This window comes from Flavobacterium sp. ALD4 (assembly GCF_002836475.1).
Lineage (GTDB): Bacteria > Bacteroidota > Bacteroidia > Flavobacteriales > Flavobacteriaceae > Flavobacterium.
On record NZ_PJBJ01000028.1, the window covers coordinates 57,672 to 115,342 of the forward strand.

General features: G+C 35.8%; 61 protein-coding genes and 1 pseudogene (2 of these 62 cut by a window edge). 48 read left to right on the top strand and 14 right to left on the bottom strand.

Annotated elements, in window-relative coordinates; genetic code table 11:
• The 5 genes in view from murC to CXF59_RS06650 are tightly spaced (at most 18 nt apart) and all read left to right on the top strand, a layout consistent with a single transcriptional unit that may run on beyond the window.
• A protein-coding gene (gene murC, locus CXF59_RS06630; RefSeq protein WP_101137058.1) for a UDP-N-acetylmuramate--L-alanine ligase crosses the window boundary here: on the top strand, positions 1 to 310 show its 3' portion. It extends 1,046 nt beyond the left edge of the window; the window shows 310 of its 1,356 coding nt (coding positions 1,047-1,356); its start codon lies off the left edge, out of view; its stop codon occupies positions 308 to 310.
• Positions 311 to 328: 18 nt separating this feature from the next.
• Entirely contained in the window at positions 329 to 787 is a 459-nt protein-coding gene (locus CXF59_RS06635; RefSeq protein WP_101137059.1) for a GNAT family N-acetyltransferase, read from the top strand.
• A gap of 11 nt (positions 788 to 798) precedes the next feature.
• Positions 799 to 1,494 (top strand): DNA repair protein RadC, encoded by a 696-nt coding sequence (gene radC, locus CXF59_RS06640; RefSeq protein ID WP_101137060.1) that lies wholly within the window; start codon positions 799 to 801, stop codon positions 1,492 to 1,494.
• A gap of 11 nt (positions 1,495 to 1,505) precedes the next feature.
• Positions 1,506 to 2,195: a YjjG family noncanonical pyrimidine nucleotidase gene (locus tag CXF59_RS06645; protein WP_101137061.1), complete on the top strand. Its 690-nt coding sequence runs from the start codon at positions 1,506 to 1,508 to the stop codon at positions 2,193 to 2,195.
• Positions 2,196 to 2,197: 2 nt separating this feature from the next.
• Positions 2,198 to 2,953 carry a hypothetical protein gene (locus CXF59_RS06650; RefSeq protein WP_101137062.1) on the top strand — a complete coding sequence of 252 codons (756 nt, stop codon included), beginning with the start codon at positions 2,198 to 2,200 and terminating at the stop codon, positions 2,951 to 2,953.
• A 100-nt stretch (positions 2,954 to 3,053) separates the two neighbouring features.
• Here the strand turns inward: CXF59_RS06650 and CXF59_RS06655 are convergent, their stop codons facing one another.
• A complete protein-coding gene (locus CXF59_RS06655) occupies positions 3,054 to 4,331 on the bottom strand; it encodes a replication-associated recombination protein A (protein ID WP_101137063.1) in 1,278 nt (425 codons plus the stop codon).
• Between the two features lie 257 nt (positions 4,332 to 4,588).
• Between CXF59_RS06655 and CXF59_RS06660 the strand changes: the two genes are divergently transcribed.
• The gene (locus CXF59_RS06660; RefSeq protein ID WP_101137064.1) at positions 4,589 to 5,356 is read left to right on the top strand and encodes a rhomboid family intramembrane serine protease; all 768 of its coding nucleotides are present in this window, start codon (positions 4,589 to 4,591) and stop codon (positions 5,354 to 5,356) included.
• Positions 5,357 to 5,399: 43 nt separating this feature from the next.
• Here the strand turns inward: CXF59_RS06660 and rlmB are convergent, their stop codons facing one another.
• The 9 genes and pseudogenes from rlmB to CXF59_RS06705 all read right to left on the bottom strand — a co-directional run bounded on the left by rlmB (position 5,400) and on the right by CXF59_RS06705 (position 25,340).
• Complete coding sequence (gene rlmB, locus CXF59_RS06665) at positions 5,400 to 6,134, bottom strand: 23S rRNA (guanosine(2251)-2'-O)-methyltransferase RlmB (protein WP_101137065.1); 735 nt, start codon at positions 6,132 to 6,134, stop codon at positions 5,400 to 5,402.
• Between the two features lie 1,404 nt (positions 6,135 to 7,538).
• A complete protein-coding gene (locus CXF59_RS06670; protein WP_101137066.1) occupies positions 7,539 to 9,086 on the bottom strand; it encodes a SusD/RagB family nutrient-binding outer membrane lipoprotein in 1,548 nt (515 codons plus the stop codon).
• Between the two features lie 10 nt (positions 9,087 to 9,096).
• Positions 9,097 to 12,192, bottom strand: coding sequence for a SusC/RagA family TonB-linked outer membrane protein (locus CXF59_RS06675; RefSeq protein ID WP_101137067.1), 3,096 nt, complete (start codon positions 12,190 to 12,192; stop codon positions 9,097 to 9,099).
• A 1,141-nt stretch (positions 12,193 to 13,333) separates the two neighbouring features.
• Positions 13,334 to 14,035: pseudogene (locus CXF59_RS06680) on the bottom strand (TrmH family RNA methyltransferase).
• 59 nt (positions 14,036 to 14,094) lie between these two features.
• Complete coding sequence (locus CXF59_RS06685) at positions 14,095 to 14,988, bottom strand: hypothetical protein (protein WP_101137068.1); 894 nt, start codon at positions 14,986 to 14,988, stop codon at positions 14,095 to 14,097.
• 15 nt (positions 14,989 to 15,003) lie between these two features.
• Positions 15,004 to 16,707, bottom strand: coding sequence for a SusD/RagB family nutrient-binding outer membrane lipoprotein (locus CXF59_RS06690; protein ID WP_101137069.1), 1,704 nt, complete (start codon positions 16,705 to 16,707; stop codon positions 15,004 to 15,006).
• Between the two features lie 10 nt (positions 16,708 to 16,717).
• Positions 16,718 to 19,870: a SusC/RagA family TonB-linked outer membrane protein gene (locus tag CXF59_RS06695; protein WP_101137070.1), complete on the bottom strand. Its 3,153-nt coding sequence runs from the start codon at positions 19,868 to 19,870 to the stop codon at positions 16,718 to 16,720.
• A 764-nt stretch (positions 19,871 to 20,634) separates the two neighbouring features.
• A complete protein-coding gene (locus CXF59_RS06700) occupies positions 20,635 to 22,071 on the bottom strand; it encodes a SusD/RagB family nutrient-binding outer membrane lipoprotein (RefSeq protein WP_101137071.1) in 1,437 nt (478 codons plus the stop codon).
• An 11-nt stretch (positions 22,072 to 22,082) separates the two neighbouring features.
• The gene (locus CXF59_RS06705) at positions 22,083 to 25,340 is read right to left on the bottom strand and encodes a SusC/RagA family TonB-linked outer membrane protein (RefSeq protein WP_101137072.1); all 3,258 of its coding nucleotides are present in this window, start codon (positions 25,338 to 25,340) and stop codon (positions 22,083 to 22,085) included.
• Between the two features lie 489 nt (positions 25,341 to 25,829).
• Here CXF59_RS06705 and CXF59_RS06710 point away from each other — a divergent pair, with 489 nt between their 5' ends.
• A complete protein-coding gene (locus CXF59_RS06710; protein ID WP_101137073.1) occupies positions 25,830 to 26,036 on the top strand; it encodes a hypothetical protein in 207 nt (68 codons plus the stop codon).
• Here the strand turns inward: CXF59_RS06710 and CXF59_RS15300 are convergent.
• Together CXF59_RS15300 and CXF59_RS15305 are read right to left on the bottom strand one after the other, a co-directional pair.
• Positions 26,026 to 26,508: a BamA/TamA family outer membrane protein gene (locus CXF59_RS15300; protein ID WP_101137074.1), complete on the bottom strand. Its 483-nt coding sequence runs from the start codon at positions 26,506 to 26,508 to the stop codon at positions 26,026 to 26,028. The two genes, CXF59_RS06710 and CXF59_RS15300, sit on opposite strands and share 11 nt — an antisense overlap.
• A 339-nt stretch (positions 26,509 to 26,847) precedes the next feature.
• Positions 26,848 to 26,988, bottom strand: coding sequence for a hypothetical protein (locus CXF59_RS15305; protein ID WP_232758726.1), 141 nt, complete (start codon positions 26,986 to 26,988; stop codon positions 26,848 to 26,850).
• Positions 26,989 to 28,023: 1,035 nt separating this feature from the next.
• Here CXF59_RS15305 and rpsL point away from each other — a divergent pair.
• From rpsL to ctlX, 37 genes are all read left to right on the top strand, one after another.
• Positions 28,024 to 28,407 (top strand): 30S ribosomal protein S12, encoded by a 384-nt coding sequence (gene rpsL / locus CXF59_RS06720; protein WP_007136570.1) that lies wholly within the window; start codon positions 28,024 to 28,026, stop codon positions 28,405 to 28,407.
• A gap of 73 nt (positions 28,408 to 28,480) precedes the next feature.
• Positions 28,481 to 28,957: a 30S ribosomal protein S7 gene (rpsG, locus tag CXF59_RS06725; RefSeq protein ID WP_016989333.1), complete on the top strand. Its 477-nt coding sequence runs from the start codon at positions 28,481 to 28,483 to the stop codon at positions 28,955 to 28,957.
• Between the two features lie 10 nt (positions 28,958 to 28,967).
• Complete coding sequence (fusA, locus tag CXF59_RS06730) at positions 28,968 to 31,124, top strand: elongation factor G (protein ID WP_101137075.1); 2,157 nt, start codon at positions 28,968 to 28,970, stop codon at positions 31,122 to 31,124.
• An 11-nt stretch (positions 31,125 to 31,135) separates the two neighbouring features.
• The gene (gene rpsJ / locus CXF59_RS06735) at positions 31,136 to 31,441 is read left to right on the top strand and encodes a 30S ribosomal protein S10 (RefSeq protein WP_011963470.1); all 306 of its coding nucleotides are present in this window, start codon (positions 31,136 to 31,138) and stop codon (positions 31,439 to 31,441) included.
• 153 nt (positions 31,442 to 31,594) lie between these two features.
• Entirely contained in the window at positions 31,595 to 32,212 is a 618-nt protein-coding gene (rplC, locus tag CXF59_RS06740; RefSeq protein ID WP_101137076.1) for a 50S ribosomal protein L3, read from the top strand.
• Positions 32,212 to 32,841 (top strand): 50S ribosomal protein L4, encoded by a 630-nt coding sequence (gene rplD / locus CXF59_RS06745; protein WP_101137077.1) that lies wholly within the window; start codon positions 32,212 to 32,214, stop codon positions 32,839 to 32,841. The genes rplC and rplD overlap by 1 nt, the downstream gene beginning before the upstream one ends.
• 6 nt (positions 32,842 to 32,847) lie before the next feature.
• Positions 32,848 to 33,138: a 50S ribosomal protein L23 gene (gene rplW, locus CXF59_RS06750; RefSeq protein WP_016989329.1), complete on the top strand. Its 291-nt coding sequence runs from the start codon at positions 32,848 to 32,850 to the stop codon at positions 33,136 to 33,138.
• A 9-nt stretch (positions 33,139 to 33,147) separates the two neighbouring features.
• Positions 33,148 to 33,972 (top strand): 50S ribosomal protein L2, encoded by an 825-nt coding sequence (gene rplB, locus CXF59_RS06755; protein WP_016989328.1) that lies wholly within the window; start codon positions 33,148 to 33,150, stop codon positions 33,970 to 33,972.
• 7 nt (positions 33,973 to 33,979) lie between these two features.
• Entirely contained in the window at positions 33,980 to 34,258 is a 279-nt protein-coding gene (rpsS, locus tag CXF59_RS06760) for a 30S ribosomal protein S19 (protein WP_007136562.1), read from the top strand.
• Between the two features lie 6 nt (positions 34,259 to 34,264).
• Positions 34,265 to 34,675 carry a 50S ribosomal protein L22 gene (rplV, locus tag CXF59_RS06765; protein ID WP_101137078.1) on the top strand — a complete coding sequence of 137 codons (411 nt, stop codon included), beginning with the start codon at positions 34,265 to 34,267 and terminating at the stop codon, positions 34,673 to 34,675.
• A gap of 5 nt (positions 34,676 to 34,680) precedes the next feature.
• Positions 34,681 to 35,430: a 30S ribosomal protein S3 gene (rpsC, locus tag CXF59_RS06770; RefSeq protein WP_101137079.1), complete on the top strand. Its 750-nt coding sequence runs from the start codon at positions 34,681 to 34,683 to the stop codon at positions 35,428 to 35,430.
• Positions 35,431 to 35,448: 18 nt separating this feature from the next.
• A complete protein-coding gene (rplP, locus tag CXF59_RS06775; RefSeq protein ID WP_016989325.1) occupies positions 35,449 to 35,874 on the top strand; it encodes a 50S ribosomal protein L16 in 426 nt (141 codons plus the stop codon).
• 13 nt (positions 35,875 to 35,887) lie between these two features.
• The gene (rpmC, locus tag CXF59_RS06780) at positions 35,888 to 36,085 is read left to right on the top strand and encodes a 50S ribosomal protein L29 (protein ID WP_101137080.1); all 198 of its coding nucleotides are present in this window, start codon (positions 35,888 to 35,890) and stop codon (positions 36,083 to 36,085) included.
• 11 nt (positions 36,086 to 36,096) lie between these two features.
• Positions 36,097 to 36,357: a 30S ribosomal protein S17 gene (gene rpsQ / locus CXF59_RS06785; RefSeq protein ID WP_016989323.1), complete on the top strand. Its 261-nt coding sequence runs from the start codon at positions 36,097 to 36,099 to the stop codon at positions 36,355 to 36,357.
• 2 nt (positions 36,358 to 36,359) lie between these two features.
• Positions 36,360 to 36,728 (top strand): 50S ribosomal protein L14, encoded by a 369-nt coding sequence (gene rplN, locus CXF59_RS06790; RefSeq protein ID WP_007136556.1) that lies wholly within the window; start codon positions 36,360 to 36,362, stop codon positions 36,726 to 36,728.
• A gap of 11 nt (positions 36,729 to 36,739) precedes the next feature.
• Positions 36,740 to 37,054, top strand: coding sequence for a 50S ribosomal protein L24 (rplX, locus tag CXF59_RS06795; protein WP_101137081.1), 315 nt, complete (start codon positions 36,740 to 36,742; stop codon positions 37,052 to 37,054).
• A 2-nt stretch (positions 37,055 to 37,056) separates the two neighbouring features.
• Positions 37,057 to 37,608, top strand: coding sequence for a 50S ribosomal protein L5 (gene rplE / locus CXF59_RS06800; RefSeq protein ID WP_101137082.1), 552 nt, complete (start codon positions 37,057 to 37,059; stop codon positions 37,606 to 37,608).
• A gap of 3 nt (positions 37,609 to 37,611) precedes the next feature.
• Entirely contained in the window at positions 37,612 to 37,881 is a 270-nt protein-coding gene (gene rpsN / locus CXF59_RS06805; RefSeq protein WP_016989319.1) for a 30S ribosomal protein S14, read from the top strand.
• A gap of 69 nt (positions 37,882 to 37,950) precedes the next feature.
• The gene (gene rpsH, locus CXF59_RS06810) at positions 37,951 to 38,349 is read left to right on the top strand and encodes a 30S ribosomal protein S8 (protein WP_007136552.1); all 399 of its coding nucleotides are present in this window, start codon (positions 37,951 to 37,953) and stop codon (positions 38,347 to 38,349) included.
• A 15-nt stretch (positions 38,350 to 38,364) separates the two neighbouring features.
• Positions 38,365 to 38,907 carry a 50S ribosomal protein L6 gene (gene rplF, locus CXF59_RS06815; RefSeq protein WP_101137083.1) on the top strand — a complete coding sequence of 181 codons (543 nt, stop codon included), beginning with the start codon at positions 38,365 to 38,367 and terminating at the stop codon, positions 38,905 to 38,907.
• Between the two features lie 11 nt (positions 38,908 to 38,918).
• Entirely contained in the window at positions 38,919 to 39,269 is a 351-nt protein-coding gene (gene rplR / locus CXF59_RS06820; RefSeq protein ID WP_016989316.1) for a 50S ribosomal protein L18, read from the top strand.
• 6 nt (positions 39,270 to 39,275) lie between these two features.
• On the top strand, positions 39,276 to 39,800 hold the full coding sequence (gene rpsE / locus CXF59_RS06825) for a 30S ribosomal protein S5 (RefSeq protein WP_101137084.1): 525 nt from the start codon (positions 39,276 to 39,278) through the stop codon (positions 39,798 to 39,800).
• Positions 39,801 to 39,812: 12 nt separating this feature from the next.
• The gene (rpmD, locus tag CXF59_RS06830; protein ID WP_101137085.1) at positions 39,813 to 39,995 is read left to right on the top strand and encodes a 50S ribosomal protein L30; all 183 of its coding nucleotides are present in this window, start codon (positions 39,813 to 39,815) and stop codon (positions 39,993 to 39,995) included.
• A gap of 11 nt (positions 39,996 to 40,006) precedes the next feature.
• Positions 40,007 to 40,459 carry a 50S ribosomal protein L15 gene (gene rplO / locus CXF59_RS06835; protein ID WP_101137086.1) on the top strand — a complete coding sequence of 151 codons (453 nt, stop codon included), beginning with the start codon at positions 40,007 to 40,009 and terminating at the stop codon, positions 40,457 to 40,459.
• Positions 40,460 to 40,472: 13 nt separating this feature from the next.
• Positions 40,473 to 41,819 carry a preprotein translocase subunit SecY gene (gene secY / locus CXF59_RS06840; protein ID WP_101137087.1) on the top strand — a complete coding sequence of 449 codons (1,347 nt, stop codon included), beginning with the start codon at positions 40,473 to 40,475 and terminating at the stop codon, positions 41,817 to 41,819.
• Between the two features lie 4 nt (positions 41,820 to 41,823).
• Positions 41,824 to 42,039, top strand: a complete 216-nt coding sequence (gene infA, locus CXF59_RS06845; protein ID WP_007136545.1) for a translation initiation factor IF-1 — start codon at positions 41,824 to 41,826, stop codon at positions 42,037 to 42,039.
• A gap of 12 nt (positions 42,040 to 42,051) precedes the next feature.
• Complete coding sequence (gene ykgO / locus CXF59_RS06850; RefSeq protein WP_074724333.1) at positions 42,052 to 42,168, top strand: type B 50S ribosomal protein L36; 117 nt, start codon at positions 42,052 to 42,054, stop codon at positions 42,166 to 42,168.
• A gap of 2 nt (positions 42,169 to 42,170) precedes the next feature.
• Positions 42,171 to 42,545 (top strand): 30S ribosomal protein S13, encoded by a 375-nt coding sequence (gene rpsM, locus CXF59_RS06855; protein ID WP_101137088.1) that lies wholly within the window; start codon positions 42,171 to 42,173, stop codon positions 42,543 to 42,545.
• An 8-nt stretch (positions 42,546 to 42,553) separates the two neighbouring features.
• Positions 42,554 to 42,937 (top strand): 30S ribosomal protein S11, encoded by a 384-nt coding sequence (rpsK, locus tag CXF59_RS06860; protein ID WP_007136543.1) that lies wholly within the window; start codon positions 42,554 to 42,556, stop codon positions 42,935 to 42,937.
• A 91-nt stretch (positions 42,938 to 43,028) separates the two neighbouring features.
• Positions 43,029 to 43,634, top strand: a complete 606-nt coding sequence (gene rpsD / locus CXF59_RS06865) for a 30S ribosomal protein S4 (protein WP_101137089.1) — start codon at positions 43,029 to 43,031, stop codon at positions 43,632 to 43,634.
• Positions 43,635 to 43,655: 21 nt separating this feature from the next.
• The gene (locus CXF59_RS06870) at positions 43,656 to 44,648 is read left to right on the top strand and encodes a DNA-directed RNA polymerase subunit alpha (RefSeq protein WP_101137090.1); all 993 of its coding nucleotides are present in this window, start codon (positions 43,656 to 43,658) and stop codon (positions 44,646 to 44,648) included.
• 62 nt (positions 44,649 to 44,710) lie between these two features.
• Positions 44,711 to 45,199 carry a 50S ribosomal protein L17 gene (gene rplQ / locus CXF59_RS06875; protein WP_101137091.1) on the top strand — a complete coding sequence of 163 codons (489 nt, stop codon included), beginning with the start codon at positions 44,711 to 44,713 and terminating at the stop codon, positions 45,197 to 45,199.
• A gap of 253 nt (positions 45,200 to 45,452) precedes the next feature.
• A complete protein-coding gene (carA, locus tag CXF59_RS06880; protein WP_101137092.1) occupies positions 45,453 to 46,553 on the top strand; it encodes a glutamine-hydrolyzing carbamoyl-phosphate synthase small subunit in 1,101 nt (366 codons plus the stop codon).
• Positions 46,554 to 46,897: 344 nt separating this feature from the next.
• Positions 46,898 to 48,190, top strand: coding sequence for a phosphopyruvate hydratase (gene eno, locus CXF59_RS06885; RefSeq protein WP_101137093.1), 1,293 nt, complete (start codon positions 46,898 to 46,900; stop codon positions 48,188 to 48,190).
• A 155-nt stretch (positions 48,191 to 48,345) separates the two neighbouring features.
• Positions 48,346 to 49,629: a citrate synthase gene (locus CXF59_RS06890; protein ID WP_101137094.1), complete on the top strand. Its 1,284-nt coding sequence runs from the start codon at positions 48,346 to 48,348 to the stop codon at positions 49,627 to 49,629.
• Between the two features lie 69 nt (positions 49,630 to 49,698).
• A complete protein-coding gene (locus CXF59_RS06895; RefSeq protein WP_101137095.1) occupies positions 49,699 to 50,613 on the top strand; it encodes a dimethylarginine dimethylaminohydrolase family protein in 915 nt (304 codons plus the stop codon).
• Between the two features lie 50 nt (positions 50,614 to 50,663).
• Complete coding sequence (gene ctlX / locus CXF59_RS06900) at positions 50,664 to 51,599, top strand: citrulline utilization hydrolase CtlX (RefSeq protein WP_101137096.1); 936 nt, start codon at positions 50,664 to 50,666, stop codon at positions 51,597 to 51,599.
• Positions 51,600 to 51,656: 57 nt separating this feature from the next.
• Here ctlX and CXF59_RS06905 read toward each other — a convergent pair whose 3' ends face one another.
• On the bottom strand, positions 51,657 to 52,286 hold the full coding sequence (locus CXF59_RS06905) for a MarC family NAAT transporter (protein WP_101137097.1): 630 nt from the start codon (positions 52,284 to 52,286) through the stop codon (positions 51,657 to 51,659).
• A gap of 176 nt (positions 52,287 to 52,462) precedes the next feature.
• Between CXF59_RS06905 and CXF59_RS06910 the strand changes: the two genes are divergently transcribed.
• Positions 52,463 to 52,828, top strand: coding sequence for a CoA-binding protein (locus CXF59_RS06910; protein WP_101137098.1), 366 nt, complete (start codon positions 52,463 to 52,465; stop codon positions 52,826 to 52,828).
• Between the two features lie 134 nt (positions 52,829 to 52,962).
• Here the strand turns inward: CXF59_RS06910 and CXF59_RS06915 are convergent, their stop codons facing one another.
• Positions 52,963 to 54,471, bottom strand: coding sequence for a sodium:solute symporter (locus CXF59_RS06915; protein WP_101137099.1), 1,509 nt, complete (start codon positions 54,469 to 54,471; stop codon positions 52,963 to 52,965).
• A gap of 143 nt (positions 54,472 to 54,614) precedes the next feature.
• On the opposite strand from CXF59_RS06915, the gene recR reads away from it, so the two are divergent.
• The 3 genes from recR to CXF59_RS06930 form a co-directional block, all read left to right on the top strand.
• Positions 54,615 to 55,235, top strand: a complete 621-nt coding sequence (recR, locus tag CXF59_RS06920; protein WP_101137100.1) for a recombination mediator RecR — start codon at positions 54,615 to 54,617, stop codon at positions 55,233 to 55,235.
• A gap of 70 nt (positions 55,236 to 55,305) precedes the next feature.
• Positions 55,306 to 56,097: a polysaccharide biosynthesis/export family protein gene (locus CXF59_RS06925; protein ID WP_101137101.1), complete on the top strand. Its 792-nt coding sequence runs from the start codon at positions 55,306 to 55,308 to the stop codon at positions 56,095 to 56,097.
• A 15-nt stretch (positions 56,098 to 56,112) separates the two neighbouring features.
• Positions 56,113 to 57,671, top strand: partial view of a polysaccharide biosynthesis tyrosine autokinase gene (locus tag CXF59_RS06930; protein WP_101137102.1) — the 5' portion only. 910 nt of this gene lie beyond the right edge of the window; the window shows 1,559 of its 2,469 coding nt (coding positions 1-1,559); the start codon lies at positions 56,113 to 56,115; its stop codon lies off the right edge, out of view.

Here is a 57,671-nt window from a genome sequence, read left to right on the forward strand (position 1 = left end):
TTTAGAATTGCATACCTACAGCAGTCTAAATTCGGAGTTTTTAAAAGAATACGAAGGAGCATTAGCATACGCTGATGTTGCGGTTGTTTTCTATTCACCAGATGCGGTAAAAATCAAACAATTAGAAGAAGTTACGTACGATCAGATTGCACAGGCATTTAATAGAAAAGACTTGATTATATATACAAATCCGAAAGACTTCAAAGACTATCTGTTTAATTTAAATCTTGAAAACTCAGCATTGCTATTGATGAGTTCAGGAAATTATGGCGGGTTGAATTTTGATGAGGTAAAAGGATTGATTCAGTAATAGTTCAATGTATTAAAAATGGAGGATAACATAAGAGTCAGTAAAACTACCAGCAAAAATGAGGATTTTATAAATTTGGTAGTGGCATTGGATCAAAGTCTATGGGAGCGGTATCCGGAATTGACCTCTGATTATTGGGGGAATAATATTTTAGAAATCAACCCTAATGTTGTGGTTTTATACCTTGATAACAAGGCTGTGGCCTGCGGATGTTATAAGAAAAAGGGGAAAGATGCAATTGAAATAAAGCGTATGTTTGTTTTGCCGGAAGCCAGAGGCAAGGGGTTTGCCCAAAGTATTTTGCAGGAACTAGAACAATGGGGAGTGGAGTCAGGGTTTTTGTTTTCAGTTTTGGAAACCTTATATAAGCAGATAGAAGCTATTGGGATGTATCAGAAATGTGGATACGCAATAGTCAATAATTACGAACCTTACGTGGGTTTAAAAAATAGTATTTGCATGCGGAAACAAATTTAAAGAATAAGCCAATGTCTGAAAACGCTTTTTTTCCTATTACTAATTGGTCCGAAAACGATAAACCACGTGAAAAGCTAATGCTCAAGGGTAAAGGTGCGTTGAGTGATGCTGAATTAATCGCTATTTTAATTGGTTCTGGTAGTCGAAATGAATCGGCGGTAGATTTAAGTAAAAGAATTTTGAAGAGTGTGGACAACAATCTAAATGCTTTAGGCAAGTTGTCTATTTCCCAATTAATGAATTTCAAAGGAATAGGGGAGGCCAAAGCGATTTCCATTATCGCCGCTTTAGAATTAGGGAGGCGAAGAAGGTCAGAAGAGGCTGTCGAATTGATCAAAATCAGTTCCAGTAGAATGATTTTTGAGATTATGCAACCTATAATTGGGGAGTTACCGCACGAGGAATTTTGGATTGTTTATTTGAATAATTCAAATAAGATTCTTTCAAAATCGCAATTGAGTAAAGGTGGGATAACAGGAACATTGGTAGACGTAAGGTTAGTATTCAAGATGGCACTTGAAATGGGAGCAACTGGATTGATATTATGTCATAACCATCCTTCAGGAACTTTGGTTCCAAGTGATGCCGATAAACAAATTACCAAGAAATTAAGAACTGCCGGAGACAGCTTAGAAATAAAAGTTTTGGATCATTTAATTGTCACTGAGTTTAATTATTTTAGTTTTGTTGACGAAGGAATATTTTAAAAATAACTATAATGAAAATTACAAATATAAAAGATGTCTTTTTTGACTTAGATCATACGCTTTGGGATTTTGATAAAAATTCAGAGATTACTTTTGAGGGTATCTTTCAAAGAAATCACCCCGCCATTGAAATCAAAACATTCATCGAAAAATATGTGCCGATAAATCAGGCGTGCTGGAAGTTGTATCAATACGATAAGATCTCACACGAGGAGTTGCGTTACAACAGGTTGAAGCATTCTTTTGATGCGATCAATTATTCTGTTTCTGATGCGCAAATTGAGATCATTGCTCAGGAGTATATCCAACTATTGCCAGATAACAACCTCCTTTTTGAGGGTGCTTTTGAGATCTTGGATTATCTAAATGCAAATTATAAGTTGCACATCATTACTAATGGTTTTGCAGAAGTACAAGGAAGGAAAATCAAAAATGCTAAGTTGCATGATTATTTTCATACCATTACAAATTCAGATATGGCTGGGGTTAAAAAGCCAAACCCTATTATTTTTGAATACGCATTAGATCTGGCTAAAGCCAATAAGGAAAACAGCATCATGATTGGGGATTCTTTGGATGCAGATGTGCAAGGAGCACTCGATATGGGATTAGATGCTATTTTTTTTAATACGGATAAAGTTCAAGTGGAACAAAAAATAAAACAAGTCAATCATTTATTAGAATTAAAAAAATATTTATAACCATGAGAAAGCAAATATTAGCAGTACTATTATTCATTTCAAGTTTTGGTTTTTCTCAATCCGTAGATGATTATAAAGCAGTTATCATACCTATAAAATACGAATTTACTAGTACAGACAATCAGTATCGCCTAGCTACTATATCGAAGTATAATTTAAATAATGCAGGTTTCGAAGCCTTTTATGACAATGAGTCGGTGACCGACGAGTATAAGGACAGATGTAGCCTTTTGTATTATGACATTGTGAAGGAAAAATCATTTCTAACGACTAAAGTACATATTACTCTTAAAGATTGTTACGGCAAGGTTATTTTTGAATCAGAAACAGGGGTCAGTAAAGAAAAGGCTTACGAGTTGGCATATCCAGATGCGCTAAATGAGGCTTTTGCTTCTGTTAATTCCTTGAATTATAAATACAAGGAAAAAGAGGTGAAAAGTACTGTAGATTCTATAGCGGTTGATAAAAGCGCGGTGTCAGACGTAGTGTCAGTGACTAAAAATAGGATAACTAAACCGGAGACTTTAGACCTGAATGATTCAAGTGTTCTTTATGCGCAACCTATAGTTAACGGGTTTCAACTTGTGAATAGTTTGCCTAAAGTAGTGATGAAAGTATTTAAAACATCTAGTCCTACCTGTCTTATTGCCGTAAAAGAATCTACTCAGGGTGTTTTAATTTCAAAAGACAATCAGTGGTTTTTTGAGTATTATCAAAATGACAAACTGATCTCTGAAAAAATAGAAGTTAAGTTTTAGTTCTAAATTTTAAGTCCTAAACAAAAGAGCAAGCAATTTTTTGCTTGCTTTTTTGTTTATACTAAGTATCTCTGCCTAATTTATATTTTACACCAGTTCTCTAATACCCATATTTCCCTTTCCAACGGTTTTTCAAAAAGTCTCTGGTAGTGTTTTCTCTGGAATTGTTTCCGGGAACATAGAACGGGGTGTTTTTGACTCCATCGGGCAAAAATTCCTGGTCGGCAAAATTGTTGGCGAAATCATGTGAATATTTATATTCGTCACCATATCCTAATTCTTTCATTAATTTGGTAGGCGCATTGCGCAAATGGATAGGAACAGGTAAATCACCGGTTTGCTTCACTAATTGCTGTGCTGTGCCAATGGCTAAATAAGAAGCATTACTTTTAGGAGAGGTAGCGAGATAAATGGCACATTGGCTTAATATAATTCTGCTTTCTGGATAACCTATGGTTGAAACCGCCTGAAACGTGTTGTTGGCCATTATAAAAGCAGTAGGGTTTGCATTTCCAATATCTTCACTCGATAGAATAAGCATACGTCTGGCTATAAATTTCACATCTTCTCCGCCTTCAATCATTCTCGCCAGCCAATAAACAGCTCCGTTAGGATCGCTGCCACGAATCGATTTTATAAATGCCGAAACGATGTCATAATGCTGTTCGCCACTTTTGTCATACAAAACTGTATTTTGCTGTACCAGTTCAAAAACGCGGTTATTTGTGATGATAATTTCGCTGTCAGCAGAGGCGTTTACGACTAGTTCAAATATATTCAATAGCTTTCGTCCGTCACCACCCGAAAGTCGTAATAGCGCTTCCGTTTCCCTTAATTCAATATTTTTGGAGGCTAAAAAAACATCCGTTTTCAAAGCGCGTTGTAATAAGGACTCTAAATCGTCTTTTGTGAAAGCGTTTAATACATAAACTTGACAACGGGATAATAAGGCAGGAATAACTTCAAAACTGGGGTTTTCCGTTGTGGCACCTATTAATGTGATCCATCCTTTTTCAACCGCTGCTAATAAGGAGTCCTGCTGTGATTTACTGAAGCGATGAATTTCATCTATGAATAAGATTGGATTCTTGGTGGTGAATAGACCTCCACTTTGTTTGGCTTTTTCGATGACTTCCCTGATGTCCTTCACGCCTGAATTGATAGCGCTTAAAATGTAAAAAGGACGTTTTGATTCCTGAGCGATTATTTGTGCCAAGGTAGTTTTGCCCGTTCCCGGCGGTCCCCATAAGATTAGGGAAGGGATAATTCCTTTTGCTATTTGTTGTGTCAAAGAGCCATTTGGTCCCACAAGGTGGGATTGGCTTATGTAGTCTTCTAATTTTTGTGGACGTATTCGTTCTGCTAATGGTGCTTCCATTTTGTAAAATTACTATTTTTATTTGTAGCTACTCGAGCACTACACAATATCTTTTTTTCGGTCGCTTCCTACCTAGCATAGAAATAAAAGGATGCCGTTACTCGCGAAGTACTGGGACTTTGCTAAGTCTTGAAATTACCTGTTTTAGGAACGGGCAGATTTCATTTATTGATTTGAAGCGTTATTATATGACAAAATAGCATTAAATTGCTTTTGGATATATTTTTGATTTATATAAAATAATAAAAAAAGCTAAAATGGATAATCATTTTAAATTTACCAATTCTGTCGTGGGAATGCCACTTTTTTTTGTACTGTTCCTTTGGTTTGTCTATTGGATGGAAATTCGATTTGGTTTTGATTTTGATAAATATGGGGTTTGTCCAAGAACATTTTCCGGTTTGCAGGGTGTTTTTTTAAGTCCGTTCATCCATTCTGATTTGAAGCACCTTTATAATAACTCGATGCCCTTGCTAGTTTTGTTAGCTGCTTTGCAGTTTTTTTACGCAAAACAATCATATGCGGTTATAGGGTATGGTATTTTGTTTTCGGGTATCTTGACTTGGTTGATTGGTAGGTCAAGCTATCATATAGGGGCCAGTGGGCTGATTTATGTTTTAGTGTCCTTTATCTTTATTAAAGGAATATTGACGCGATACTATCGTTTGGTTGCATTATCGCTTGCCGTGATAATGCTGTATGGTGGAATCCTTTGGTATGCGTTTCCAAAAGTGGATGATACCATTTCCTGGGAAGGGCATTTGGCAGGATTGATTACTGGAGTTGTACTTTCTTTGGTGTACAAAACACCAGAATATAAAAAGCCAATTAAATACGATTGGGAAAAGCCTGATTTTAATTCGGCAGAGGATAAGTTTATGCAACGTTTTGATGAGGACGGAAATTTCGTCAATTTAGTAATTGAAGAAGAGGAGGTTGGGATTCCTATAGAAGTTCAATCGTATTTCACGTCAAATTTGGCTGTTGAGTATGAAATTAAAGTAAACGTAAAAAGCGAATCATGACCCGAGTCTTGATTCGCTTTTTTATGATTGATTCTATTAGATGTTAGATTCTTTGTCTTAACGCTTCATATAAAAATGCACCACAAGCAACGGAAACATTTAGGGAACCAATGGTTCCAAACATTGGTAGTTTGGCTTTTTCGTCGACAATCTTCAAAACGGATGGGTTTACACCGCGGTCTTCTGATCCCATTATAATGGCTACGGGCTCATTTAAAGAAATGTCATAAATAGTGGTATCTGTCTTTTCGGTTGCAGCAATAGTTTTAATCCCGCTTGCCTGCAAAAGGAAGATGGCGTCTTTGATATGCTCTACTTTACAAATCGGAATATTAAATACCGCTCCTGCTGACGTTTTTACGGTATCCCCGTTCACTGGTGCTGAACCTGCTTTTTGAACTATAATACCATTTACTCCGGTACACTCAGCGGTTCTGATGATAGCGCCAAAATTTCGTGCGTCAGAAATTTGATCTAAGATTAAAAACAATGGTGTTTTCCCATTTTCAACTACGGTATCAATTAAGGTCTCTAAATCAAAAAAGGAAATAGGAGAGATGCTTGCTACGGCGCCTTGATGGTTGTTAGGTGTTAATCTATTTAGTTTTTCTACGGGAACATAGGAGAAGTTTACATTGGCGCGCTTCATCACTTTCATTAAGTCTTTCATCAATTCGCTACTCGCTTCTTTTTGAATATAAACTTTGTCTACTGTAGTTCCTGCTTGGATAGCTTCAATGATAGCTCTAATTCCAAAAATTTGATGTTCTTTTTCCATAGCGCAAAGATATAAAAAAAGAGGCTGTTCAAAAAGGGCAGTCTCTTTTTTTATAGTACAATTTTGTTCAATAATTATTAAAGGGATTGTTCGAAAATTAATTGTGTAATTTATTTTAAAATATCGTTATCCGCGTTTCTTAGGCTGAAAATATATTTAGAATTTTGTGAATAGATTTTATTGGTCGGTTTATACAAGTTATGGTACTAACAACTAAGTCAAATTTGCTGTTTTCTTTCCTAACCTGGTATAAAGGAAAACGTTTAAGACTTTTGTTTTGCTTACTATTTTTAAAATGGACTCTGATTTGATATATCTTTCGTTATTTGTTTCCTTTACTATTTCTCCATACTTCTATGGGTTGTAATTGGATTCAACTTTTCTTGCTGGTAATAGGTTGATAAGCATATTGATGCTGAAAATAAACTGCTGTTGTATTAGGCTTTTGAGCATAAAATACCAGTATGTTTTGTTCCATTGAAGGAACTTAAAAGTCTAGCTCTGTGGTAATTTTTTTCAGTATTATAGAGAGTCGTTAGACTCTTGACAGTCTTTCTAATTCTATAGCTATCAGGTAGAGCGAAAAAATTCAACTTACTAATTGTATAATAAGTGATAGTTTTGATGATTTCGATAATCAGCATCTGCGGGACCTCTTTTTTACTGTTTTTTTCTGAATACGTTTCAAGTGTAGCTAAATTAGTTTCTAAGATTGTGAAGTCGTGTGATTTTCGATGGGAATTTGAATATTGCATGACGGTTGTTGTTGGCCGTTGATCATAACCTCTTTTGTGATACTCACAAAAGTAGCATCGGTGTCATTCTTAGAATAACAGTTAGCATCTCCTTTTATAATTTGGATGCTGTTGGTCTTTATTAAGTTTTAGCAACTTCTCTATTCTGAGTCGTTAGGATTTTATCTATTTCCTATTTAAAAAATATATTTGTCTTTCAATTTATAGGTTGTGTTTTCCCGTTAAACGCTCGACTAATAATCTTGTTTTCGCGTTTAATGTCAGTTTGCGCAATATTTAATTCGGTGATGTGACCTAATATCATCAATACGGAATGTATTTCTCTGTAGATGCTTTTAATAGTTTCGTTAAGATTGGATATTGTTTGAATATAGGCTTAACAGTACTTGCTTTAGCATATTTTAATGATAACTTATCGTTTCACTTCGTACGTGTAATAGCAAAATGTCAGATTTTCCGACTATTTGTACTTGCTAATCTATTTGCATAGTGGCACTGTTATTAAAAAAGTAAAGGTTCCTAGGAGAGTCGATAACTAATTAACCGCCAGCACTATTAAATTGGACAATATAGATAGTGAGTTTAAAACAAAAAAAAACTGCCCGAAAATAAGTTTTCGGACAGTGTTTTATTAACACATAATTTTAAATTAAGGAACATACCAGAATGGGCCTTGTGTTGTAACTTGAGCCGATGTCAAAATAGGCACATTACCTGAGTTAGCATTGTACTCTGATAGCGGGTATATAAGTCTTTTTGGTCTTGAAGCTTGTAAGTTGAAGCCATTTATAGATTTAGGTATAACTGGGAAGCCAGTTCTGGTATAGTTAATGTAATTTTCAACACCATGAATACCACTTAATGCAATCCATTTTTGTGTTAGAATTGCTTGAATTTTATTGGTCGATGCAGCCCATCCAAATCCTGGAACAGCTTCGATCTGTACTGCGTAAGTTCCAATCGTAGCCCCTAAGTAAGTAAAAGAAGCTTGAATACCCTCGTTAAATAGAGCTTGAGCAACTCCAGTGGTTAAAAAACCTCTTTGAACCGCTTCTGCTTGAAGAAATTTACTTTCAGAGAGCAACATTAATGCGCCAGCCTTAGATGATCCAGCCGCAACTTGGGCCGCTCTGTTAGCTCCTACGTAGCCTGTGATACCTGCACCAAATTTAGATGTAGGATTTGTGGAGTTATTTTGACCGGGTACTGGTTTTTGCCCTTGATCCGTACCTACTATTTTTCCGCCTACGGTGGTCCATATTCTAGATCTTCTTGGGTCAACAACTCCAGCTGTTGGTCCTCCAACTTCCCCGTTTAGTACATCAGCAAAGTGTTTTGAAGATGTAAAAAAAGTATAGTTTGTATTAGTTGTCGATCCTGCTACATCTCGTACAAATGAACCAAAAAACGGATTTTGTTTGGCATCATTGCTGGACGAGTATCCGGGATTAATTAATACATCAGCATCTACGAAATTATTTAAAGATTGTAACTGTGCATATTTACTATTTAAATAAGTTACTGTTGCTGCATCTTTAAGTTCGCTTTGTCTCAAAAGAATTCGAAGTTCGATTGTGTTAGCAAGTTTAAGCCATTTACTCATGTCTCCACTAAACACGACATCGTTCGCTACACCTTGTGCCGTTGCTGATGGATTTTGAATAAGAGCACGAGCCTCTTCTAGTTCTTTGATTAACTCTTTATATATTACGGCATCATCTGTATAAACTGGTGTCAGATTTTGTTGTCCCTTAAAAGCTTCAAAGTAAGGTGAATCACCATACAAATCAACTATATACTGCATATAATGAGCTTTCATTATTTTAGCTACAGCTATGTAGTTACCTTGATTTTCTAAAGGTGTTTCGATTATCTTTTGAAAGTTGTTTACACTTCTGTAAAGTCCGTCCCATACTGCTGCATAAGTATTATTATCAAAATTATAAGAATATTCAAGCTGCAATGGATTTGTAAACTGGTAGATATTTCCACCCCATGCATTTGTCATAACACTACCCAAACGATTCATGTTAATAGCTTGTGTTCGGAATGCTTGTGCTTGAGCACCAGGTAAAATAAGTCTTGGAGGAAGAGATGATTCCAGAGGACTATTTATATTAGTGTTGTCTGCTAAATAGTCACTACAGGATGTAAGTGTAACCGCTGTGACTGCTAGTATTAAAAATATTTTTTTCATATTCTTTTATTTAGAAAGTTAAATTGATGCTTCCACCAAAAGTTCTTGTATTTGGATATTGTCCCGTTCCTGAATAACCTATACCGTTACCATTGTTGGCTGTGCTGCTAGATGCTTCTGGATCAGTATACCCTTTGTTGCTCTTTGCTAAAACAGTGAATGGATTTCTTGCATTTACACCAAATCTAAGTGAAGTTAATCCGATTTTATCAATAGTTGAATTAGGTACCGAATAACTTAGAGCAAGTTCTCTTACTTTGAAAGCAGTTGCATCTATAACGTTATGCTCGCCAGCTCTGCTTAAAGTACTGTAGTAGTCAATAATTCCATTAGGATCGTAACCAGCAGCAGAGTAGATCGAAGTGTTAGGAGTGTAAATTCCAGAACTAGGAGCTGTTTCTACAACTGAATTAGGTAAAATGAAACCAACTTCTCTATCAAAAGCGGCTGATTCCTCCAAGCGTCCTGGCCATGTTAAATCGTATTTAGTACCAGAAATAATTTGATGACCCGTTCTGTAATCCATAACTACTGTTAATCTCAAACCTTTATATTCAAAAGAGTTAGATAGACCTAAAATGTAATCCGGGGTTGCTTTACCTAAGATTGAGTTTGAAGATGCCCTAGTAGGAAGGCCGAATTGATTTACAATTATACTTCCATTATCATCTCTTAAAAATTTAGTACCTTTTATCAGAGGAAATTCTTGTCCTACTTGGGCAAAAATTCCAGTTCCAGTAGTAGCGTCTGAGAAAAGATTTATCTCATTTGCTCCAGCAGAAAGGGAGTTGATAACAGATTTATTGGAAGAATAACTTGTGCGCAAGTCCCATTTGAATGATTCGGTTTTAACAGGCACTAATCCTAAATCGATTTCTATACCTTTTGTAGTCATATCACCAATATTTGATTGTGATGTTGCTAAACCTGAAGCAGAAGAAGCAGTAGCTGCGGTGATCAAATCTTTTGTGTTTGATATATATGCCGATCCATCTATAGTAATTCTATTATTGAAAAGTCCAATACTTATATTTCCTTCTTTAGTAGTTACAAATTCTGGTCTGATGTTTTTGTCTGTTGGTCTTTGATTGATTATGTAAGACCCTAATTGACCGTATGGGAATCCTGTTGGGAATACACCTATCTCGGAGGTTGCATAAGGCTGAATAGACGATGAGTTACCAACTTTAACTATGTTTGCAGAAAGTTTAAGATAATTTAAAGTGTTACTTTTTAATCCTTCAAAGGCTAAAGTTGGTATAAAAGATACTCCAGCACTTGGGTAGAAAAAGTTATTATTTTCTTTCGATAAAACAGAAGTCCAATCATTTCTTCCTGTAAGGTTTAAAAACAGATAGTCTTTGTATCCTAAATCTACGTTTGCTAATACAGACGCACGGTTAGATTTTTGTAATCTATTGTCTAAATTTGACGGATTTGAGGGACTTAAAACATTGTTGATGTGATACCATCCAGGGATGTCCAGATTCTGACCTCCTTGTGAAGTAATATTAAATCTTCGGTCTTGCATGTTACTACCAACATTTGCTTTTAAATTTAAGTCATCTGTTAGATCATAGTCAAAATTCACTAAGAAATCGCCATAATATGTTCTTAATGACGACTGATTTGCAAAGAATTCAGAAGTTTGGTTTCTATTTGCTCCAGCTCCTGTTAGAGCTGGAGTTTCTGAATATTGATTAATATGAGACTGTTGATCTCTATTAGTGAATTGCAGATTTCCTGTATAAGTAAAATTTATATGGTCATTTAGTTCATATTTTAATGAAGCAATAGTATTTATAAATGTTCTTCTTGCGTCAGTACGGTCGTTATCAATAGTCCAGAATGGATTTTTGAAATAAATATTATAATTCCCTTCGTTTCCTGAATTTTTAAACAAATTTAAATCTACGTTTCCTGGAGTTTGAATCAAGTCGTCAAGCAAATCAGTTGAAGTTTGGCTAGATTTTTGGTAATTGTAGTTTACGTTACCATCAATGCTTAATTTACCGAATTTTTTTCCAGCTTTAAATAAGAAGCTGTTTCTTTCAAGTTGATCTCCATTCACAACAAATTCCGTCTTTACTTTATTTGCAGAAAGTAACACGTATGAGTCAGAAGTTCCAGCATTTACAGAGAATCCATTTTGGTATGTAATTCCTGTTTGGTAAAAATCTTTGACATTGTCTTTTATGAAGGAGTAAGGTTGTTGCAGTTCAAGTCCGTCGGCTTGAGGTAAACCTGTTGCGCGTAGTACTCCGTCATAAGGAATTCCCCAAGATCCATTTTCTTCAGGATAATGAACACCATCCCAACCTTGTCCATATTTTTGCTGTGTTTTAGGCATAAAGGATACGCTTTCAAAGTCTACTGCAGAATTAACATTTACAGTGATTTTTCCTTTCTCCTTACCTTTAACGGTTGTAACGATAATTACTCCGTTTACACCTTGTTCTCCATAAAGAGCTGCGCCTTGCATCCCTTTTATAACATTCACACTTGCAATTAATTCAGGTGGTAATTGTTGTAGTACTGCTGATGAAGATATTGCGTTGTCGATAACAACCAATGCTTCGTTGTTACCCGTAATTGATCTTGACCCTCTTAATACGATTCTACTAGTTCCATTTACTCCATTTGAAGATTTGTTGATTTGTAGACCAGATACTTTTCCAACTAAAGATTGTACCACGTTTGGATTCGCTGCTTGGGTAAGCTCTTCGTTGTTTACGGCCTGTGTTGCAGAAGTTACTGAGTTTTTAGATTTTTTAATACCTAAAGCAGTTACTATAACTCCTTCAAGCTCTACCGCAGAACCCATCATTTTAACATTCATAACTGCTGAAGTAGCCGCTAGAGATTGGGTTTTCATCCCAATGTAGGTAAAAATTAAAGTTTGACTTGGGGTTGCTTTAATAGCAAACTTCCCGTCAAAATCAGTTTGTGTTCCTGAGTTAGTTCCCTTAATCAACACGCTTACGCCCGGTATAGGCATTCCTGTATTGTCAGAAACAACACCCGTCACAGCTCTCTCTTGCGCAAAGGTTAATTGCGCCATAAGTACTACTAGCAGTACTAAGATTCCATTGAACTTTAGTTTCATTTTTAAATATTTTTAATTAGTGTAGCAAAAATATTACTTTAATGATTATGATAATATTGTTCTAGGAGTTGCTAGTTAATAATTATATTCCTATTGTCTGAAGGTTTGTTTTGAAAAAGCATTGTCGTGGATTCGTAAATAGCTGATTTTATTAGTGCTATGCTTGTTCTTTTTTATCTTTTTTAAGCCTTTGTTCTTTTGCAGGCTGTTTTTAAGAAGAGGAAAATGGCTAATTTTTTGTTAAAATTATATTTTTATAACATATTTAAGTTAATTTGTTATAAAAACCGCAGCTTTAGACTTGACAATTATGATGTGGTATGTTAAATAAATTGATTTTTTAATAGTATAATAGTTAAAATGTAAAAAAAAGCTAAACAAAGCGCAAGTGCTCCGATTTTGTAAGTTATTATGTCGTTTTAAAGAATTATTTCCTTTGCCGCACTGCTTCGTAAAAAAGCACATTGCAGGCAGGAGTTATTGTCAATGATCGTACTTAACCAAACATGGGAAGAGCAGCTATGTTATTAACGATTTTTAAAGTTCGTGGTCTTCTTTTCCCTCTATTAAGGCTATGCCTCGCTTTAGATCAAGATCATAAATTTGTGGGGGCGTTGTTTTTGCAGAGGCAATTGTTTTCTTGTCGCTTGCGCGCAAAAGAAATATTGCTTGGTTAATCTGTGCCGCTTTGCGGGTGGGAAGATTGGAGGTACGCTATATGGATTTTGTCCACAGTGGAAAGATATATATTAAACGGTCAGTTTGTACAGATTGTTTTTTTTTGCAATAACAAATCGATGCGTTTATAACGTGCTGTATTTATCAAGTTTAGTCAAGGTATTTTGTTATTATAATTAGTTTCTTTTGTATTGATTTTCCTTTTTTTTAAATAAAAAGAGGCGTGAATATGCAGAAAAAACATGTTATTTTAAGATAACAAAGATGGTTTGTTGAGAAAAAGAGCGCATTAAAGTAAGCCATTTTAACACAATTTGTTGAAAGGTTCCATAATTTGACATTGGAATGGTTGATAAGCAAAAAAAAGGATTGAACAACGAAGAGCTGGGGCAGTCCTTTAAGAATATTTTGTATTTTGTTGGAATTAGATCCTTTGTCTCACGGCTTCGTATAAAAATGCGCCTCAGGCAACCGATACGTTCAATGATCCTATTGACCCAAACATGAGAAGTTTAGCTTTTTTATCGACCAATTCTTTAACTGACGGGTTTGGTCCGCGGTCTTTCGTGTCCATAATAATCGCTACGCATTGGTTTAAATCGATATCATAGATTTTTTGGTCTGTTTTTTCGGTAGTGGTTACGTTTTTAATCCCGCTAGCTTGCAAAAAAAATGGCGTGCTTAATGTTTCCGCTTTACAAATTTGAATGTTGAATACGGCTCCGGCTGAAGTTTTAATGGTATCCGCTTACGGGGGCTGAACCTGCCTTCTGAAGGATAATTCCGTTTACGCAGTTACGATCGGTTGTTCTAATAATTGCTCCAAAATTACGGGCGCTTAAAATATTTTCCCAAAACTAGAAACAATGGTTTTTTCCGTTTTCCATTACGGACTCTATTATAGTTGCTAAATCAATAAAGAAGATATGGGAAATGGTCGCCACCGCGACTTATTATTTTTGGGTGTTAATCTGTTTAGTTGTTTAACAAGAACGTAGGGAAAGTTGATATTACCGCACGTCATCACTTTCATTAAGTCTTTCATCAGTTCGCTGCTCGCTCCCTTTTGAATAAGTACTTTGTTTACTGTTGCACCCGTTTGTATTACTTCAATGATCGCTCTAATCCCAAATATTTGATGTTCTTTTTTCCATGACGGAAAGATATAAAAAAAAAGAGGTTGATGTTTAATCAACCTCTTTAAGATAGTTATAATAAAAAATATTAGATTTTAGTAAAAACCGAATTACCATAATCACCGTAATCGTTTTCCCAACGAATACTCAATGTTCCATCTGCGTTAACAGTTCCGGTAAGTTTTACATTTGCACTAAATGGTTCTATATATGAACCGGAAAGTGTACCGCATACGTCAGTAAATTTACCTGGATAATCTCTTGTGATACTGTAGATGTCATACCATAATTGATATAGTCCTGCATATCCATCAGATAATGTGTAGCTTCCTCCTCCATTATCAGTTATAGTTACTTCATAAGGGTAATTAGTAATAGGGTTTTTAGAAGGGGCTGGGCCACTATCAGTGGACATCCCTGAGGATATAACGGAATAAGTTCCGCCTAAATCCGACGGGCAAGATACAGGATAGCTTTGTAATAATGTATACTTGTTTGAGTTTGCAATATCTGCACCGTAGTTTGCAGTACCATCATCATTTAAAAGTTTAAGGATGCTACCGTCTTTCAAAGTTAGTATGGCAGAAACTGTAAATTTATCCCCAAGTCCAAAATCACTTTTTGAGTTTAACACTGTAAATGCAGCAATTAAATCATTTGTAGTGAAATTTAAATTTGCAGGGAATGTCGTAACGTTGGCTTTCATTATGGCTCTGGATACGGTCGTTCCTTTTGTGTAAGAACCTACAATATCCATAGAGGAAACTTCTCCTTGAGCTACAGCAACAGTTAATCCTAGATTGAAACTACCCCCTTTACCTAAGCTAATTAAGTTGATGAAGTTATCTGTTCCAGCTGTTTTAGTTATATTAGGTACTGCCCCAACTTTCAGATCAATTGTTGATGTGCCGCCGTCGTTAGTACAAGAAGGCAGTAGCAAAGCTGCTGCGAATATTGCGAATAATAATTTTATTTTTTTCATAATGTAATATTTATTTTAAAGGTCCCAAAATATTTTGTAGGTAGTAGCGTCTTTTTGGGCTGGAGCGTTTAGATTTGAGTTTAATTCGTTTTGCGGCCAGAAAAGGGACACTTGATAGGTATTGTTTTGTATCGTTTGCGAATCAATCAATGGCCATGCATCTCCGTTGTTAAGCTGATACTCTGGAGAAGCTCCAAGAGGATTTGCTAAAATCGGGAAACCAGTTCTTCTGTAATCAGTATATTGATCCATAGGGTCGCCACAAGTTCCTACCCATTTTTGGGTCATTATAATTTCTAGTTTTTTGGCAGGAGCTGCAGCATTAAATTCTGCAAGAACGTTGGTTATAAATGCTGTCACCGTAGTCGAACCTGCTAACACAGGAATGATTTGTGACGACTTATTTAACGAAACTACCTGGTCAACCTTGGCAAAACTCGCTTTCATAGCTTGGTTTAATTTGGCTGAAGCTGTTCCGGCAGTGGTTAGTTGTCCTACGTGAATTAATTCAGCCTGAATATAAAGGAATTCATCATAAGTTAACATTCTGAAAGGAGCAATACCGGTTCCTGTGTTTCCATCCATAATGCCACCTTTGCCATCGTCATATCTACCACCCGTTTGAAAGATACCGGGGTAAGTGTATGAATTTTCCGCACTTTGTCCTTGGTTAGGGCCAACAGTACCAAATCTAATACTGAAGAAACCAGTAGATTTGTCCCAATAGTCAGCATTAGGATTTCCTGTGGTTGCATTTCCTGTATCAGGAGGTAATACGCCTGCTTTTAACTGATTGAAGAAGAAGTACTTCATTCGAGGGTCAGGGTTGTTGGCATGTATATTTGGATTTACCCCTTTTAGAATTTCATAAAACCAAGGGCTTTGATAAGCACCAAATTGTGTACTATTATATGAATCTAAATATAAATTGTTTCTTTCCTCAGGAGCAACACTTGCTGTATGATTAAACTGGAAATCATCTGCCGCTGAAGTGAAAAAATTATTTTCGGCAACCAATGCTTTAAACCCGGCTGTATCGAAATCATTGGTTAATCTTACTTGGTTGTATAATTTCAATTTAAAAGTATTCGCAAACTTAATCCATTTCGCTGTATCTCCTTTGTAAAACAAATCATTTGCAGCTGGTTTTTGTGTCCCTGCATTAGTTGCTATATTTGCTTTAGCAGTTGCTATTAATTTGAAGACATCAGCATATATCGCTTTTTGAGCATCAAACTTTGGACTCACTATACCTGCTGTTAAGTTTGTTGCTTCAGTATAGGGAACATCTCCCCATAAATCAACTGCCAACGCCATTAAATAGGCTTTTTGCATTTGAGCAATACCAACATACACTAAATCCCCAGATGCAGTTGCTTGGTCTATTAATGTCTGGATGTCAGTTAAGGTCAAATAGATAGTGTCCCAGTCATTATTTACAGGTATACTTCCAACTTTGGTTCCGTACTGGTCATACTCTTCTCTAGTAGTCATTTGATGCGTATAAACCGCAAGAATGTTCCCTGAAAAATTGTTGAAGTCTGTGACGCTGCCCACGCCAACCTGTGTGTTAGTCAGTAAAAGCGATAGTGGTGCAACAGTAGGGCTGTCCTTGTCTGTATTAACATCCAGGTAATCGCTACAACTAATAAAAAGTGTTGTAAGCAATAACAAAGCGATGGTGATTTTGTTATTTTTTATTTTTATTAAAAGTTCCATATTTTTTTTTTTAGAATGTTAAATTAAGCTTGATTCCAAATCTTTTAGAAGTAGGTGCGGATGCAATCTCAATTCCTTGAGATGTTCCTGATCCTAAGCTAGTTACGTCCGGGTCAAAGTTAGTATATTTAGGTACGTTTGGTGCGAAGTACCAAAGATTATTTCCAATTGCACTTAAGCTCACTGATCCAAAAGGTGTTTTGTCAATAAATTTTGCCGGAAAATCATATGTTAGACTCACATTACTCAATCTATAAACAGTAGCGTCATAAACGGATGCCTCATCTACACTGTTTATACCAAATGTGTTTGAATTTGATGGAGAAAAATAAAGCTCATTCATTGATAACTGTGTAGTATTTGGGATTTGAGCTCCTGATGCATCCAGCAACGCAGTTCCTGTTGTTGTGTTACCATAGAAACCTGGGATAATAAAAGTGTTTTCTCTGTTTTCTGTATCTTTAGTTACACCACGTCCTAACAATGTGTTAATTGTCGTAGAAGAGATATCGCCTCCTTCTTTCCAGTCGAATTGTGCTTTTAAAGAGAATCCTTTATACGTGAAAGTATTGATAAATGCCATTCTGAAATCCGCTTGTGGATTACCTATGTACCCAGGGGTCGGGTCTTGGATAACTCCACCCGCTTTGTCAATAAGGAAGTTTCCGTTTGCGTCCCTTGCAAATTTTGTACCATAAAAGAATCCATAAGCCTGTCCTACTTCAACATATCCAACTGCATTTGCTCTTAACGGAAATCTTTCAAGACCGTCAATCAACTTGGTTACTTTGTTTTCGTTCTTTGTATAATTAGTTTGTAAAGACCATTTAAAATCTTTTGTTCTAAACGGAACAAGTGTTAATGCTAATTCAACACCTTTGTTTTCTATAGAACCTAAATTTGTGTTGTATTGTGCAAATCCACTAGTTGTTGGAACGGTGATCGGAGTGATCAGATCAGTTGATGTTTTTTTGTACAAACTCACATCTACTATAACTCTTCGCTTGAAAAACTCTAAATCTGCTCCAACTTCCACCTCTTCAGTAAACTCTGGCTTAATATTTGGATCTGCCAAAGAAGTTGAATTTCCAATTGTTGCAGTATTATTATAGGCTACTCCGAGGTTGAAAGTTTGGTTAATAAACTCTGAAGATGCATCTCTACCCACTTTTCCGTAACCTCCTCTTATTTTTGCAAAACTCAAGATGTTACTATTCATGTTTAAAGCCTCTGTTATTATAAACGAAGCACTTACTGAAGGGTAAAAATAGGAATTGCTTTCCTTAGGCAAAGAAGAACTCCAGTCATTTCTTCCGGTCGCGTTGATATATAAGAATTCTTTATAATCAAATGTCACATCAGCAAAAACTCCAACGCTTCTTTTCTCACTTCCAGAATCAGCGTTATTGACTACAGTAAGGACATTGCCTAAATTAAAGATATTCGCGACCTTAAAGCCGGTACCTTCATTTTGCGTTCTTTTATTACTGTTTTGTAAAATATTATTCCCAACGATTGCGGCTAGTCCAATATCGTCTGTTAATTTATATTTAAAGTTAACTAACAATGTGGACTCAATATCCTGGTTGCTAAAGTTGTCCGTTACCAACGATCCTAAACCACCACTAGCTCTTGAATATAAATCACGAATTTCCGCTCTTTCCAGTGAGTATTTGTTGACACCAGCTCTGTAGAATACATTTATGTTGTCATTAAACGCATAGCTCAAATTTAAACCTACCACTGTTCTGGTTGTATTTGTAGTGATTTGATCGTGTTTCCAAGACCATAAAGGGTGGTCGAATTGAGTTCCGTTTGGTGTAACTGACCTTCCGTCTGTTAAGTCTTCGTAAGGTAAATTAAGATCCCAGTTTCGTGCTAAAAACAAAGTTCTTGCAAAAGATGACGATGAACCACCAAATTGATTTTCTCCAAAAAAGGCACCTACTTGTTTTGTGTCAGCATAACTCATGTTGGCACCAGCTGTCAACTTATTTGCCAATTTAAACGTTCCTCCTGCAGAGAAAGACGTTCTGTCGTAAGTATTGGAAGGTATGTATCCGTTTTGCCCTAAATCTGAGATTGTTACATTGAAACTCCCATCTTGATTAGCATAACTTAATCCAATCGTATTTTCCGCTATTGAACCAGTTCTAAACAAGTCTTTTACATTATTTGGTTTAGCAACGTAAGGAACTGTTGGTCCAAATTGTGTAGGAAATGCGGCGAGTAAAGTTGGCCATGTAGGAATGGTTTCTCTCGAGTCGAATCTAGGTCCCCATGAACCATTTGCATTTGCATAATTGAAATTGACACCTGCACCATATGTGTTTTGATAGTCAGGTAAGTTCGCAATTTGCTCAAGAAAAACTCCTGATCCAAAGTTTACACTTAATTTTTTATTTTGTTTTGTGCTAAGAGAACCAGATTTGGTAGTTATTACGATAACACCATTTACCGCTCTTGAACCATATAATGCGGCAGCTGCAGCACTCTTAAGTACGTTGACACTTGCAATGTCATTAGGATCTAGACTAGACAATGCAGATTCATATCCACCACCTCCGGTAACTTGATTTGATGTTGTTACCTGTGTGTTGTTATATGCAATTCCGTCTACAATAATTAGAGGTTGTATGTCTCCGCTAAATGTAGAAATACCTCTAATTGTAATTTGATTTGCAGCACCTGCAGCACCAGTAGAAACGTTGACGTTTACACCAGCAACTTTTCCCTGAAGAGAACGTACTAAATCCGGTTCGGAAGATTCAGTAATGTCTTCAGTTTTCACGCTGCTTACACTATATCCTAATTGCTTTGGTTTTCTTTTAATACCAAAAGCTGTAACAACTACGCCTTCAAGTTCTACCGCGCTGCTTTTCATTTTAACATTTACCAATGTTGATGTGGCTTTAACTTCTTGGCTTAACATGCCGATGTAGCTAAAAATTAAAATTTGACTTGGGGCTGCTTTGATAGCAAATTTTCCGTCAAAATCAGTTTGTGTCCCGAATTTCGTTCCTTTAACCAATACACTTACGCCTGGTATGGGCATTCCTGCATTGTCAGAAACAACACCAGTAACAGCTCTTTCTTGAGCAAAGGTTAGTTGCGCCATCAGTACTACAAGTAGTACTAAGATTCCATTGAACTTTAGTTTCATCTTTAATTATTTTGAATTATTAAAACAAAAATAGCCAATAAAATGTTAATATTCCTAATAAACTTTACTGTTTTTTTAAGTTGTTTTAACAAAAGCTGTGGCGAATGTTAAAATAATGAGCGTTTCTGAGTTTTTTGTGTTGTTATTTAAGTGTGTGCAAAGTAGTGGTTTTTATTTTGAAATAGTAAATAGGAATATTTGATTTACATTAGTGGTACTTGTGTTACGTATTGATTAATAGGTCTTTGAAAATAAATTCTTTTTTGTCAAATAAAAAAGATGAGTAGAGTGGTAGGAGATATTTTTATGTTATTGCAGTTAAAAAAAAATATCAGGAAGCCTTTTTTTAGATGACTTGGTTAATTGTCAGATTTAGATTGCTTTATAGTTTTTTTTGTTTTGTAGACAGTTGATGTTTTATTTTAGTTAAAAAGCAGCTAATTATGTTCGATAACTAATTTTTTGTGTACCGCAATTTGAGGACGGTAAAATTCAAATAATCTAAGGCCGTAAAAGGGATGTTTTTTTATTTCAATATTAGATATTGTCAGCTATGTTCTTTAGTTCGGTTAATTCAACAATACTACTTTTCGTGTAAAGCTATTTTGGGACCGGACAAGTAACGCAAAAAAATCACGAATGAGTCACTGGTGGTTTTAATGGGATTCTATTTACAAGTATGTTGATGTAGTGAAAGGAAGTAATGAAAAAGGCTGCCAAAAATTGGCAGCCTTAATAACTTATAATGATGTAAAATAATTATTCTAGTTTACGTCCCAGAATAGTTGCGTTGTTTGCGTATCGCCACCTATTGCTGATGATGCCGCATCATAGTTGGTAACATTAAGGTTTTGTTCGCTAATTGGGTACGTATATCTTGTAGGAACTGGAAGTTCAGATATAGCAGCTACGTTAAAACCTGGGATGTCGTAGGTTCTATAAGCTGTCCAAGCTTCAAATCCTCTGTTGTACATAGCTAACCAAAGTTGATTACCAATTTTCACCTTCCAATCGCCTGGTGCAGTTGCGTAAGCTACATCTGGATTTAGTAAATAAGTAGCTACGTCAGGAGCTCCCCAATAATTAAAGGAAGCTGTAATACCTGCGTTATAGAATCCTGCCGCTTGAGCAGGCGTGCCTGAGATAGCACGTTCCGCTGCATCTGCTAAGTAAAAAGAAACTTCTGCAAAATCCATTAGGCATGCTGGATTGTCAGCCATTTCCATTATTTCACCAATGTGAGTATATGAACTATAACTGTTGTTATCACCGTAAGGTCCACCATCATAAATACCGGCTCCTAGGTTCTCCTGAAAGTAAAATGGTCTTCTAGGGTCACTAACATTATTCATAAAGTCTACTAATGTATTGGCAGGAACGAAATCAGATCGTCCAGTCTGCACTAGATCAACCCATACTGGATTGGTGTTCGGAGGTGTAGTAGAATAAGGGAGAGAAGTATTATCCGCGTTTGATGTAAATACGCCACCGCTTACGGCAGATGTAATTGCCGCCTGTGCCATAGTAGACATTCCAGGAGCATCAACAATTCGTATACCCATTCTTAACTTCAATGAATTACCAAACTTTTTCCAAGCACTAACGTTACCTCCGTAAAAGGGATCTGATTCGCCGAAGCCATCATTAGTTAAATTTGGAATTACTGCGGTTAAGCGTGTAAGTAAGTCTGCATAAATAGTAGCCGCATCATCATATTCAGGATTTGGGTTGTCAGTTCCTTTCAATGCCTGAGTATAAGGAATATCTCCAAAAGTTTCGACTAAATTTGCCCAAGCGTAAACACTTAAGATCTCGATTTGTGCATTACGAGATGCTTTTGAGGCAGCAGTCAATCTGTTGTTAGCATCTACAGTTGCTTTCGCAATAGAAAGATCTAACAAAACATCTCTGTACATTTCAGACCAGTGAGCATTTGTGATATTACGTGTGTTGAAGTCATAATTTGCCTCGTCAACATAGGTTGTCTCCGTCCAATGTTGGCCTAACATCCTGAAGATATTGGTGTTTACATTAGTGCTGGTCATTTGATTCACCAAACTCTTAGATGCAGAATTGAATAAAAATTCTGAATTCACCTCACTAGGGTTCTTTGGGTCTCTATTTAGGTTTTCGTAAGAGTCATCTGATTGACATGATACGAAAGCAATAATAGATAACGCTGTTAATATTATTTTTTTCATAATTTTTTTTTTTAAAACTGTAATTTAAGACTTGCTCCGATTTCTCTTATTGATGGCTGAGCTCCAGATTGATATCCTTGAACATTTCCAGAACTTAAGCCTGCCTCTGGGTCTGCATAAGGTACGCTTTTATCAATAATCCATAAGTTTCTACCAATTAAGGATACCGAGACATTGTTGAAAGGTAGTCTGCTTAAAACTTTGTCGTCAAAATTATAAGTTAAACTTGCTTGACGTAATTTGATGTAACCAGCGTCATAAACGTGCGCTTTGTTAGGAGCTCTAGCGTATCCCCATGCATTTGCATAGATGTCAGCGTTAGCTCTAACTTGGTTAGGAGTTCCATCAGGAGCTACTCCAGGCATAATAACGCCGCCGCTGTCAGCTCCGTAGTTTCCTGGTGTTCCTGTAATTGGATTTCTTACTGGGTTACCTAGTTCATTGTCAGCTGCAGAGAAGTCATACATCCCTGTTGCGTAACCATACCAAGTATCTAGAGAGAAAACATCACCACCTTTTTGCATGTCAAGCAAGAAAGATAAATTGAAGTTTTTGTATGTGATACTGTTGTTAAGTCCCGCTTTCCAATCTGCATTAATATCTCCAATTACATTGTTGCTTGATGAAGTCCTTGGGTAAGTACCAATTCTGCTTGCACTTCCTGTTTGGTTAACAATTGGTTGACCATTGTCAGCGTAAATGTAATCGCTACCTCTGATTGTTCCGTAAGGCTGTCCAGGCGTTGCATTAATCGAAATACCACCTTGTAGAGATGCCAATTGTAAGTTGTCAATACCATTAAGCAATTCAACTACTAAACTTTTGTTTTGAGACCAGTTTAGATTTAAATCCCATTGAAAATCAGCTGTTTTAAATGGAGTAGCATTCAATTGTACTTCCACTCCTTTATTTTCAATAGTACCAGCGTTTAATACTGCTGATCCATATCCTGTCGAAGTTGATAATGGAATATTGGTAATCTGGTTGATGTTTTGATTATTGTAGTATGAAAGATCAAAGCCAATGCGTCTCTTTAAAAATGACATTTCTAATCCAATTTCATAACTGTTTTGTCTCTCCGGTAAAAGATTCAAATTAGCTAGAGTAGTAGGGTTTGAAGCAACAGCTGTTCCGTTAAATGGAGTTCCAAAAGATAATGTATTGAAAACTCTATATGGATCTGTAGCACTACCTACCTCTGCATAATTAGCTCTTACTTTACCAAATGACAACCATGGAGCGTCAATTAAAGAAGAGAATACTAAACTTCCAGAAACAGAGTAGTAGCCAAATCTATTGTTTTCTTGTGGTAAAGTAGATGAACGGTCAGTTCTGTAGGAACCCTCAAGGTAAGCAAAACCATCATAGCCTAAACTTGCTCTGATGTATTCACCATCAACCATACTACTTGAATCGTATTCACTAGGTGCGTTAATTGGACTAACACTGTTTGAAAGTGAGTAAAGACTTTTTATGTTTAAACCACCGTTGGTTACAGCAAAAATACTGTTTCTAACATTGTTTCTTAGGTTGACACCGATATTACCCTCTAGATTTAATTTATCCGTTAAATCTTTATTGAAGTTTAACATTGCATCGTAGTTATACTCAGCGACATTGTTGTTGTATCTTGAATATTCTGATACATCAGCACTTCCAACATTTTTTCTTTCTTCTTGCAGTTCGCTATACGTATCAAATGAGAATCTGACACTTGCAGATAACCAGTCGTTGATCTTGTTGTCTATAGCTACATTACCAAATAATCTTGTTCTTGTATCTGTTTCGTAATTTTCATAGAATGTCCAATATGGATTATCTGAGTAAATTGGACTTAAGTTATCAGGACTATTAGGATTCCAAGTAATGTTGTCTCCAGTAAGAAAATAAGCGTCTTTTTGTTCATTAAAATCAACATTCATTTGGTTCCATTGTCTGAACTGTTGCATAATGTTACCAGAGGAATAACCGGTTCCGTTTCTACCTTTACCGTCATTTTTAACAAAATTAAAATAAGTAGAAACAGTCAGTTTGTCCGACAAATCATGAGATCCAGAAAAAGATATAGTATTTCTTTTGATGCTACTATTAGGTAGGTTACCTTCTTGTAATAAGTTAGTGAAACCCAATCTAAATGAACTTTTATCAGTACCACCATCTAAGGAAACAGAGTTTACTGCAGTACTTCCAGTACCCCAAACAGAGTTCGGTGTATTTTTTCCAGCTATCCAAGGAGTTGCTTTTTGGTAAGTGTCTGGTAGCTGCGGATAAATGGAGTTCCATTGGTAAACCATTAAACTTGGGTCAAATGCAGCACCGTATGATGCATCTTCGGTAAACACAGTAGTCAAGTCATCCACACCGTCGCCATTAACGTCATATAAGCCAAAGTATCCGCCTGGACCATCGTAATAAGGACCATATCCTGCTCCGTATTTATTTTGGTATTTAGGTAAGGTTGATTTATCTGCAGTACCTAAAGTAATGCTAGAGTTGATTGTTACACCAATACCTTTTTGTTTCCCCCCTTTTTTAGTAACGATCATTACGACACCATTAGAAGCACGAGAACCATAAAGTGCTGTTGCAGCAGCTCCTTTCAAAACGTTGATAGATGCAATGTCATCAGGATTTATATCTGACGCAGCATTTCCGTAGTCAAAACCACCTCTACCTGTTTTTTGATCTTGGCTGTTTGAGTTACCATTATCTATAGGTATACCATCAACAACAAATAATGCTTGATTGTTTCCTGATATAGAGTTGTTACCTCTAATAACAACTTGAGTAGATCCCCCTAAATTACCAGATGTCTTGATGTCCAAACCTGCAACTTTTCCAGAAAGTGAGTTTACAAAATTGGAACTTTTTACATTTGATACTTCGTCACCTGAAACTTCTTGAGTTGCATAACCTAAGGATTTTTTCTCTCTTTTAATACCTAAAGCAGTTACTACAACTCCTTCAAGTTCAAATGCATCTCCAGTCATTGTAATATTTACAGTTGATGAAGAAGCCGCCATTGATTGGGTTTTCATCCCAATATAGCTAAATGTTAAAATTTGACTAGGAGAAGCTTTAATTGCATATTTCCCGTCAAAATCAGTGTTTGTGCCAAGTTTTGTTCCTTTAACCAATACACTCACACCCGGTATAGGCATTCCTGCATTGTCGGAAACAACTCCTGTCACAACTCTCTCTTGCGCAAAAGTTAGTTGCGCCATCAGCACTACAAGTAGTACTAAGATTCCATTGAACTTTAGTTTCATTTTTAATTATTTTGAATTAGTGTTACAAAATTCTTAATAATACGTTAATTACACTAAGGAATACATGGGTTTAACGTGTGTTTTTAGTATAAAGTAATTGAAATGTTAAATTGATGGCAAATTTCGTCCTATTTAAGTTTGTGTTCACGGTATGTGCAATAAAGTAATTTGTTTTGTGGGTCGTGGGCTCTGGTTGACGTAGGATTAGTCTTGTTTTGAGGGTTTTTTTGGGAAGTTGTTTTGTTTCAATTGTGTTTGTACTGTGCGAATTAATAGATTATTAGATTGGTAATAATAGAATTAAGTGCTAAAAGAGGGTTAAGACTTGAAAGCGTTTTATATACCGCTTGAAACAGAGTTTTTAAAGTCTTTACTGTTAAAATCCTACTGGAACATCAAGCCGTAAAAGTGCCGACGAAGAAGTTTGTAAAAAAAAAGGTTGTTTAGTCATGCGCAATACCTCTGTCAAAAAGCACAGGAATATGCAAAATGAATGGAAACGCTCACTGGTGTGTCGGTAAAGTGGCTGAGAAACGATGTAAGCAGGGAGGTTTATGGACCGTTGTCAGTAAAAACATGAGTCCTTTATTGGAAGCAGTTGCCGTAATAGTGACTTCTTTTTTTGTCGGGCGTTTTTGGGGTATGATTAGTTTTAAGACATATAATACGCTAAAGTTTCTGGTTTTTAAAATTTAACATTATAACTTATGTGAATAATGGTATTCGAGAGGGTTAAGGTATCAGTATTGTTGAGTCCGTTTGCAAAAGCTAATTTTAACAAACCATTTTTTGTTTGCAAGCCAAGGCCAAATCCAACGCTAAACAGATTGTCAGTTGTTTTTATTGTTTCGGGTTTTGCTGGGTCGTTAAATCGGCTATAGTCAATTATGGTGTGAAAGTATAGAGTAGGGGATGCGGTATACCGATATTCTGTTAAGATTGTAGTCATGAAATTGGCCTGAAGGCTATTTTCTGTAAAGCCACGTATAGAATTTATCCCTCCAAAACGCAGTAATTCATTTGTTATGTAATTGGTGCTTTTCAGATAGTGGTTTTGACTTCGTATGTTGATGGAGTTTTTTCCGTTCAGGTAAAAAGTATGCATTGCGGATAAGTCAATGTAAAATTGCGGATTTGTGATTGTATTGTTATTTTTATCGTTTACCAATGCCCGTTTTAATGTTTAGCTTTGATTTATTCAAAAAAAGCGAACTATGGTCGTCTGATTTCGAATAGGATAATTCGGAGTCAGGTATGAGTTTTTATAATCACTGATAAAGGAGTCGTTCGTGTTTTGGATGTCACTGGAAATTGTTGATTGATATCCGAGATAGAACCGTGTATCGTAATTTAAAAAATAACTGATGTCGATTTCGGTTTTGGTATTTTGAAACGTGCTGTCTTGTTTGAAGATGTTTAATTCTCCTTTTACTCCAATTGGGCTTTTGAAGAGGTAGGGTAACTCTAAAGAGGTGTTGAATGTTCTTTGTTGGTTTCCGTCAGTTTTCTAATAAAGTGAAAATTGTTCCCCAACTTGCAAGGTGTTTTCTAAAGTTACATCCAGATAGCCGTTGAAGGTTATCTTTTTATTTTCATTATTGTTGAACCCTATGAAGCCGTCAAAAGTATTGGACTTTCTTTTTTCCAAATACACATAAACTTTAGTGCTGTCTTTTGTAAATAAAATTTCCGGATATTTTATTTGGTTTACAAAGTCAAATCTTTCAAATTTATTATGTATTTTGCTTACAATGTCTTGGTTGAAAATTTTGTTTTTGTATTTGCGTCTGATTTGGGTTAGGTGTCCTTCTGGGAAATTGTTCTTCTGTTGGTTATTCTTGTGTTTTATTATGATAGCGTTAAGTTGTCTTTGATTTTCTGATTCGAATTGCAGTTCGGTAAAAAGTGTGTTTCTTTTTTTTTTTTGATATTGGTTAGTTTTAGTTTGGCTAATGAATATCCTATTCTTTCTAAGGCGCTTGTTTTTTGTTTTAAAAAAGTTTCTACTTCGGTGTATTGGAGAAAAATGCTATCCTGTATTGTGTGGGGAGACAGTAAATTCGCAACGGTTTTATTAGCACATACATATACATATATATATATATATATATATGTATATGTATGAATTTTATTCTGGTGCCTAAATGGAATCGAGCGATAAAAGTGGAGTCGTTTCCTTGAAGTCGTTCTGTTACTTTGTTTTCAATATAGCCTAATTTTGACAGTTTTTGGGAGGTTGTCTCGATTTCAGTACGTAGTGATTTTAGGTTTTTGTGCTGCGATGTGTAGTTTAGCGAGTCGATTACTTTGTTTTCCGTCAAGGAGCTGCCTGTTAATTGCAATTCAAAATTTTGGGCATGGCAATGTAAGTTAAACGTGAGTAGTAGGATATGAAGTAAGAAATATTGCAATTAGAATTAAGTTTTTATAAATGTACTGCAAATATCTAATGTTTGTAATAAAAATCAAACGGCTAATTAATCATGCTGAAATTGCCCTGAAAGGGAGAGCTAGTTTGTTCCGGTTAGTGGATAATGTGGATTCTTTATTCCGTTAAATAACAAATGTTTACTCAAATTAAAAATTAATGAATTAACGTTTGTAGAGTGAAAAATAATTTATACATTTGCAACCCCGTAAAAAGCGGGAATTAAATATACATAATAAATTTTTAGTATTAATTATGCCAACAATTCAACAATTAGTAAGAACAGGAAGAACTCAGATAACTAAGAAGAGTAAATCGGTTGCTTTAGATTCTTGTCCTCAAAGAAGAGGGGTTTGTACGCGTGTTTACACTACTACACCAAAAAAACCAAACTCTGCAATGCGTAAAGTAGCGCGTGTACGTTTGACAAATGGTAATGAAGTAAATGCATACATCCCTGGTGAAGGACACAATTTACAAGAGCACTCGATAGTATTAGTTAGGGGTGGAAGGGTAAAAGATTTACCAGGAGTTAGATATCACATCGTTCGTGGTGCACTTGATACGTCAGGAGTAGCAGGAAGAACGCAGAGAAGATCTAAGTATGGTGCTAAACGCCCAAAAGAAGCAAAAAAGTAATTTAAAATGTTATTCTTTTAACAACACGATTGATCGTGATGTTAGGAGTGTATCGTTTTATTAAAAAAAAGACATGAGAAAAAGAGCGGCAAAGAAAAGACCACTTTTACCAGATCCAAGGTTTAACGACCAATTGGTAACGCGTTTTGTGAACAACTTAATGTGGGACGGTAAGAAATCAACAGCTTTTAAAGTTTTTTATGATGCAATTGACATTATAGAGGCTAAGAAGCAAGATGCAGAAAAACCATCATTAGACATTTGGAAAGATGCTTTAGCAAACGTTATGCCTCACGTAGAAGTACGTAGTCGTAGAGTTGGTGGAGCTACATTTCAAATTCCAATGCAAATTAGACCAGACAGAAAAATTTCTATGGCAATGAAGTGGTTAATACTTTATTCAAGAAGAAGAAATGAAAAGTCTATGGCTCAAAGGTTAGCTTCAGAATGTTTAGCTGCGGCTAAAGAAGAAGGAGCTGCTGTTAAGAAAAGAATGGATACTCACAAGATGGCAGAAGCTAACAAAGCATTCTCTCACTTTAGATTTTAATTCATAAGAAATGGCTAGAGATTTAAAATATACAAGAAATATTGGGATTGCTGCTCACATTGATGCTGGTAAAACAACAACAACAGAGCGTATTCTTTTTTATACTGGTAAGTCACATAAAATTGGTGAAGTACACGATGGTGCTGCAACAATGGACTGGATGGCTCAGGAGCAAGAAAGAGGTATTACAATTACATCTGCAGCGACAACTTGTTCTTGGAATTTTCCAACGAGACAAGGTGAAGCATTGCCAGAGACATTGCCATATCACTTTAATATTATTGATACCCCAGGACACGTTGATTTTACTGTAGAGGTAAATCGTTCTTTACGTGTACTTGATGGGCTGGTTTTCTTGTTTAGTGCTGTTGATGGTGTTGAGCCACAATCAGAAACAAACTGGAGACTTGCAGATCAATATAAAGTACCACGTATTGGATTCGTGAATAAAATGGATCGTCAAGGTTCTGACTTTTTGATGGTTTGTCAGCAAGTTAGAGACATGCTTAAATCAAATGCTGTTGCAATTACTTTGCCAATTGGTGAAGAAAATGATTTCAAAGGTATCGTAGATTTAGTGAAAAACGAAGCTATTGTATGGCACGATGACACACAAGGGGCGACTTTTGATGTTGTAGCTATTCCTGAGGAAATGCTTGATGAAGTTAAAGAATACAGATCTATTCTTATTGAAGCGGTTGCTGATTATGATGAAAATTTGTTGGAAAAATTCATGGAAGACGAAAACTCTATTACAGAGGAAGAAATCAACAATGCATTAAGAGCTGCTGTTATGGATATGGCTATCATTCCTATGATCGCTGGTTCTTCTTTTAAAAATAAAGGAGTTCAATTCATGTTAGATGCAGTATGTAAATATTTGCCTTCTCCAGTGGATAAAGATAGCATTGAAGGAATCCATCCTGATGATGCTGACCTATTAGAAGAAGATCAAACTAAAATAATGCGTAAGCCAGATGTTAAAGAGCCATTCGCTGCTTTAGCATTTAAAATTGCTACTGATCCGTTCGTAGGACGTTTAGCTTTTTTCCGTGCCTATTCTGGACGTTTAGATGCAGGTTCTTATGTGTTGAACACGCGTTCAGGAAATAAAGAAAGAATCTCAAGAATATACCAAATGCACGCTAACAAGCAAAACCCAATCGATTTTATCGAAGCAGGAGATATTGGAGCGGCAGTAGGATTTAAAGATATTAAAACTGGAGATACATTGTGTGATGAAAAACACCCAATTATCCTAGAAAGTATGAAATTCCCTGCACCAGTAATTGGTATTGCAATTGAGCCTAAAACTAAAGCTGACGTAGATAAAATGGGTATGGCTTTAGCTAAATTAGCTGAAGAAGATCCAACGTTTACTGTTAGAACAGATGAGTCATCAGGGCAAACTATTATCTCAGGTATGGGTGAGCTTCACTTGGATATCTTAGTTGATAGAATGCGTCGTGAATTCAAAGTTGAAGTAAACCAAGGTGAGCCTCAAGTTGAATACAAGGAGGCTTTTACAAAATCGGCGGTTCATAGAGAAACATACAAAAAACAATCAGGGGGTCGTGGTAAATTCGGTGATATCGTATTTAAACTTGAGCCAGCTGATGAAGTTGAAGGGAAAGTTCCAAAAGGATTACAATTTGTTAACGCTGTAAAAGGTGGTAACGTTCCTAAAGAATATATTCCATCTGTAGAGAAAGGTTTTAGAGAAGCTATGAAAACTGGTCCTTTGGCTGGTTATCAAGTGGATAGTTTAAAAGTGACTTTAACTGACGGATCTTTTCACCCTGTCGATTCTGATGCGCTCTCTTTTGAGTTAGCTGCAAGAATGGGGTATAGAGAAGTTGCTAAAGCTGCAGGTGCTGTTATTCTTGAGCCAATCATGAAAATGGAAGTTATTACACCAGAAGAAAACATGGGAGATATCGTAGGTGATATTAACCGTCGTAGAGGTCAGGTTAATGACATGGGTGATAGAGCGGGTGCTAAAACTATTAAGGCAGATGTGCCATTATCAGAGATGTTCGGTTATGTTACAACATTAAGAACGCTTTCATCTGGTAGAGCAACATCTACTATGGAATTTTCACATTACGCGGAAACTCCTTCTAATATTTCAGAAGCAGTAATCAAAAAAGCAAAAGGAAACGCTTAATCTTTAAGAAAATGAGTCAAAAAATCAGAATAAAACTAAAATCTTACGATCACATGTTAGTAGACAAGTCTGCTGAGAAGATTGTAAAAACGGTTAAGAGTACCGGTGCAGTAGTAACAGGACCAATTCCATTACCAACTCACAAAAAACTTTTTACAGTGCTACGTTCCCCGCACGTTAACAAAAAAGCGAGAGAGCAATTTGAAGTAATGTCATACAAGAGATTGATTGATATTTATTCATCTTCATCTAAAACTATTGATGCTTTAATGAAATTAGAATTGCCTAGTGGAGTTGAAGTAGAGATCAAAGTTTAAGGATTTACTTAAGAGTAAAAAGAGCACTTTGTTTAAGTGGAAGTTTTTTTTGGATTGTGTGTAAATAAGTTATACTTTTGCACCACTTTAAAAATAAGGTCCACTTAGATGATGTGTTCTATTTTTATATTTAATAATTAATAATTAATATTTATGTCTGGGTTAATTGGTAGAAAAATCGGCATGACTAGTATTTTCGATGAAAACGGGAAGAACATTCCTTGTACAGTAATTGAAGCTGGTCCTTGTGTTGTTACCCAAGTCAGAACCATTGGTGTTGACGGGTACGAAGCGTTGCAACTGGGTTTCGATGACAAAAACGAGAAACATTCCACAAAAGCGGCTTTAGGTCACTTTAAAAAAGCGGGAACTGTAGCTAAGAAAAAAGTCGTTGAATTTCAGAATTTTGCAACAGAACAAAAACTAGGAGATCTTATAGATGTCACTATGTTTGTAGAAGGAGAATTTGTAGATGTACAAGGTGTATCTAAAGGTAAAGGTTTTCAAGGGGTTGTAAAACGTCACGGTTTTGGTGGTGTTGGTCAAGCAACTCACGGTCAACATAACCGTTTAAGAGCGCCAGGTTCTGTAGGAGCTTCTTCTTATCCATCTAGAGTATTCAAAGGAATGCGTATGGCTGGAAGAATGGGAGGAGAAAATGTAAACGTTCAAAACCTTAGAGTTTTAAAAGTAGTGGCTGAAAAGAACCTACTTGTTATAAAAGGATGTGTTCCTGGATGTAACAACTCTTATGTAATCATTCACAAGTAATGGAAGTAAAAGTATTAGATTTCAACGGAAAAGATACTGGAAGAAAGGTTGAACTTTCTGATTCAGTATTCGCAATTGAACCAAATAATCACGCAGTATACCTTGATGTTAAGCAGTATTTAGCTAATCAACGACAAGGAACGCACAAAGCAAAAGAAAGAGCTGAAGTAGCGGGAAGTACACGTAAGATTAAAAAACAAAAAGGAACTGGAACTGCTCGTGCGGGTAGTGCAAAGAATCCATTGTTTAAAGGTGGTGGAAGGGTTTTTGGACCAAGACCAAGAAGTTATTCATTCAAATTGAATAAAAGCTTGAAACGTTTGGCAAGAAAATCTGCTTTCTCAATTAAGGCAAAAGAGGCAAATATAATTGTTCTTGAAGACTTTAATTTTGAAACACCAAACACTAAAAACTTCATTAATGTTTTGAAGGCTTTAGAGTTAGAAAATAAAAAGTCTCTGTTTGTATTGGGCAATACGAATAAAAATGTATATTTGTCCTCACGTAATTTAAAGGCATCTAGCGTGGTAAGTAGCTTAGAATTAAGTACTTACGCTATTCTGAATGCTAATAACCTAGTTCTTTTAGAGAGTTCTTTGGAGATAATTGAAGAAAATTTAAGTAAATAATAGGATATGAGCATCATAATTAAACCTATAGTAACGGAAAAAGTAACCAAAGAAAGTGAAGTTTTAAACCGCTTCGGATTCGTTGTTGACAGAAAAGCAAATAAAGTTCAAATTAAGAAGGCTGTTGAAGCTGCTTATGGTGTAACTATTTTGAGTGTTAACACGATGAACGTAAGACCGGATAGAACTACAAAATACACTAAAAGTGGTTTAATCAGTGGAAAGACTAATGCAATTAAAAAAGCAATTGTTCAAGTACAAGAAGGAGAAACAATTGATTTTTACAACAATATCTAAGATAGAAAAATGTCAGTAAGAAAATTAAAACCTATTACCCCAGGTCAGCGATTTAGAGTTGTGAATGGTTATGACGCCATTACAACTGATAAGCCGGAACGCTCTTTGATAGCGCCGATAAAAAACTCTGGTGGTAGAAATAGTCAAGGAAAGATGACCATGCGTTATACGGGTGGTGGTCACAAGCAGAGATATCGTATCATTGATTTTAAAAGAACTAAGGAAGGAATTCCTGCGACAGTTAAGTCAATAGAATATGATCCAAATCGTACTGCATTTATCGCATTGTTAGCTTATGCTGATGGTGAGAAAACATACGTTATTGCTCAAAACGGATTGAAGGTAGGACAGAAATTACTTTCTGGGCCAGAATCTCAACCGGAAATTGGTAATACATTGCCGTTAAGCAGAATTCCATTAGGAACTGTAATTTCTTGTATTGAGTTAAGGCCAGGTCAAGGAGCAGTAATTGCTCGTTCTGCTGGAACATTTGCTCAATTAATGGCAAGAGACGGGAAATACGCAACAATCAAAATGCCTTCAGGTGAAACGAGATTAATCTTGTTAACTTGTGCTGCTACTATTGGAGCTGTTTCTAATTCAGACCACCAATTAGTTGTATCTGGTAAAGCAGGTAGAACAAGATGGTTAGGAAGAAGACCTAGAACAAGACCTGTTGCAATGAACCCTGTCGATCACCCAATGGGTGGTGGTGAAGGACGTTCTTCTGGTGGACATCCACGTTCAAGAAATGGAATACCAGCAAAAGGTTATAGAACTCGTTCTAAGAAAAACCCGAGTAACAAGTATATCGTAGAACGTAGAAAGAAATAATTAAGATATGGCACGTTCATTAAAAAAAGGACCTTTCGTTCATTATAAGTTAGACAAGAAAGTTCAAGAAAACATCGCAGGTGGAAACAAAGGAGTAGTAAAGACATGGTCTAGAGCTTCTATGATTACTCCAGACTTTGTTGGACAAACTATCGCAGTTCATAACGGTCGTCAATTTGTACCAGTTTACGTAACAGAAAACATGGTAGGTCACAAATTAGGAGAATTTTCACCAACTAGATCTTTTAGAGGTCATGCTGGAGCAAAAAACAAAGGTAAAAAATAAGAAGCAATGGGAGTTCGTAAAAGAGAAACAGCAGATGTGAGAAAAGAGGCTAATAAGTCTATAGCTTTCGCAAAATTGAATAACTGCCCTACTTCACCTAGAAAAATGCGCTTAGTAGCGGACTTGGTAAGAGGTCAGAAGGTAGAGAGAGCACTTAACATCTTAAGATTTAGTTCTAAAGAAGCTTCAAGAAAATTAGAGAAATTGGTTTTATCTGTTATTGCCAACTGGCAAGCAAAAAACCCTGACGCTAATATGGAAGAAGCTGGGTTATTTGTTAAAACGATTACAGTAGATGGTGGAATGATGTTGAAAAGACTTCGTCCAGCTCCACAGGGTCGTGCACACAGAATAAGAAAACGTTCTAATCACGTAACAATCGTGCTTGGATCTATTAATAACACACAAGCAATTTAATAAAGATGGGACAAAAGACAAATCCAATTGGAAATAGACTTGGTATCATCAGAGGATGGGACTCAAACTGGTATGGTGGAAATGATTACGGTGATAAACTTGCCGAGGATCACAAAATCAGAAAGTATATCCATGCTCGTTTATCAAAAGCTAGTGTATCAAAAGTAATCATCGAGAGAACTTTGAAACTTGTAACCGTTACTATCACTACAGCTAGACCTGGTATCATTATCGGAAAAGGTGGACAAGAGGTAGACAAGTTAAAAGAAGAACTTAAGAAAATTACTGACAAAGAGGTTCAAATCAACATCTTTGAAATTAAAAGACCTGAACTTGACGCGTATCTAGTTGCTACAAGCATCTGTCGTCAAATCGAAAGTAGAATTTCTTACAGACGTGCAATCAAAATGGCTATTGCTGCCTCTATGCGTATGAACGCTGAGGGTATCAAAGTTTTGATTTCTGGTCGTTTGAATGGTGCTGAGATGGCACGTTCGGAAGGTTTCAAAGACGGAAGAGTTCCTTTATCAACTTTCAGAGCCGATATTGATTATGCATTAGCTGAAGCGCATACTACTTATGGTAGAATGGGTATCAAAGTGTGGATCATGAAAGGTGAAGTTTACGGAAAGAGAGATCTTTCTCCGCTTGCTGGAATGGACAAGAAACAATCTGGCGGAAAAGGTGGAGATTCTCCTCGTGGGAAATCTAACTTTAATAAAGGTGGAAAACCAGACGCACGTAAAAGAAAGTAATTTTTAAATTAAAGAAAAATGTTACAGCCTAAAAGAACAAAATACCGAAAGGTACAAAAGGGTAAAATGAAGGGGAACTCTGGAAGAGGACATGAACTTTCTAATGGAATGTTTGGTATTAAATCTGTACATGAAGATGGAATGTTTCTAACTTCTCGTCAAATTGAAGCTGCACGTATCGCTGCAACTCGTTTCATGAAAAGAGAGGGACAATTATGGATCAAAATATTTCCAGACAAACCAATTACTAAGAAACCTCTTGAGGTACGTATGGGTAAAGGTAAAGGTGCAGTTGAGTATTGGGCTGCCGTTGTTAAACCCGGAAGAATTATGTTTGAAGTTGGAGGAGTTCCTTTGTCAGTTGCAAAAGAGGCGTTACGTCTTGCGGCTCAAAAGCTTCCAGTTAAAACTAAATTCGTAGTTGCTAGAGATTTCGAAGCATAATCTATATTATATTATGAAACAATCAGAAATAAAAGATCTTTCTGCAGCGGAGTTGCAAGAGAAGCTTAGTTTGACTAAGAAAACATATGCTGACCTAAAAATGGCTCACGCTTTATCACCAATTGAGAACCCACTTCAAATAAGAGGTGTAAGAAGAACAATTGCGAGATTGGCTACAGAGCTAACTAAAAGAGAGTTGCAATCATTGTAATCTGCCGAAAGATGGAAGAAAAAAGAAATTTAAGAAAAGAGAGAGTTGGTGTTGTAACTTCTGACAAAATGGACAAGTCTATTGTAGTTGCTGAAGTACGTAAAGTAAAACACCCCCTATACGGTAAGTTCGTGTTAAAAACAAAGAAATACGTTGCACACGACGAAACAAACGACTGTAACATTGGAGATACTGTAAGAATTAGCGAAACGCGTCCTTTAAGTAAGTCTAAATGTTGGAGATTAGTTGAAATCCTAGAAAGAGCTAAATAATTATGGTACAGCAAGAATCAAGACTAAAAGTAGCAGATAACACGGGAGCTAAAGAAGTTTTAACTATCCGTGTTTTAGGAGGTACCAAAAGAAGGTATGCCTCTGTTGGTGACAAGATTGTAGTTTCTATCAAAGATACAACTCCGAACGGAAGCGTTAAAAAAGGAGCTGTTTCAACTGCAGTTGTTGTACGTACCAGAAAAGAAGTGAGAAGAGCCGACGGATCATACATTAGATTTGATGACAACGCATGTGTGTTATTAAATGCTGCTGGTGAGATGAGAGGAACTCGCGTTTTTGGTCCGGTGGCAAGAGAACTTCGTGAAAAACAATTCATGAAAATTGTATCATTAGCACCTGAAGTGCTTTAATTCGTTTTAAGATGATAAAGCTAAAAATAAAAACAGGCGACATTGTAAGAGTAATTGCTGGAGACCATAAAGGTTCAGAAGGTAAAGTATTGCGTGTTGACCGTGAGAAAAACAAAGCGATTGTTGAAGGTGTAAACATGGTTTCAAAACATACGAAACCAAGTGCAAAAAGCCCTCAAGGTGGTATTGTGAAAAAAGAAGCTGCTATTCAAATATCTAACATATCTCTAATTGATCCGAAAACAAAGGAAACAACTAGAGTTGGAATTAGAGTTGAAGGAGATAAGAAAGTAAGATTTTCAAAAAAATCTAATCAAGTACTATAGTAATGGAGTATATACCTAGACTAAAAGAAGAATATAAGAACAGAGTAATATCTGCTCTTAAAGAGGAGTACGGATACATAAACGTAATGCAAGTTCCAAAATTGGAAAAAATCGTTTTGAGCCGTGGAGTTGGAGCAGCAGTTTCTGATAAAAAATTGATTGACTATGCAGTTGATGAATTAACAAAGATAACTGGACAAAAAGCGATATCTACAATTTCAAAGAAAGATGTTGCATCTTTCAAATTGAGAAAAGGAATGCCGATTGGTGCTAAAGTTACGTTACGTGGAGAAAGAATGTACGAGTTTTTAGATAGACTTATTACTTCTTCTTTACCACGTGTTAGAGATTTCAGTGGTATTAAAGCTACAGGTTTTGACGGAAGAGGAAACTATAACCTTGGGGTTTTAGAACAAATCATTTTCCCGGAAATTGATATCGATAAAGTTAACAAAATATCAGGTATGGATATCTCTTTTGTAACTACTGCAAAAACAGATAAGGAAGCAAAGTCATTATTGACTGAATTAGGATTACCTTTTAAAAAGAATTAAGATATGGCTAAAGAATCAATGAAAGCCCGTGAGGTGAAGAGAGAAAAAACGGTAGCTAAGTATGCTGAGAAAAGAAAAGCTTTGTTAGAGGCTGGAGATTTCGTAGGTTTGCAGAAATTACCTAAAAACGCTTCACCTGTTCGTTTACACAACAGATGTAAAATAACTGGTAGACCTAGAGGTTATATGCGTCAATTTGGTGTTTCACGTGTTACATTCCGTGAATTAGCAAATAACGGATTGATACCAGGTGTTAAAAAAGCTAGTTGGTAAAAAAGAATTTTAATTGGTTGTAGGTTCGACAGAAAATCTGAAGAAAACCATAACCGCAAATTAATACATATGTATACAGATCCTATTGCAGATTATTTAACAAGAGTTAGAAACGCTGTGGCTGCAAACCACAAAGTTGTCGAAATTCCTGCATCTAATCTAAAAAAAGAAATCACTAAGATCTTATTTGATCAAGGTTATATCTTAAGTTACAAATTTGAAGACAACGCTGTTCAGGGTTCAATCAAGATTGCTTTGAAGTATGATAAAGATACTAAAGAGTCGGTAATAAGAGATATCCAAAGAATTAGTAAACCAGGTTTACGTAAATATTCAAGTTCTTCGACCATTCCAAGAATCCTTAACGGATTAGGTATTGCTATTGTTTCTACATCAAAAGGATTGATGACTGGAAAGAAAGCAAAACAATTGAATGTTGGTGGTGAAGTAATTTGTTACGTATACTAATAAATAGACTAAAAGATGTCAAGAATAGGTAAACATCCAATTGTAATCCCTGCTGGAGTAACTGTAGAAGTTAAAGACGGTATTATTACAGTAAAAGGAAAAAATGGTCAACTTACACAGGAGTTTTCGGACGTAACTGTAACAGTTGAAGACGGTCAAGTTCAAGTAGATAGATCGTCTGATCACAAAGACCAAAGAGCAAAACACGGTTTATACAGATCTTTAATCAATAACATGGTTATCGGTGTAACTGAAGGTTTTACAAAATCATTAGAATTGGTAGGAGTAGGTTATAGAGCTTCTAATCAAGGACAAAAATTAGATTTAGCTCTTGGATATTCTCACAATATCGTTTTGCTAGTTGCTGCTGAAGTAACTTTAGAAACTATATCTGAAAAAGGTAAAAACCCAATAGTTAAACTTACATCGTTTGACAAACAACTTTTAGGTCAAGTTGCGGCAAAAATTAGAGCTTTTCGTAAGCCTGAGCCGTACAAAGGAAAAGGTGTTAAATTTGTGGGTGAAGTATTAAGAAGAAAAGCAGGTAAATCAGCTTAAAAAATAAGATTATGTCATTATCAAAACCTGAAAGAAGACAGAGAATTAGATTCAGAATTAGGAAATCGATTAGTGGTTCTGCTACAAATCCAAGACTATCTGTATTTAGAAGTAACAAAGAAATTTATGCTCAACTTATTGATGACGTAAACGGTGTTACTATTTTGGCTGCTTCTTCAAGAGAAAAAGAAATAGGAAAAGGTACTAACGTAGAAGTTGCTATTGCAGTTGGAAAACTGGTAGCAGAGAAAGCGTTAAAAGCTGGGATAGAAGTTGTAACATTCGATAGAGGAGGTTACTTGTATCACGGTCGTATTAAATCATTAGCAGAAGGCGCGAGAGCGGCTGGACTTAAATTCTAATATATTATGTCTAATAAATACAAGAATGTAGAGTTGGTAAAACCAAGTGGTCTTGAATTAAAAGATCGTTTGGTTAGTGTTAATCGTGTTACTAAAGTTACAAAAGGTGGTAGAGCTTTCGGTTTTTCTGCTATTGTAGTTGTAGGTGATGAGAATGGTGTTGTGGGTCATGGATTAGGAAAATCTAAAGATGTTTCTGAAGCAATTGCGAAAGCAGTAGAAGATGCTAAGAAAAATTTAGTGAAAATTCCTTTGAATGGACTATCGGTACCACACGAGCAGAAAGGAAAATTTGGTGGTGCACGTGTATTTTTAATTCCTGCCTCTCATGGTACGGGAGTTATTGCTGGTGGAGCTGTTCGTTCAGTTCTAGAGTCAGTAGGTATTCACGATGTGTTATCTAAATCACAAGGATCATCAAATCCTCACAACGTAGTTAAAGCGACTTTTGATGCGTTGTTACAAATGAGAAGCGCTCATAGTGTTGCAAAACAAAGAGGAGTTTCTTTAGAAAAAGTTTTTAAAGGTTAATTCAAGGAAATTATGGCTAAATTATTAGTAAAACAAGTCAGAAGTAAAATCAACTGTCCACTTGATCAAAAAAGAGGATTGGTAGCTTTAGGTCTGCGTAAAATGGGACAAATTGTAGAGCATGATTCAAACCCTACAATCCTTGGGATGATAAATAAAGTTAAACACTTAGTTTCTGTAGAAGAAGCTAAATAACAAATACTGTTATGAATTTAAGTAACTTACAACCAGCTGAGGGTTCAACACACAGTCAAAATAAGAGATTAGGTAGAGGAGAAGGTTCTGGAAAAGGTGGTACTTCGTCAAGAGGACACAACGGACAGAAATCTCGTTCTGGTTATTCTAAAAAGATTGGTTTTGAAGGTGGGCAAATGCCACTTCAAAGACGTGTGCCTAAGTTCGGTTTTACAAACATCAATCGTAAAGAATACGAGGGTGTGAATCTTGATACACTTCAACTATTAGTTGACAATGGTGTGATTACAGATACTGTCGATATGACAGTTTATGTTTCAAACCGTTTGGCTACTAAGAATGAAATCGTTAAGATTTTAGGAAGAGGAGAATTGAAAGCAAAATTAAAAGTAACTGCTCACAAATTTACTGCAACTGCAAAAGCCGCTATTGAAGCTGCTGGAGGAGAAGCGGTAACAATGTAATTTTTCGATTAATATGAAGAAATTTATTGAATCAATAAGTAACGTTTGGAAAATCGAGGAACTAAGAAACAGAATCCTAATTACTTTAGGTCTGCTTTTAGTTTATCGTTTTGGAGCACATGTTACGCTTCCGGGAATCGATGCGACACAATTAAATAGTTTAGCAGGTCAAACCAAAAGTGGTATAGGATCTATATTAGACATGTTTACTGGTGGAGCATTCTCTAAAGCGTCAGTTTTTGCTTTAGGAATCATGCCTTACATTTCAGCCTCTATTGTAGTTCAGCTTATGGGAATTGCGATTCCTTATTTGCAAAAACTTCAAAATGATGGTGAGAGTGGTAGAAAAAAGATTAATCAGATTACACGTTGGTTGACTATTGTTATTACTTTAGTTCAAGGACCAACTTACATCTATAATCTATACAGAACTTTACCTAGTAGTGCATTTTTATTAGGGTTTAATTCTTTTGAATTCTTATTTTCTTCAGTGATTATCTTAGTTACAGGTACAATATTTGCCATGTGGTTAGGTGAAAAGATAACTGATAAAGGAATCGGGAATGGTATTTCACTTTTAATTATGGTAGGTATACTTGCGAGATTTCCTCAAGCATTTATACAGGAATTTACTACTAGAGTTACGAATAACAACGGTGGTCCAATGTTATTGGTTATCGAAATTATTATTTGGCTTTTAGTTATTGTTGCATGTGTTTTATTAACCATGGCAATTAGAAAGATACCAGTACAGTACGCTCGTCGTACTACGTCAGGTGATTTTGAACAGGATATGATGGGTGGTAATAGACAATGGATTCCATTAAAGCTTAACGCTTCTGGAGTTATGCCGATTATCTTCGCTCAGGCGATCATGTTCATTCCTGCTGCTGTGGCTGGGTTATCGAAATCAGATGCATCGCAATCAGTTGTTGGCGCTTTTAGTAATATGTTCGGTTTTTGGTATAACCTTGTTTTTGCAACGCTAATCGTTGTATTTACATTCTTTTATACCGCAATTACAGTTCCTACTAATAAGATGTCAGATGATTTGAAAAGAAGTGGAGGATTTATTCCAGGTGTTAGACCGGGGGTTGAAACTTCAGATTTTCTTGACAAGGTGATGTCTTTGATAACTTTCCCAGGATCTTTATTTCTAGCTCTAATAGCTGTGTTCCCAGCGATTATTGTAAGTCTTATGGATGTTCAACAATCTTGGGCAATGTTTTTTGGGGGTACCTCATTAATAATTATGGTTGGTGTCGCCATAGATACAATTCAACAGATTAATTCATACTTGTTGAATAAGCATTATGATGGTTTAATGAAGAGTGGGAAAAATAGAAAAGCAGTAGCTTAATCTTATGGCAAAACAATCAGCAATAGAACAGGACGGATCCATAATTGAAGCATTATCAAATGCAATGTTCCGTGTAGAGTTAGAAAATGGACATATCGTAATTGCACATATATCTGGAAAAATGCGAATGCATTATATCAAGTTATTACCTGGTGATAAAGTGAAACTAGAAATGAGCCCATACGATTTGTCAAAAGCAAGAATTACTTATAGATATTAAAGGATATTCACAATGAAAGTTAGAGCATCAGTAAAAAAAAGAAGTCCCGAGTGCAAAATCGTGCGTAGAAAAGGGATATTGTACGTTATAAACAAAAAGAATCCTAGATTTAAACAAAGACAAGGATAATTATGGCAAGAATAGCAGGGGTAGATATCCCGAAAAACAAGAGAGGTGTTATAGCACTTACCTATATCTTCGGATTAGGAAGCAGTAGAGCTATTGAGATTTTAGAAAAAGCTCAAGTTAGCCAAGATAAAAAAGTTCAAGATTGGAATGATGACGAAATCGGAGCAATTCGTGAAGCGGTATCAGAATTCAAAATTGAAGGAGAATTGCGTTCTGAAGTTTCTTTAAACATCAAGCGTTTAATGGATATTGGTTGTTATAGAGGTATCCGTCATAGAACTGGTCTTCCTTTAAGAGGACAAAGAACTAAGAACAACTCTAGAACAAGAAAAGGTAAAAGAAAAACTGTTGCCAACAAGAAAAAAGCAACTAAATAATAAGTAATATGGCTAAAGCAACTGCAAAAAAACGTAAAGTTATCGTTGAATCAACGGGTGAAGCTCATATTTCTGCTACCTTCAATAACATCATTATTTCTTTGACAAACAAAAAAGGTGAGGTTATTTCGTGGTCTTCAGCTGGTAAAATGGGTTTTAGAGGTTCTAAAAAGAACACTCCATACGCAGCCCAAATGGCAGCAGAAGATTGTAGTAAAGTAGCTATTGAAGCTGGGCTTAAAAAAGTTAAGGTTTATGTAAAAGGGCCAGGAAACGGACGTGAGTCTGCAATCCGTTCTTTACATAACGGTGGAATTGAAGTAACGGAGATTATCGATGTTACCCCAATGCCTCACAATGGATGTCGTCCTCCAAAAAGACGTAGAGTTTAATAATATATTTAAGTATAACTAGGTAGAATATACGATTATCGAAGGATATGACCTGAATTCATAATCTCTACCTTAATTTAATTTTTTAGAAATGGCAAGATATACTGGTCCAAAAACTAGAATTGCTCGTAAATTTGGCGAGGCAATATTCGGAGATGACAAAGCATTCGAAAGAAGAAGTTACCCACCTGGACAACACGGGATGGCTAAAAAAAGAGGAAAAAAATCTGAGTACGCAATCCAGTTAATGGAAAAGCAAAAAGCTAAATATTCTTATGGAATTTTAGAAAAGCAATTCAGAGGTTTATTCAAAAAAGCATCAGCTACTAAAGGTGTTACTGGTGAAGTTCTTTTACAATTGTGTGAAGCAAGATTAGATAACGTAGTATTTAGAATGGGTATTGCTCCTTCTAGAAGAGGCGCTAGACAACTTGTGTCTCACAGACACGTTACCGTGAATGGTGACGTTGTAAATATTGCTTCTTACCACCTAAAACCAGGTGATAAAGTTGCTGTTCGTGAAAAATCTAAATCATTAGAGGCTATCGAACGTTCTTTATCTAATTCAAGTCATGTTTATGAATGGATTACTTGGAATAATGACGTTAAAGAAGGTACTTTCGTTTCGGTACCGGCGAGACTTCAAATCCCAGAAAACATTAAAGAACAATTAATCGTAGAATTGTACAACAAATAATAATTGACTTAGTCGAAATTTATGGCAATATTTAATTTTCAGAAGCCCGATAAAGTTATCATGATCGATTCAACCGATTTTGAAGGTAAATTCGAATTTAGACCTTTAGAACCAGGATACGGATTGACCATCGGTAATGCACTTAGAAGAGTTTTGCTTTCAGCATTAGAAGGTTATGCAATTACATCCGTTCGTATTGAAGGTGTAGATCATGAGTTTTCTACTATCTCAGGTGTTGTTGAAGATGTTACCGAGATTATCCTTAATCTTAAACAAGTACGTTTCAAACGTCAAATTGAAGATATAGATAATGAAGCAGTTACTATTTCTGTTTCAGGTAAAGATCAATTAACAGCTGGTGATTTTCAAAAATTCATTTCAGGTTTCCAAGTACTGAACCCAGAACTGGTTATCTGTAATCTAGATCCTAAAATCAAATTGAATTTCGATTTAACTATCGAAAAAGGTAGAGGATATGTTCCTGCTGAGGAGAACAAAAAACAGAACGCTGCAATTGGAACTATTTTTACTGATTCTATTTTTACTCCGGTAAAAAATGTAAAATATGCAATTGAAAACTTCCGTGTTGAGCAAAAGACAGATTATGAAAAATTAGTTTTTGAAATAAAAACTGATGGATCTATCAATCCTAAAGATGCGCTTACTGAAGCTGCTAAAGTTTTAATTCACCATTTCATGTTGTTTTCTGACGAAAGAATTACACTCGAGGCTGATGAGATTGCACAAACAGAGTCGTATGATGAGGAATCATTACATATGAGACAATTGCTTAAAACTAAGCTTGTTGATATGGATTTATCTGTAAGAGCGTTAAATTGTTTGAAAGCGGCTGAAGTTGATACACTTGGAGATTTAGTATCGTTCAATAAAAATGACCTAATGAAATTCCGTAATTTCGGTAAAAAATCTTTAACTGAACTAGATGAACTAGTTGCGATTAAAAATTTGAACTTCGGAATGGATTTAGCAAAATACAAACTAGATAAAGAATAATTTACTTCATATTTTGCTCTCCATAATGGATTGTAGCAAGATGAAGTTAAAATAAATTGGTCATGAGACACGGAAAAAAATTCAATCACCTTAGCAGACAAACTGCACATAGAAAATCTATGTTAGCTAATATGGCTTGTTCTCTTATTGAGCACAAACGTATTAACACTACTGTTGCTAAAGCAAAAGCGCTTAAACAATTTGTTGAGCCATTAATAACAAAGTCAAAGACTGATACGACTCACAATCGTCGTATTTGTTTCGCTTACTTACGTAGCAAATATGCGGTAACTGACTTGTTCAGAGACGTAGCTGCTAAAGTAGGAGACCGTCCAGGTGGATACACACGTATCATTAAAGTTGGAAATCGTTTGGGAGATAATGCTGATATGGCAATGATCGAACTTGTAGATTTCAATGAACTTTACAATGGTGGTAAAAAAGAAGTTAAAAAAGCAAAAAGCCGTCGTGGTGGAAAAGCTAAAAAAGCAGATGAAGCTACTGATGCTCCAGTTGCTGAAGCTGATACAACGACAGACGCTGCTGAATAGTTATGAAGATAACGATTCAATAAAAAGTAAGGATAAACTATTAATAGTTTATCCTTTTTTTTTGCTTTTTTTGGAACAAAGAAATGGCGGTTTTTCTAAGTTCTTACCTATTGATGGGAGGGTTGTTTACTCTATAATCAAGATAGTAAAAGAAAATATAAGGGTTAGTTTGGCTCCTTTTGTTTTAGAATAAATTTTAAAAGTTTGCTTCCGTTCGATTAATGAATTAAATTTGCACAATATTTAACTACACATGAAATATACAACACGACAAAGTGCTATACTTTTACTAAGTGACGGCACTATTTTTCACGGAAAATCAATAGGGATCAGTGGGACGACTTTTGGAGAAGTATGCTTTAACACCGGAATGACCGGCTATCAGGAAATCTTTACCGATCCGTCTTACTTTGGGCAATTAATGGTCGCTACTAATGCTCATATTGGGAATTATGGTGTAAATGAAAATGACGTGGAATCAGATGGGATAAAGATATCGGGATTGGTTTGTAAAAATTTTAGCTTTAATTATTCCAGAACAAATGCTTCAGAAAGTTTAGAGGAGTACTTTATTAAGCAAAATCTTATTTGCATCTCAGATGTTGACACGAGAGCGCTGGTAAGTTACATCAGAGACAATGGAGCTATGAATGCTGTGATTTGTACTGATGGCACTTCGGTTGAAGAATTAAAGGCGTCTTTAATAAATGTTCCTGATATGAAGGGGCTGGAACTAGCGTCAAAAGTATCCACTAAGACACCTTATTACTATGGTGATGAAAATGCTACTTATAAGATTTCAGCTTTGGATTTAGGTATTAAGACAAATATCCTTCGCAATCTTGCCAAAAGAGATTGTTACATTAAAGTATTTCCTTTTGATTCAAGCTACAATGATTTAGCCTCTTTTAGTCCTGATGGTTTTTTCTTGTCGAATGGTCCTGGTGATCCAGAACCACTTGCAGGAGCTATCCAGGTAGCAAAAGAAATTCTCGAGAATAATAAACCATTATTTGGAATCTGTTTGGGGCACCAAGTAATCGGGCTGGCCAATGGGGTTTCAACATATAAAATGTTTAACGGGCACAGAGGAATAAATCATCCGGTTAAGAATTTAATCTCGGGGAAAGGTGAAATTACTTCACAGAATCATGGCTTTGCAGTCAACAAAGAAGAATTGGAAAATAATCCTGATTTGGAAATAACGCACGTTCATTTAAATGACGGAACTGTGGCTGGTATGAGAATGAAGAACAAGAATTGTTTTTCAGTGCAGTATCATCCTGAAGCAAGTCCGGGACCTCATGATTCATCTTATTTATTCGATCAATTTATTGAAAACATAAAAGGATAAGGGTAGAGCTTTTTTTTGATAAATTTTATAGGGTTGCTTACTTTTTCATTAAAGTAGGCACCTTTTTTTTTGTAACAACAGCATAAAAAAAAATACAGTTTGTAGTAGCTTTAAACGTAAGAGAAGGTTGTTGTAAATAACGATGATTTTGCACTATAGACTGAAGTTTATTGCTGTTTTACTTTAAGGAAAGCAAAGAAATCTGCAAATTTCTCTATTAAATGGGGTGCTAGATCTTCATTTATAGATAATTATAACGTTTTCGTTAATAAGATTCATTATTTTCATATTATCATTACAAAAGATAGAATATATTTGTGGTTTAAAATTTAAAATAAAGTAGTATGAGTATTATTATCAAAATTCACGCAAGACAAATTTTCGATTCAAGAGGGAATCCTACTATAGAAGTAGATGTAGTTACTGAACATGGTATTTTAGGTAGAGCGGCAGTTCCATCTGGAGCTTCAACTGGAGAGCATGAAGCAGTGGAATTACGTGACGGAGGGAAGGCCTATTTAGGAAAGGGAGTTTTGAACGCAGTTAAAAATGTTAATACCATTATTGCTGAAGAACTTTTAGGAACGTCAGTTTTCGAACAAAACGTAATTGACCAAATGATGATTGATTTAGATGGTACATCAAATAAATCAAAATTAGGTGCAAATGCTATTTTGGGTGTTTCACTTGCTGTTGCAAAAGCAGCGGCTAATGAATTAGGTTTACCTCTATATAGATATGTGGGTGGAGTTTCCGCAAATACGTTGCCTGTTCCGATGATGAATATCATCAATGGAGGGTCACATTCTGATGCGCCGATTGCATTTCAGGAATTTATGATTATACCGGTAAAAGCAACTTCTTTTACGCATGCCATGCAAATGGGAACGGAGATTTTTCATAGTCTTAAAAAAGTATTGCATGACAGAGGTCTGTCTACAGCTGTAGGCGATGAGGGTGGTTTTGCACCAACTCTTGCAGGAGGAACAGAAGATGCTTTAGATACAATTAAATTAGCAGTGGAAAATGCTGGATATACGTTTGGTGATGAAATTATGGTTGCTTTAGATTGTGCTGCTGCTGAATTTTATGTAAATGGTAAATACGATTACTCTAAATTTGAAGGAGAAACTGGTAAAATTAGATCTTCTGCTGAACAAGTAGATTATTTAGCTGAATTAGCTTCTAAATATCCAATTATCTCAATTGAAGATGGAATGGATGAAAATGATTGGGATGGATGGAAAATGCTTACTGATAAAATTGGAGATAAAGTGCAGTTGGTTGGGGATGACTTGTTCGTGACTAATGTAGAGCGTTTGTCAACGGGTATAGATAGAGGTATCGCTAACTCAATTTTAGTAAAAGTGAACCAAATTGGTACATTGACCGAGACTATTGCGGCTGTAAATATGGCTAAAAATGCTGGGTATACTTCGGTAATGTCACATCGTTCTGGAGAAACAGAAGATAATACTATTGCTGACTTAGCAGTTGCGTTGAATTGTGGTCAAATTAAGACTGGTTCAGCATCGCGTTCTGATCGTATGGCAAAATATAACCAATTATTAAGAATAGAGGAAGAGCTTGGGGATACGGCTTATTTTCCCGGTAAAAAAGCGTTTAAGATAAAATAAGATATGTTATCATTATCTACAAAAAGCCATTCGAGTTATTCGGATGGCTTTTTTGTTGAATTTAACAATAACATTGTCAATTTCGCTTTTTATTTAATGTTATTATCCTTAGATTTGGTAGATTATTAAATATAAAGTTTTATTTTCAAAATATTATGTCAAAAACAGCTATAATAGAATTTGATGGTAAGAGGTATGAGTTTCCAGTTGTAGAAGGAAGCGAAAACGAAGAAGCCATTGATATTAAAAAATTACGAGAGTTAACTGGGGTAATTACTCTTGACCCAGGGTATAAAAATTCAGGTTCTTGTACCAGTAAAATTACGTTCCTAGATGGAGAATTAGGGATACTACGTTATAGAGGATACTCCATTGAAGAATTGGCCGATAAAGCCGATTTTTTAGAAGTGTCATATCTTTTAATCTTCGGAGAGTTACCAACTGCAGGTCAGTTGAAACAATTTGAAGAAGATATTAGAAAACATACGTTAGTTAATGAGGAGATGAAAAGCATTATTGATGGTTTTCCAAGAACAGCACATCCAATGGGTGTATTAGCTGCGTTGACTAGTGCATTAACAGCATTTAACCCTAAATCGGTAAATGTTGAGAATGAAAAAGAGATGTATCACGCCGTTTGTAAGACTATGGGGAAATTCCTGGTTATTGCAACATGGACATACAGAAAAAGTATGGGTTATCCTTTGAATTATTATGATAACACAAAAGGATATGTTGAAAATTTCATGACATTAATGTTTGAAATACCTACAGGGCCTTATAAAGCAAGTCCAGTAGTTGTTGAGGCATTAAATAAATTGTTTATTCTTCATGCAGATCATGAACAAAATTGTTCTACCTCTACGGTAAGAATGGTCGGTTCTTCTCATGCAGGTTTATTCGCGTCAATATCATCGGGAGTTTCAGCGCTGTGGGGACCTCTTCATGGAGGTGCCAATCAAGCAGTTCTTGAAATGTTAGAAGAAATCCATCAAAATGGTGGGGATGCGGATAAATATATGGCTAAGGCCAAAGATAAAGACGATCCTTTCAGATTAATGGGTTTTGGCCATAGAGTGTATAAAAATTTTGATCCACGTGCTAAAATCATTAAAAAAGCTGCAGATGAAGTGTTGGAAACTTTAGGTATCGATGATCCAATTCTTGCTATTGCAAAGAAATTAGAAGCATTAGCTTTAGAGGATGAATATTTTAAATCAAGAAGCTTATATCCAAATGTAGATTTCTATTCTGGAATTATTTACAGAGCATTAGGAATTCCTACTGATATGTTTACCGTGATGTTCGCTATTGGACGTTTACCGGGTTGGATTGCACAGTGGAAAGAAATGCGTGAAAACAAAGAGCCTATCGGAAGACCAAGGCAAATATATACTGGATCTCCGTTGAGAGATTTTAAAGCAGTAGATAAACGATAAATTCAATTTAAAAAAAGCTTCACTGACTAGTGAGGCTTTTTTTTATCTTTGTCCAAATTTAAATACTATATGTTAAAATTAAATGTAAAGAATGAGACTTCAAGATTACGGGCAGTAGTTTTGGGAACAGCCATTAATAATGGTGCGATACCCTCAGTCGCTGAAGCATATGATCCCAAATCATTAGAGCATATACTGGCAGGTACCTATCCGCTTGAAAAGGATATGGTGGCTGAGATGGAGGCTTTTGATAAAGTGCTTCAAAAATATAATGTCACTATTTTCAGACCCGAATTGATTGCTGATTACAATCAGATATTTACAAGAGATATCGGTTTTGTTATTGATGGTATTTTTATTAAATCGAATATTTTACCGGAACGCGAAAGAGAACTGGATGCTATTCAATATGTAATTGATCAGGTTGATGCTATAAAAGTAGTTCGTCCTCCTGAAGAAGTGCATATAGAAGGCGGGGATGTTATGCTTTGGGATGACCATATATTTATAGGTACTTACAAAGGGAGTGATTATAAAGATTATATTACGGCGAGAACAAATAAGGAGGGAGTACAATTCATAAAAGATTTGTTTCCTGATAAAATCGTTAAAGAATTCGATTTGGTTAAATCCAAAATTGAAGCTAGGGACAATGCTTTACACCTTGATTGTTGTTTCCAACCGGTAGGTCCTGATAAGGGAATTATCTATAAGAGCGGATTTCGTGAAGAAGCAGACTATATGTATCTGGTTGATCTTTTTGGGAAAGATAATTTGTTTCATATTACAAGAGAGGAGATGTATACTATGAATTCCAATGTGTTTTCTATCGATTCCAATGTTGTGGTTTCTGAAAAAAACTTCACTAGATTGAATAATTGGTTGCGATCCGGCGGTTTCACGGTGGAAGAGATTCCCTATGCTGAGATTTCCAAGCAGGAAGGATTATTGCGTTGTTCCACATTGCCTTTAATAAGAGATTAATTTCAAGTGGTGACACATTGCAGTATGTCACTACATAAATAAAAAATAATATGAAACAAACAACAAATTCTATATTGATGATTCGTCCGATGGCGTTTAGAATGAACGAACAAACGGCAGTTAATAATTATTATCAAAAAGTATTGGATGGTCTTTTACCGGCAACAGTAAATGCAAAAGCGCAACAAGAATTTGATGCTTTTGTTGAAAAGCTGAGAGCTGTCGGTGTTGACGTAACCGTAGTGGATGACACAATGAACCAAGACACTCCAGACAGTATTTTCCCAAACAACTGGGTTTCCTTTCATGAAAATGGAGATGTGGCATTATATCCAATGTTTGCAGAGAATCGCCGTCAGGAACGTCGTGAGGAGATTTTGGATATGCTAGAAGATAAAGGATTCAAAATGGAAAACATTGTAGATTATACTTCTGCAGAAGAAGACGGTTTTTTCTTGGAAGGAACCGGAAGCTTACTCCTTGATAGAGCAAATGAAAAAGCATATTGCGCTTTGTCGCCTCGAGCTGATGAAGAATTATTTATTGAGTTCTGTGAAGATTTTGACTATGCGCCGGTATTATTTGAAGCTTTTCACACTGTAAACGGAGAACGAAAGTTGATTTATCATACGAACGTTATGATGTGTTTGGGTGAAACCTTTGCGGTGATTTGTGCAGATAGTATCGATGATAAAAAAGAACGCAAAATGGTTTTGGACAATCTTAAAAAGGATAATAAAGAGATCATTTTGATCACTGAAGAGCAGGTTAATAATTTCGCGGGAAACATGCTGGAAGTGCGTGGTACCGATGATAAAAGATACTTAGTGATGAGTACCGCGGCACATCTGAGCTTAAAGCCAAAACAAGTAGAGCAGTTAGAAAAACACGTTGTGATTCTTAGTTCAAGTTTAGATACTATTGAAGCCTGTGGCGGTGGAAGCGCTAGGTGTATGATGGCAGAGGTTTTCTTGCCGAAAGCATAAAAAAAAAGACCTTCACTATCGAAGGTCTTTTTTTTTGAATTATGGCGTTCTGGTTTTCTACATCAGATTTGTTTTTACTATTGTTAGTATGGAACTGATTATGTATTGAACTCCGATGGCAATTACAATAAAGCCCACAATTCTTGAAATAGCCACAATTCCGGATGCGCCAAGTATTTTAGCCAAATAATGAGCGCTTCGTAAAATGATAAAAATAGCAATAGCAACTGCTATCATCGCCAAAACGGAAATGATAATCTCAGATGTTTCCTGATGTTCACTATAAAATGCAATCAGCAGCGAAATAGATCCCGGTCCGGCAAGCATAGGAATTGCCAATGGCGTTAACGCAATATCGTTTCTCTTTTGTGCATCACTTTCTACCTTTTTGCTTACACCTCTTTTTTTACTGAATTCGCCTGAAAGCAGTGAGAATCCGGAAGTAGCGATAACAATTCCTCCGGCTATACGTAAGGCTTCCATGCTAATCCCGAAAAAAGACAAAACATATTCCCCTAAAAAAAAGGAGATAATCATAATCACAAAAACATTTATAGCTGTCCACAGTGAAATACGGGAGCGCTCTTTTTTGTCATCATCCTGGGTAAGTCCCACAAAAATGGGAACTGTGCCAATAGGATTTATGACGGAAAAAAGGGCAGCGAATAAATAAATAAAAAGTTCCATGTTTTTTTCGCGAAATTAGTTCGTTTTATTACCGATTAAAATGTTTCTGAGATTAAGAAAAGGTTATGGTAAGGAGGGTATAATCCTGATTTAACAGTATCAGAAACCGAAAGATATTAATTTTAATTAAAACGGACTGTAGTATTTTTGTACTTTTACAAAAAATTAATAAAATAATGAAAAATAAAAAAACTTTAGTCCTTGGTGCGTCAGCAAAACCAGAGAAACATGCATACAAAGCGATTACTATGCTTGTGGAGAAAGGGCATTCTGTTCTTGCGATTGGTCAAAATGCAGGAGAAGTGGCCGGAATAAAAATTCAGACTAAAGCGATTCCTTTAAAAAACATCGATACAATTACTTTATATTTAAATCCTGCTCGTCAAAAAGATTATTACAATTACATAGTGGAAACGAAGCCAAAACGTGTGCTTTTTAATCCTGGGACTGAAAACCCGGAATTTTATCAACTTTTGGAGCTGAATAATATAAAATCAGAAGTTGCTTGTACATTGGTTCTATTAACTACAAATAGGTATTAGTACCATAATTTATTTTATCAGGTTTAAAGTATTCGAAAAGCCTTAGAAATAGATAATATTTTATTCATTTCGTCTCGTTTAAACTGCGGGACGGGATGCAATTACAAAATAGTTGGTGCTTGGCTTTGTGAAAATTAAAAGCGAGTTTCTTCCTTTGTTGGTTTGCTGATCAACAAAAGTCCTATAAAAGTGATTAGCCCGTTTATGATAATTAGTTCGTTATCGAATACATAGCCGAAAAACAATAGTTTTGAATTTTCGCTAAGTAGAAAAGTTAGAGCAGGAGACAATAAACAGATGAGAGGTACAAATTGATCCTTAACTGTTTTTGTTTTCATAAATAAACCAAAACCATACAATCCTAATAATGGTCCGTAGGTATAGGAAGCGATCCTGAAAATCATCCCTACTACAGAGCTGTCATTGACAGCATTGAAAAATACTATCACTAAAAACATTAGAAAGCAAAAGCCAAGATGAGTAAAATGTCTTGCTCTTACTGCAGTGGGCTTGTTCCTGTTTTCGGTTTTATCCATACCTAGAAAATCGACACAAAAGGAAGTGGTTAGTGCCGTTAAGGCAGAGTCCGTTGTAGCAAAAGTAGCGGCCGTCAATCCCAGTAAGAAGATGACTGACGGAATGAGGGTTAAGTGATGAAAGGCGATTTCAGGAAAAAGCAAGTCGGTTCGTGGTTTTCCGGTGACCAAATCAGTTGGGACTTCAATTCCATTTTTTGCAGCATAAATATAAAGTAAGGCACCTACACTTAAAAAGAAGATATTAATCAGTACAAATATTCCGGTGAAAGCAAACATGTTCTTTTGGGCTTCGCCAATGGTTGCGCAGCTTAAATTCTTTTGCATTAAGTCCTGATCTAATCCCACCATGGCAATCGTCACGAAAATCCCGCCCAGAATCTGTTTTACAAAGTGAAATTTACTGGATAGAAAATCTTCGAAGAAAAATATCTTAGAATAGTTACTGTTTTTAACGGCTTCAAAAGATTCAATTATATTGAGGTTTAAGCTTTGGCAAATAAAATAAATAGTCAGAAAAACAGAAGTGATTAAGAAAAACGTCTGTAAAGTATCAGTGATGATGATGGTTTTTAATCCTCCGCGGTAGGTATAAGCAAAGATCAAAGCTAATGAAATCAATACCGTAGTAGCAAAGGGGATTCCGTAAAAATCAAATACAAAACGTTGCAATACAATCACAACAAGATACAATCTAAATGCAGATCCAATGGTGCGGCTTATTAAGAAAATTGTAGCGGCAGTTTTATAAGAATAGGTTCCCAGACGACGTTCTATATATCCATAAATAGAAGTCAAGTTCATCCGGTAGTATAAAGGCAATAGTACTTTAGCAATGAATATAAAACCTATTGCATTTCCAAGAACAAACTGAAAATACTTGAATTGTTCTCCACTAGGCGCTCCCACTTCTCCTGGAACCGAAATAAAAGTCACCCCAGAAAGTGCTGTTCCTATCATCCCGAAAGCGACCAAATACCATTTAGAGTTTTTGTTTGCTTTAAAGAAAGCATCATTTCCGCTGTCTTTTTTACTGGTGAAATGAGAAATAGCAAATAATATTCCAAAGTAGATAACGATAAGGGATAGAATGGCGAAGGGTGTCATTTTTTGGATTTTGAAAGGCCAAAATACAAATTTTTAGGGAATCCTTTATTTGATCCTTCTTTTATTTGAACGGATATGAATTTATAGTAGGGATTAGGTAAATAACCATTTAAACAAATAAACAAATTACTACATTTGCACTTATGGAATTCTCTTCAAAATTAATAGAAAAAGCAGTCAACGAAATATCTCAATTACCGGGAATAGGAAAGAGAAGTGCCTTGCGCCTGGTGTTGCATTTATTGAAACAACCCAAAGAGCAAACTGGTTTTTTGGCTCAAGCATTGGTAAACATGCGTGAAGATATTAAGTATTGCACGAACTGTCATAACATTTCAGACAGTGCTGTTTGTGAAATCTGTGCCAATAAAAACAGGAATCATCAAATTGTCTGTGTGGTGGAAGATATTCGCGATGTTATGGCAATCGAAAACACGGGGCAATTCAGAGGAGTTTATCACGTTTTAGGTGGTAAGATATCTCCTATTGACGGAGTAGGTCCAAGTCAGTTGAGAATTGTAACATTGGTAGATAAGGTAAAGGCTGGCAGTGTAAATGAAGTTATTTTTGCTTTAAGCTCAACAATGGAAGGCGATACCACTAATTTTTACATCTATAAACAGATAGCAGATGCTGATATTGTGATTTCTACTATTGCACGCGGAATTGCCGTAGGAGATGAATTAGAATATGCAGACGAAGTTACTTTAGGAAGAAGCATATTGCAGCGCGTACCCTTTGAAAAATCTTTCAAAAACAATTAATTGTCTTAATAAATAACTAAACTTTTGATATAGTAAATGAAAAGCTATATTTGTTATATAAAATATAAAAATGAACAAGCATATATTCTATTTATTACTTAGTATTAGTGTGTTATTTACTTCATGTATTCCTACCCAGGATTTAATTTACTTGCAAAAAAAAGATAATTCTCAAACAGAAATGGCCGTTTCGGCTATCGTGGCAAAACCGTATAGATTACAAACTAACGACGTCTTGAGTATTAGCATCAAGGCTATTGATCCAAAATTGGTCGCTATTTTCAGTACCACAAATGAGGGAGATGCCGGAAAATCAGTTGCTGGATTGTATTTTGATGGATTTACGGTTGATGATCACGGGAATATCAGAATGCCTGTTTTGGGAGAACTGAATGTAATTGGTTTTACTTTGGATGAAATAAGAGTTAAAATTGAAAAGCAATTGTCAGCTGAATATTTTAAAAAGGAAGCTAATATTTTTGTTATTGTAAAATTGGCAGGCTTCAAGTATACCATTAATGGCGAAATAGGAAGTACTGGAACCAAAACTTTATTTCAGGAACATGTGACTATCATGGAGGCCATCGCAAACGCCGGAGATATCACTATAACTGGAAATAGAAAAGCGGTTACCATTATCAGAAATTCGCCAACGGGAGTGCAAATGCATGACCTTGACCTTACGGATATTAATGTAATGAATTCGCCTTATTTTTATTTACAACCTAATGATTATATTTATATCAAACCACTCAAACAAAAAACGTGGGGTACGGGTAAAACCGGTATAGAGTCTTTTGGTACTATTACTACATTATTTTCAGTGGCAACGACAATCTTCTTTTTACTATTTAAAAATTAAAACAGAGATTAAAAAATGTTAGATATAAAAGATTTTTCAATTTTTGAAGACCAGGTTAGTTTTGACTTTAAAGGGTTTTTAATAAAAATCGGAAGTTACTGGAAGTGGTTTTTATTAAGCTTAATCATCACCTTTACCATCGCCTATCAGGTGAACATTCGCAAGAGCAAAGTGTATAGCATGGAGACGCTAATTTCTGTAAAGGAAGAAAGCAATCCGCTGTTTACCTCAAATACTAGTCTTGTTTTTAATTGGGGCGGTACTTCTGACCAGGTGCAAACCATTTCGACCACGATACAGTCGAGGTCCCATAACGAAATGGTAGTAGACAAACTGCAATACTATATTAATTATTTAGTTCAGGGTAAATATGCCCTTGAAGATGCCTATGGGGCAGTTCCGTTCTATGTTGAAATCGATAAGTCAAAAGGGCAGCTGGTAGGAAGTCTGATTGGAATTACTTTTGTTAGTGAAAGTGTTTATGAAATTAGAATTCCATTTGAAAGTCAAAATGCTTCATTAATTAGCTATTCAGATAATTCATATAGCAATACCGCTGTTGCAATAGGGGATTTCGTCAAGAGATATAAGGTTGGTGAGCGGGTGTCTTTACCGTTTTTGAATTGGAAATTACAAATAAATGACAACCCCGGGTTGTATAAAGGCAATGAATATTTTGTTTCGTTTAGTGATTTTAATGGGACAGTCGCGGGGTATAAAGGGATAAATGTCCGTTCAGATGATAAGGGAGGTTCCATAATCACACTTGGAATGCAGGGGGGCAATAAGGCAAGAATGGTTAAATACCTGAATTCGACCGTAGAAATGCTTATCAAAAGACAATTAGACAGTAAGAACCAATTTGCAACAAATACAATCGCTTTTATTGACAGTACGTTAATTGCGATGGAGTCACAGTTGAAAGAAACCGGAAATGAGCTAAAATCATTTAGGAAGGGCAAGAATATCTATGATATTGAAGACGGAGGGGCTAAGTTTTCTGATAAGATGCTCGAGTTTGATGTCAAGCGAGATGAAATAACCCGTAAAATAACATACTACAACTCTTTAAAGTCGTATCTGAAAAATAGCGTTGATTACTCGAAACTTCCGGCGCCATCAGTAGCGGGTATTGACGATCCTAATGTGGTGACTAATGTTTCCAAATTGATTTCGCTTTCAGGGCAAAGATCAGAAATGGCTTATGCCGTAAAAAGCGATAAGATATTTAAGGATTTTGATAATCAAATGGCGGCCGTTAAAAATGTATTGTTAGAAAATATTGCTTCAGCAAAATCTTCTTTAAAATATGACCTGGCATTGATTAACAACAAAATTAGTCAAACGGAAAGTACGATCAAGACACTTCCGGATGACCAGCAGGAATTAATAAAAATAAAGAGAAAGTATGATTTAAGCGACAATATCTACAACACTTTTCTTCAAAAAAGAAGTGAAGCCGATATTGTAAAAGCAGCAAATTTGTCTGATGTTCATTTTATCGATCCGGCAAAAGATGTGGGTGGCGGGCAAATCGGTCCAAGAACATCCGCTAATTATGTTTTGGCACTATT

Coding starts and splice junctions, on each gene's coding strand:
- rplE (WP_101137082.1), top strand. CDS start 37,057: ATGGAGTATATACCTAGACTAAAAGAAGAATATAAGAACAGAGTAATA.
- CXF59_RS06905 (WP_101137097.1), bottom strand. CDS start 52,286: ATGGAACTTTTTATTTATTTATTCGCTGCCCTTTTTTCCGTCATAAAT.
- CXF59_RS06685 (WP_101137068.1), bottom strand. CDS start 14,988: ATGAAAAAAATAAAATTATTATTCGCAATATTCGCAGCAGCTTTGCTA.
- CXF59_RS06650 (WP_101137062.1), top strand. CDS start 2,198: ATGAGAAAGCAAATATTAGCAGTACTATTATTCATTTCAAGTTTTGGT.
- CXF59_RS06655 (WP_101137063.1), bottom strand. CDS start 4,331: ATGGAAGCACCATTAGCAGAACGAATACGTCCACAAAAATTAGAAGAC.
- rpsJ (WP_011963470.1), top strand. CDS start 31,136: ATGAGTCAAAAAATCAGAATAAAACTAAAATCTTACGATCACATGTTA.
- rpsG (WP_016989333.1), top strand. CDS start 28,481: ATGAGAAAAAGAGCGGCAAAGAAAAGACCACTTTTACCAGATCCAAGG.
- recR (WP_101137100.1), top strand. CDS start 54,615: ATGGAATTCTCTTCAAAATTAATAGAAAAAGCAGTCAACGAAATATCT.
- CXF59_RS06675 (WP_101137067.1), bottom strand. CDS start 12,192: ATGAAACTAAAGTTCAATGGAATCTTAGTACTGCTAGTAGTACTTATG.
- rpsN (WP_016989319.1), top strand. CDS start 37,612: ATGGCTAAAGAATCAATGAAAGCCCGTGAGGTGAAGAGAGAAAAAACG.
- rpsK (WP_007136543.1), top strand. CDS start 42,554: ATGGCTAAAGCAACTGCAAAAAAACGTAAAGTTATCGTTGAATCAACG.
- rpsS (WP_007136562.1), top strand. CDS start 33,980: ATGGCACGTTCATTAAAAAAAGGACCTTTCGTTCATTATAAGTTAGAC.
- rplX (WP_101137081.1), top strand. CDS start 36,740: ATGATAAAGCTAAAAATAAAAACAGGCGACATTGTAAGAGTAATTGCT.
- rpsQ (WP_016989323.1), top strand. CDS start 36,097: ATGGAAGAAAAAAGAAATTTAAGAAAAGAGAGAGTTGGTGTTGTAACT.
- eno (WP_101137093.1), top strand. CDS start 46,898: ATGAGTATTATTATCAAAATTCACGCAAGACAAATTTTCGATTCAAGA.
- CXF59_RS06645 (WP_101137061.1), top strand. CDS start 1,506: ATGAAAATTACAAATATAAAAGATGTCTTTTTTGACTTAGATCATACG.
- secY (WP_101137087.1), top strand. CDS start 40,473: ATGAAGAAATTTATTGAATCAATAAGTAACGTTTGGAAAATCGAGGAA.
- CXF59_RS06700 (WP_101137071.1), bottom strand. CDS start 22,071: ATGAAAAAAATAATATTAACAGCGTTATCTATTATTGCTTTCGTATCA.
- ykgO (WP_074724333.1), top strand. CDS start 42,052: ATGAAAGTTAGAGCATCAGTAAAAAAAAGAAGTCCCGAGTGCAAAATC.
- CXF59_RS06670 (WP_101137066.1), bottom strand. CDS start 9,086: ATGAAAAAAATATTTTTAATACTAGCAGTCACAGCGGTTACACTTACA.
- rpmD (WP_101137085.1), top strand. CDS start 39,813: ATGGCTAAATTATTAGTAAAACAAGTCAGAAGTAAAATCAACTGTCCA.
- rpsH (WP_007136552.1), top strand. CDS start 37,951: ATGTATACAGATCCTATTGCAGATTATTTAACAAGAGTTAGAAACGCT.
- rpsL (WP_007136570.1), top strand. CDS start 28,024: ATGCCAACAATTCAACAATTAGTAAGAACAGGAAGAACTCAGATAACT.
- CXF59_RS06910 (WP_101137098.1), top strand. CDS start 52,463: ATGAAAAATAAAAAAACTTTAGTCCTTGGTGCGTCAGCAAAACCAGAG.
- rplV (WP_101137078.1), top strand. CDS start 34,265: ATGGGAGTTCGTAAAAGAGAAACAGCAGATGTGAGAAAAGAGGCTAAT.
- infA (WP_007136545.1), top strand. CDS start 41,824: ATGGCAAAACAATCAGCAATAGAACAGGACGGATCCATAATTGAAGCA.
- radC (WP_101137060.1), top strand. CDS start 799: ATGTCTGAAAACGCTTTTTTTCCTATTACTAATTGGTCCGAAAACGAT.
- CXF59_RS06925 (WP_101137101.1), top strand. CDS start 55,306: ATGAACAAGCATATATTCTATTTATTACTTAGTATTAGTGTGTTATTT.
- rplB (WP_016989328.1), top strand. CDS start 33,148: ATGTCAGTAAGAAAATTAAAACCTATTACCCCAGGTCAGCGATTTAGA.
- ctlX (WP_101137096.1), top strand. CDS start 50,664: ATGAAACAAACAACAAATTCTATATTGATGATTCGTCCGATGGCGTTT.
- rplP (WP_016989325.1), top strand. CDS start 35,449: ATGTTACAGCCTAAAAGAACAAAATACCGAAAGGTACAAAAGGGTAAA.
- rplW (WP_016989329.1), top strand. CDS start 32,848: ATGAGCATCATAATTAAACCTATAGTAACGGAAAAAGTAACCAAAGAA.
- fusA (WP_101137075.1), top strand. CDS start 28,968: ATGGCTAGAGATTTAAAATATACAAGAAATATTGGGATTGCTGCTCAC.
- rpsE (WP_101137084.1), top strand. CDS start 39,276: ATGTCTAATAAATACAAGAATGTAGAGTTGGTAAAACCAAGTGGTCTT.
- rpsD (WP_101137089.1), top strand. CDS start 43,029: ATGGCAAGATATACTGGTCCAAAAACTAGAATTGCTCGTAAATTTGGC.
- CXF59_RS06690 (WP_101137069.1), bottom strand. CDS start 16,707: ATGGAACTTTTAATAAAAATAAAAAATAACAAAATCACCATCGCTTTG.
- CXF59_RS06710 (WP_101137073.1), top strand. CDS start 25,830: ATGAATGGAAACGCTCACTGGTGTGTCGGTAAAGTGGCTGAGAAACGA.
- CXF59_RS06660 (WP_101137064.1), top strand. CDS start 4,589: ATGGATAATCATTTTAAATTTACCAATTCTGTCGTGGGAATGCCACTT.
- rlmB (WP_101137065.1), bottom strand. CDS start 6,134: ATGGAAAAAGAACATCAAATTTTTGGAATTAGAGCTATCATTGAAGCT.
- CXF59_RS06635 (WP_101137059.1), top strand. CDS start 329: ATGGAGGATAACATAAGAGTCAGTAAAACTACCAGCAAAAATGAGGAT.
- rpmC (WP_101137080.1), top strand. CDS start 35,888: ATGAAACAATCAGAAATAAAAGATCTTTCTGCAGCGGAGTTGCAAGAG.
- CXF59_RS06870 (WP_101137090.1), top strand. CDS start 43,656: ATGGCAATATTTAATTTTCAGAAGCCCGATAAAGTTATCATGATCGAT.
- rplQ (WP_101137091.1), top strand. CDS start 44,711: ATGAGACACGGAAAAAAATTCAATCACCTTAGCAGACAAACTGCACAT.
- CXF59_RS06890 (WP_101137094.1), top strand. CDS start 48,346: ATGTCAAAAACAGCTATAATAGAATTTGATGGTAAGAGGTATGAGTTT.
- rplF (WP_101137083.1), top strand. CDS start 38,365: ATGTCAAGAATAGGTAAACATCCAATTGTAATCCCTGCTGGAGTAACT.
- rpsM (WP_101137088.1), top strand. CDS start 42,171: ATGGCAAGAATAGCAGGGGTAGATATCCCGAAAAACAAGAGAGGTGTT.
- rplN (WP_007136556.1), top strand. CDS start 36,360: ATGGTACAGCAAGAATCAAGACTAAAAGTAGCAGATAACACGGGAGCT.
- rplC (WP_101137076.1), top strand. CDS start 31,595: ATGTCTGGGTTAATTGGTAGAAAAATCGGCATGACTAGTATTTTCGAT.
- rplR (WP_016989316.1), top strand. CDS start 38,919: ATGTCATTATCAAAACCTGAAAGAAGACAGAGAATTAGATTCAGAATT.
- rplD (WP_101137077.1), top strand. CDS start 32,212: ATGGAAGTAAAAGTATTAGATTTCAACGGAAAAGATACTGGAAGAAAG.
- CXF59_RS06895 (WP_101137095.1), top strand. CDS start 49,699: ATGTTAAAATTAAATGTAAAGAATGAGACTTCAAGATTACGGGCAGTA.
- rpsC (WP_101137079.1), top strand. CDS start 34,681: ATGGGACAAAAGACAAATCCAATTGGAAATAGACTTGGTATCATCAGA.
- CXF59_RS06695 (WP_101137070.1), bottom strand. CDS start 19,870: ATGAAACTAAAGTTCAATGGAATCTTAGTACTACTTGTAGTACTGATG.
- CXF59_RS06705 (WP_101137072.1), bottom strand. CDS start 25,340: ATGAAACTAAAGTTCAATGGAATCTTAGTACTACTTGTAGTGCTGATG.
- rplO (WP_101137086.1), top strand. CDS start 40,007: ATGAATTTAAGTAACTTACAACCAGCTGAGGGTTCAACACACAGTCAA.
- CXF59_RS06915 (WP_101137099.1), bottom strand. CDS start 54,471: ATGACACCCTTCGCCATTCTATCCCTTATCGTTATCTACTTTGGAATA.
- carA (WP_101137092.1), top strand. CDS start 45,453: ATGAAATATACAACACGACAAAGTGCTATACTTTTACTAAGTGACGGC.